The organism is Roseburia sp. (assembly GCF_041325975.1).
Lineage (GTDB): Bacteria > Bacillota > Clostridia > Lachnospirales > Lachnospiraceae > Roseburia > Roseburia rectibacter.
Map to the genome: position 1 here is coordinate 1290104 of NZ_JBGLEJ010000004.1, position 57671 is coordinate 1347774.

A 57671-nucleotide genomic window follows, 5' to 3' on the forward strand; every position below is an offset into this window, starting at 1 on the left:
GTTGCCGTCTTGTAAAGATCGTCGTTCCGGACCGTAACGGAAAACCAACAGATGTCTGCCTAGGTATGGACACAATGTCTGCCTATGAAAATGATGACGCAAGTCTTGGTGCCGTAGTCGGACGTGTTGCAAACCGCATCAAAGACGGTCATTTTACTTTAAATGGGAAAGAATACCAGCTTGCCGTAAACTGTGGAACCAATCATCTTCATGGAGGTCTGATTGGTTATGCCTCCAAACCATGGGATGCAAAAGTAAAGGATGACAAACTGATCCTGACTATGAATTCTGCCGACGGTGAGGAAGGTTATCCGGGCAATCTGACCCTGACAGTTACCTATGGCTGGTCTGAAGACAATGAACTTTCGATCGTATACGAAGCATCTGCTGATAAGGATACTTTGTTTAATGTCACAAACCACGGTTATTTCAATTTAAACGGTGAGGGAAGCGGTGATATCCTTTCTCACGAACTTTATATTGATGCAGATTCCATCACAGAGCTTGATGATTCACAGGCACCTACCGGAAAACTGATCCCGGTAGACAATACGCCATTTGATTTCAGAGTGATGCACACGATTGGGAAAGCCTATTACTCCGAATATGAACAGCTTCATAAGTTTGGCACTTACGATCATAACTTTGTGATCAACGGAACCGGTCTTCGTGAAGCAGCCGTATTACAGTCCAAAGACAGCGGCATCCGTATGACCTGTTTTACAGATCAGCCTGGCATGCAGCTTTATGTCGCTAATCAGCCGCTCAAGCAGCCTGGTAAAAATGGAAAAGTTTACGACAGCCGCACCAGCGTATGCTTAGAGACGCAGCATTTCCCAGATGCGATCAATCATGAGAATTTCCCGAGTATCGTACTTCATCCGGACGAGCCGTTCCATTCTAAGACACTGTATCATTTTTCTACGTTTTAGTGTGGCAGATCCGCAGAGTCCAATTATTTTGTGCTGATTTTTGTACATGGTTTTTTCGGGTTTTGACTTGTAATACCATCTTTTTTGTATTAGAATAATCTAAAGCTACTGAAGCGGTAGCGAGTCTATGATTTTATTTTTAAGGAGGGAATACAAATGGCATTCGTAATTTCTGATTCTTGCGTAAGCTGTGGTACATGCGAACCAGAGTGCCCAGTAGGAGCTATCTCTCAGGGAGACAGCCAGTTCGTAATCGACGCAGGCGCTTGTGTAAGCTGTGGTACATGTGCAGGGGTTTGCCCAACAGGAGCTATCAGCGAGGAATAATACTTAAAGAGTTTTTTGCGAGTAAAACTCTTGCGGCTTAGATGCGATGCATCCGGCCGCCAAAAAAGGAGCTGTGAATTTTCACAGCTCCTTTTTTGGCAGCGAATGCAGAATTTTCCTAAATAAGTCCGCTTAAATCAATTTCATAAATCATTTTTTCCGGTTCCCTTTCCTGTTGATAAAACAGGATCATATACCATGGTAAATACAGGATTTCCCCTTCTTCCACCACATTTGATTTTGAAAATACAATATTTTTTTCAAACTTCCATTGTTCTACTTTCATTGCATGATCCATTGCCAGATGCTTTTTGAAGTCATTTCCTGACTTGATCTCTACAAGTTCTGTGTGAAGTCCTTTTTGTAATACAAAATCTAATTCTCCAATTTTCTTAGAATCATAATAGTGAAGTTCAAAACCGTTCGATTTCAGGTTTTGCGCAAATGCATTTTCCAGAATACTTCCCATATTGACGTCAACATTCCCCATCAGAAGATCAAACTGGATATTTTCCATACAGGAAGCACAAAGCAGTCCAACATCATTCATATAAAGTTTGAACAGGTTTCGTTTTTCACTTAACTGCAGCGGTGCCTGTGGTTCTGTCACGTTATAACATGGCAATGCAACGCCCGCATCCGCTAACCAGTTAAAGCTGTCCTCATACCTGATATGCCTTGCGGAAGCATTAATACTGTTTAATTTAAATCTCCGGTTCTTCTCATTTAACTGCGCAGGAATGCTGTCAAATATTGCCTTGATCTTTATTTTTTCATTTTCCGTAGCATATTTTGCAATATCCAGGCGGTAAAGATCTAAAATACTTCTCTGATTCAGCACCACTTTTGCAATATCATGCGTATCAACATAAATCTGTACGGTTTCGGGCATTCCCCCAACTACAAGATAACTGTAAAAAAGTTTGCAAAGTGTCTCATGTACTGTCTCAGATACTTTTTCCTTTTTGTCATAACACGATTTCAAATACTGCAGTGTATGATTCTGTATGCCATTCGCCCACAAATATTCCTCAAAATCCAGCGGATACATTGGTAAAATCTGTTCAAAGCCAACCGGATAAGATGTGACATCCTTGTACCGCACACCAAGCAGCGAGCCAGATTCTATATAATCAAATCTTCCATCCTCTACCAGAAATTTGATCGCAGACCGTACCCTTGGACATTCCTGAACTTCATCAAATAAAATCAGTGTCTTTCCCGGTTCTAACGGTGTCTGAAGATACGCTGTCAGATTCGTGATAATTGTTTCTGCTGTCAGTTTATCATTAAAAATATCTGCTGCCCTCTCGTCTGTCACAAAATTCAGTTCTGCAAAATGCTCATATTCATTTTTTCCAAACTCACGGATCAGTGTTGTTTTTCCGATCTGTCTTGCCCCTATAATACACAAAGCCTTTCCACTGGCTTCCTTTTTCCATTTTAAAAGATCCTCATACACTTTTCTTTTCAGCATTTCCATCCTCCAATATTAGGATTTCCAACTCTCTGCTCTTATATTAACATTTTTTCTTTGTTTTTCAATGTATATTGTAACAGTTTTCAGTACATTTTTCTTTAATTTTTATATGATATCTGTAACATTTTTTAGTACATTTTTCTTTTATTTTCAGATAGTATCTGTAACATTTTCCAGAAAATGATCCACATCTTTGCTGCTGTCAAGAAAATCAAACGGTTACATAAACTATGCTGCACAAATTATATGATGCGCAAACGGTGCAAATCAGTTATAATCTCATTTTTGACAGTTGATTAGTTAATAAAGTGCCACAATCCCTGTAAATACAAGGGGTGTGGCACTTTTATCTGCATACACGAAATATAGTAATGTTTTATCTCCGCTTACTTTTTTTCTGAATTCCTTTTATTTTCCGTTTTGTTATGAATTGATAATCCGTTCTGAATCCGCAGGTTTCATGGAGATCGTCAGTGATTTCCTGACGCTCATATACCGGCATGAAGCCCTGTTCTTCTATATCCGTAAATTTTATTTCTTTTAAAGTGTGAAGTAATTGTTCTGTGGTATAAGTCCCTTTCAAGGAGCGGTTTAATAACCGGAAATGTAACAGAGCAAGAAAACAGGTAAGAAAATGAGCCTTAATTCGGTCTTCACGGTTTAAGTAAACGGGTCTGGCTTCAAAGTCTGTTTTCATAGTTCTGAAACAGTCTTCAATCTGCCATCTTCCTTCACTGACTTTTAAGATATCTGCAACGTTATCATCAAGCAGGTCTGTACATACCGCATAAAGCCCGTCATACATTTCTTCTTCAGCAATCTTATCCGTATCGAGATAATAGTGGATCTTAGCTTTTTCTCCTTCGTTGGTTACAGCTACCTTATTTACAAATCTTGCAGGATCATTTGGATTTTTGCGCTGTTTTTTTAGAGAGCCATTTGCAACCATTTTTTCTGCCCGACAGATCTGCTCCGCACGGATGGATTTCTGATAAGCGGCATATTTAGGGGAGTAGGTTATGATCAATCTTTGATCCAGTTTTTTTGTTGTAAATGGTTCGTCTTTATAATAAAGCTGGTTCTTGTCATCATCTGTCAGTTTTGTGAGGTCAACAGGTTTATCATCTGAGAGACGTTTAAAGCCAGTTTTCTTTAAAGCCCATGCCCGGTCTTCAGCAGGCAGCTTTTTGATGGACTGAGTGACAATAAATGCCCTCTGTCCCATGTGATTAAGAACACGGTTATCCTCAGAAGCAAGTCCGGCGTCACTGCAATAGATAAACTTATCACAGCCGAATTGTTGGAGAATCTTTGTTTCTAAAGGTTTTAAGGCTTTCTGCTCATTTTGGTTTCCAGGAAAGAGCGAGAAAGCCAAAGGTATTCCGTCACCATCCGTAAAGAGACCCATTTGAATAATGGGATTCGGACGGTGCTCTTTGCTTTTTCCGTATTTTTTATCTCCATTTTCCTGTTCGATTTCAAAGTAGTAGTTTGTGCAATCATAATAAAGGATCCGATCCATTCTGTCACCGAGAAAAAAGCTATTTTTATAAACTTCTGATTGAATAAAATCCATTTCAGAAGCAAGAACAGAAAGAGCTCGGTACACATCATGAAGTTCATAAGTGGGAGGCTCAAGGAACTGTTTTGCTGCTCGGAAAGAAGAACTTTTGCTGGAAGGTTCTAGAACCCTTGTATAAATTAAATCAGATAAAATCGCATTAAGATCATACTCGAATTTATGTCGGCTTTTGATTTTTTGGCAGACAGAATCGAGCTTAAGTCCATAGTAAATAGACTGAAGAAAAAGATATCCGCCAGAAAAAAGTTTCTGCTTATTATAGTCCATGAGTCTGTTGGAATGAAATGGGATCATGACAGTAGCATCCTCTTTTTCACTTTTATATTTCAGTGTTTCAAGACGAGCCTGTTCATTTGCCCATTCAACAACTCCGTCACGATCCGTGTGGAGCTGCGCTGATAATTCAGCTAACGTACCTAATTTTCGGATGGTTTTGGAAGTACTTTTCCCATTGGCATTTGTATAGGACTGAGTGATGTAAAAGGACTCAGAATTTTTTGATTTTGATGTTGTTATACGCACAATAATCACCTCTGTCACCATTATACCACATATCACCAAATATTACTATATAATAAAAATAAAAATTTGACAAAAAAATAAGCCTATTTCAAGGCTTTGCGGTACTTTTTTGCATTTCAATGTGTCAAACTCCCGCTGCTGTCAAGAAAATCAAACGGTTACATAAACTATGCTGCACAAATTATATGATGCGCAAACGGTGCAAATCAGTTATAATAGTCATGAATAATAAAAATTTAAAAATGGAGTGTTATTGATTCGATGTGTCAATTAGACCCGGCAATAAAAAAAGATATTATAGCCTGCTGTAAAAAATATAATGCAAATAAAGTCATTCTATTTGGCTCCCGTGCCAGAGGAGATAACGGACCTTACAGTGATATCGACCTTGCAATTAAAGGAGCTGATAACTTTGACCGTTTATTTGCCGAATTAAAATACAATGAATTTACGCTGCTTGACATGGATATTATTGATCTGGACGGCAGGGTAAGTGAACCTTTGATGAAAGATATTTTAAATGACGGACATATTTTATATGAGAGGACAGAAAAATGAACCGAAAAATTGAAAACTTTTTTTCAAGCCTTGATACTTTACATGAAGCTTCCGTTACTGACTATACTCAAAACAAAATTGTTTTAAGCGGTTGTGTCAACACCTTCTGCCTGACTTTTGAATTATCGTGGAAAGCAATGAAATACGTTTTGGAGTCAGAAGGTGTCGATAAAGGCAGAACCGGTTCTCCAAAATTGATTCTTATGGCTGCCCTTACGCGTGGATTGATCGAAGATGAAAATGCATGGCTTCGCATGTTACGGCTCCGGAATGACGAATCACATCATTATAATCAGGACTGTGCCATTGAACTGTGCCGCATGATTCCAGAGCTTCTTCCTTACTTTGATGATCTGAAAGAGAAAATAATTATTTTCGGATATGGCGAATGATAAAAAACGCTATTGCACCAGTTATCATACTATAATGCAATAGCGTTTTTTTATGCTTTTTCTTTTTTATTTCTGCCCCATCTTTTTTTGGGTTCTTTCTTTTTCAGATTCCCGCGGATCGCCGCATCCAGTTTCCGGAAACGTTCCTCATCCGCCTCATCCTGTTCTCTCATAAGATAATTCATTTCCTTGATGACCTGTTCCCCCACATCTTCGCTGATGCAACGGCTCAATTCCTGATTATTTGCAGCAATCGCTGTACCGACGATCTGCGTCATCAATTCTGTAAACTGTGCCATTTTATCGGTGTTATCAAGTACACTCTGATTCTCATGCTGCGCAGATACTGGCATATTTCTGCCTGAATCCGTGTATGGATTCAAATCTGCATGCTGATCCTGTTTTGCAGCATATCCATCCTGAATGCGCGTAACCTGACCAGACTGATGCTCCGCCTTGACAGCTTTTTCATCCTGCGTATATGCAACCTGGTGCAGATCCTGTTTTATTCCCGGATGTGCAGTGCCAACCTCTGCCTGCGCATCGGGGGACATATTATGTACGATCATACGAATCGCTTTCAACTGATATCCTTGTTCTTTTAATTCCTTGATCCTCTGGAACTCCTGAATGTTTTCCTTTGTGTAATACCGGTGCCCAAGTTCATTTCGCGGAACATTAAGCTCCAGTTCATCCTCCCAGTAACGTAATACATGTGACTCTACATTTACAATATTTGCAGCGTCGGAAATCATGTAACGTACCTTTTCCATTCCGGTTCCTCTCCTTCCTTTTATCTGCTAACCTATATTATAAGCATTCGAAAGGACGTCTACAACGAAAATCGCTCGTCTTATTCCGACATGAACCGGCAAAACGCTACTGTTCACACACTGTGTGAGCAGTAGCGCAAAATAAATACCCGGCATATCCTGCGAGATACCGGGCATTTATTTATTTCTCCATATTGGCAAACTTCGTATACTGCGGCAGCCATACCAGATTGACGGTACCGATCGGACCGTTTCTCTGTTTGGCAATAATGATCTCTGAGATTCCTTTCATCTCAGAGTCATGGTTATAGTAATCGTCACGATAGATAAACATAACAACGTCGGCATCCTGCTCGATCGCACCTGACTCACGCAGGTCAGAAAGCATTGGACGGTGATCCGGACGCTGTTCTACGGCTCGTGATAGCTGGGACAATGCAATCACCGGCACAGAAAGCTCCCTTGCAAGTGCCTTTAAGGAACGGGAGATATCTGAGATCTCCTGCTGACGGGAATCAGATCCCCTGCCGGAACCGGACATCAACTGTAAATAGTCAATGATGATCAATTTTAAGTCGTGCTCTAATTTGTATTTCCGGCATTTGCTTCGCATTTCTGCAATGGAAATACCCGGCGTATCATCAATGATAAGCTCTGAATTGCCGATCGTTCCGGCTCCTTCAATGAGCTTCTCCCAGTCAGAGTCTGAAAGATTACCAGTTCTGAGTGCCTGTGCATCTACCCTTGACTCCAACGAAAACAAACGGTTTACAAGCTGTTCCTTTGACATCTCAAGCGAGAAGATCGCTGTACACATACGTTCGTGAAACGCTACATACTGCGCAATGTTAAGAACAAACGCCGTTTTACCCATGGACGGACGCGCTGCGATCAGGATCAGATCGGACGGCTGTAAACCTGCGGTCCGGTAGTCAAGGTCAATAAAACCTGTCGGGATTCCCGTAACGGTGCCGGATGTTTTTGCTGCGTTCTCAATCTTTTCAAGTGCGTTCATAACAACCTGGCGGATCGGTACATAGTCCCCGCCACCACCGCGGGTGGAAAGCAGATCAAATACCTTTTTCTCGGTAATATCCATGACCGTCTCTACACTCTCTTTTCCCATGTAGCACTCATTTTCGATCTCTTCATTTAATTTGATGAGTTTACGCCGCATGGAGTTATCTTTTACGATCTGGGCATAATATTTTACATTTGCCGATGTTGGAACTGCATTTAAAAGATCCCTCACAAACTCTAAACTTGCAATCTCTGCCGGTACATCTTTTTCTTTTAATTTATTCTGCAAAGTGACCAGATCGACCGGAAGTCCTTTGCTGTATAATTCGACCATGGTATCAAACAGGATTCCATACTGTTTGTAATAAAAATCCTCACTGATGAGCATTTCCATTGCAGTGAGGATCGCATCTTTATCCATGATCATAGAGCCGATGACCGACTGTTCCGCCTCACGGCTGTTCGGCATCGTACGGTTGATCAGTGTTTCTTCCATTTTTATTCCTCTACTACATGTACGTTAAATTTTCCTACTACCTTCGGGTGAAGCTTGATTGCAACTTCTGTCACGCCGAATGTACGGATCGGTTCTGCAAGCTGCATTTTCTTTTTGTCAAGTTCCATGCCAAGCTGTGCTTTGGCTGCAACGGCGATCTCTTTGGTGGAAACGGAACCGAATGTACGTCCGCCCTCGCCGGCTTTCATTTTTACGGTAACTTTTTTATCTTTTAATTCTTCCGCAAGTGCCAGTGCAGCTTCATACTGCTCCTGTGCCACTTTGTCTGCATGCTGGTTCTGCAGTTTTAAATCATTAAGGTTTTTTGGTGTTGCCTCCACACCTAACTTTTTCGGGAAAATCGCATTGCGTGCATAACCATCGCTTACATTTACGATCTCACCTTTTTTCCCTAATGCTTTTACATCTTCTAATAAGATAACTTTCATATATCTGATTTCCTTTCTCTTTTCTGTTTCTTTTGCTGCTTTTGTCTGGTCTCTATCTGATGTTACTCTGATATATCGCCCTCTTTTAACATCTCATCGATCGTATCCTGAATGATATGTTTTGCCTGCTGCAGTGAGCAGTTGGTGAGCTGGGCTCCGGCAACATTTAAGTGACCGCCGCCTCCAAGGCGCTCCATGATAAGCTGTACATTGATCTCATCAATCGAACGGGAACTTACGTATATTTTTCCCTGATATTCTGTGAGCACAAAAGACGCTTTGATGCCCACGATATTTAAAAGTTCATTTGCTGCCTGTGCACAGACAATTGTCGGACTCTCTACCTGATCCGCCGGACAGATGGAAATCGCAAACGAACCACGATAAACCTCCGCATGGCGGACTGCCTCCGCCCGCGCCTTGTAAGCTGCCATATCGTTACGCAGCATCTTACGCACTCTCGTTACTTCCGCACCCGCACGTCTTAAATAAGCTGCCGCTTCAAAAGTACGTACACCTGTCTTTGTCATAAAGTTGTTGGTATCGATCAGGATACCGGCATAAATACAGTCTGCTTCACATGGGGCAAGACGGATATTTTCGGAAAAATACTGCAGTACCTCGGCGATCATCTCGCAGGCACTCGAAGCATACGGCTCCACATAGGAAAGTACCGGATTCTCGATCACCTCGTTCGTCTGTCTGTGATGGTCAAATACACAGACAGTCTGTGTGCGCTTTAACAGCTCCGGACATTCGGTGTAACTTGGACGGTTTACATCCACAACAACCACCAGTGTATTTTCATTGGTAAGCATAAGTGCTTCTTCATTTTTGATAAAAAGATCTGCCGGGTATCCTTTTTCCACGGTAAAACACTCTACCAGCGGCCGCAGGGATGATGTAATCTCGTTTAACACGATCTGTGCCTTCTTGCCAAGTACTTTTGCGGCACAGTAAATACCGATCGCTGCACCAAGGGAATCGACATCACTGATGCTGTGTCCCATAATGATCACATGCTCCCTGCTCTCGATGATCTCACGGAGTGCATGTGCTTTTACCCTTGCCTTGACCCTGGTGTTGCGCTCTACCTGCTGTGTTTTGCCACCATAATATGTGACTTCCTCGCCGTCACGCACAACGACCTGGTCACCGCCACGTCCTAATGCAAGATCAATGGACATACGGGCATACTCATAATTCTGTGTATAGCTGGCACCGTTGGCACCAATACCGATGCTTAGTGTCACAGCCATTTCATTACCGACTTTGACTGTCTTTACATCCTCGATCAGACTAAAACGGTCTTCGCGGAGTTTTGCAAGATACTGATACTTAAATACGACAAAATATTTATCTTTTTCAATTTTGCGGACTAATGCATCAAGCTCTGTAAAATATTTATTGACTTTCCGGTCGATCAGGGCAACGAGAAGAGATCTTTTGACATCTTCAATACTGTCAAGTGCCTCGTCATAGTTATCGATATATACAAGACCAGCAACCATTTTCTGTTCCTGGTTCTCTCTCATGTACTGATTCTTTTCTGTCTCATCAAAGAGATATACCGCCGTCAGATATTCGTTACTCTCATCAAGTGTAACAAGACTGTCCACGCTGTTTAACTCTTCAAAGTAGATTCTTTTTAAGGCAACACGAAAATCCTGTTCTTTCAGCGTGAGGTTTATGGATTTCTCTCCATCACTCTTCTGCAGAAGTTCCTTTGTCAGTGCCGGAAAAATCGTCGTGATCGATTTGTGATATTTTTTATCCTTACCGGTCAGTTCTGTAAACTGCTCATTGACCCATAATATCTTTGCATTATAATCGACGAGTGCATACGGTATTTCAAACTCATTTAAGAGCTGCTTTTGTACTGTTCCGTACTGCGTTGCGAAGTTGATCAGTTCATTAACCAACACCGGCTTATTCCTGACATACACGATCATGGAAACAACAAAATAGATTGCCGTAAATATCGAAAACATAATACCTGACAATATATCTTCCGTATAGATGACAGCATTCATACATACCAGAAGAATCGTCATGAACATCGGCCAGTAGAGAGATTTACGAAGTCTCCCTCTGAGCTTTACTTTATTACTTTTCATAGTCTTCTCCTAAATAAAAAGAAACCTACGGCAGGAAATGTGCTCATCACTGCTTACTTTTCCATCCGTCTTGGAATAGTCTTTGCTAACAATTATAGCATTTTGCCCCCTTAAGATAAAGTACTTTTTAAAAAAGGAACCGACGCAGTCACCTCATCTGCCCGATTCCCTTTTCTTTCCATTTGCAGTCTGATCCTGCTGTATTCAGTTCTGGCTCTCCGTATCACGTGGCGCGATCGTCAGATAATTGTCAGTATCCATATCATTGATCAGATTATCCGATAAAATCCTGTCACCGGAAACTTTTGGTTCTTCCCGCACAAAACTTTCCTCGTCGAGCTGATACCCTGTTCCTTCCGTATAAACTGCACTGATAAATCCGGATTCCTGACCACCGCCATAAATTGGAAAAATAATCGTATGCCAGCCATTTTCCAGCTCATCACTGATCATTACCGGCGTATGGATCTGTAGAAATGTTCCAAGCACCTCAAACTGACCGTTTTCTTCCGGTCTTAAAACAAGTGCCGCATCCCCACGTGTATCTGATGTCGTATCACCGATCGTAACCGCAACGATCTCATCCGTTCCATCTTCATCAAGATCCGTATAATTATAGTAATACCGTGTCTCTTTGCACTCTTCCTCCGGAATCTGATAATATTCCTCTAAAAAAGCTGCAAGCTCCGGATATTCCTCATCTTCAGAAAATTCTTCCAGCACATTATAATTCTGTTCATCCTGTTCTGCCGAGAAAAAATGTTCTTCTAACGTCTGTTCTGTCTGCTCCGTCTGATTATTTTCCTGTGCAGTTATATCTGCAGTATTTTTCTCTCCGCAGCCCGCTGTGCCTGCTAACACTACCAGGAAAAATACCATTCCTAATGTCCGTTTCATGCTCCCTCCACCTGTCTGTACTGCTCACCGCTTCGGTTTACCATATATATTATATGATTCTGTGCATAATTCCAAGACATTCTTAGCAAGTTTAAGAAATACTTTCGAAATAGTTTTGAATCTCTTCTAGGGACGGCATCACGCGCAGTGCACCTTTTCTTGTTGTGATGATCGATGCCGCTGCGTTTGCAAATGTAAGCATATCTTTTAACTGTTGTTCAGTAAGTTCCATTAATCCATACTGTAATATGTAATGTAGGCAGCATGCACCGAAAGTGTCTCCTGCACCGGTTGTTTCGATCGTGTTTTTCTGTAAAAATGCAGGTATTTCCACGATCATATTTTTATAATAGGCTCTGCTTCCGTCCCGTCCCATAGATAACAGGATCAGCGGGATCTGATATGTCTGCTGCAGCATACGGATACCTTCTGTATAATCCTCTTTTCCGGAAAACCACTGGATCTCATTGTCTGATATTTTTAAAATATCACAAACGGACAGTCCATAAGCAGTCTGCTCTTTTGCCTCCTCCATGTCCTTCCAGAGCGGTTCCCTGATATTCGGATCAAAGGAAATGAGTGCACCATTTTCTTTTGCAACAGCAATCGCATGTTTTGTCGCACTTCTGACCGGCTCATTCGTCATGGACAATGTGCCAAAATGAAAAATTTTTGCATCTGCAATAATATCATCCCGGACTTCCTCTTCCCGAAGCATCATATCTGCGCCCGGATTCCGGTAAAAGGAAAAATCGCGGTCGCCGTCCGGCTTTGTCTCAACAAATGCAAGGGTTGTGCGCACATCTTCATCCGTCAGAAGTCCTTCCACATTAATCCCGGCTGATTCCACGGTGGAACGGAGCTGTCTGCCGAAGATGTCATTTCCGACTTTTCCTAAAAATGCGGTCTGATGCCCTAATCTGTTCAACATGGAAAGCACGTTGCAGGGTGCTCCGCCCGGATTTGCTTCGTAAACCGGGTTGCCCTGACCACTGGTGCCGTTTTCTGTAAAATCAATTAATAATTCGCCGAGGGCGACTACATCATATTGTTTATTCATTGTGTGTGCTCCTTTCTTCTGCGTATGCTGGGGGTGAAGTTCTGGTAGAGGTTGTTGGGACGTTACTCAATTTTCCTGCATTTCTTTTATATACATCTGCCATGCACGGTACTCGTTGTCCATGCGTGGGATTGGCATGCCTGCATGTACAAGCTGTGCTCCTGTGAAGTAATCCGGTTCAACTGCGTTCGGTGTTTCATTGATGTGCTGTCCGTTTGTACCATCTGTCTTTGTTCCGACAACCTCAACCCGGTAAAATCGAAATAGGTTGCCTCCCAGTTATTGATAAGTACCGGTCTTTTCGTATCACGGTATGCACTGCGGCAGATATGGCTTCGGATCAGACGGTGCAGATTCCAGGAAAGCGCAGGAAAACATTTCATCGGATAAGCCCATCACAAGCCTTGTCTGCTCATACTGGTCTTTTTCTGCCTCTGCTTTGAAATTGCCGCTGTATAAAAGCATACAGCCATAACATTCGCCGGCATCCTCCCCTGTCTGTTTTCCAGCCAGCATCACAAATGGATTCTGCTGGTGGCTCGAAGCGCCACGCCTGCTGCCAAATACCTGATTGCCATGCTCCACGGACGTGCGTTCAAAAATCCGCTCCATCCCGTGTCTGCCATGAAAATGAATGACATCAAATTCTCCATTCATAAAATCAAGCACAGCACTTGCAGATTTTTCAATATGGACGGTCTTATCGCCATGATTGGTAATCTGAACCGCCCTGGTAATAATATCAAGTTCTGCAAATACACCGTAAAGCAGTGTTACCTGCACGCCGCTTACGACATCCTCTAAATATACCTTTAACGTTTCACTCTCTGTCCCGGTCTCATCATAAACTGCCGGAAGTCCCGGAATCTGGTATTTTCCTTTACATACCTCACAGGATACGAACCGCAGATCGGCACAATAGCTTCCATCTGCATTTTTCAGCACAAATGCCGGGCTGCGGAAATCCCCGGTTCCAAAACACGGATATTCCTGCGGCAGTGCATCCATGGAATATGTCTTATCGCACTCTGCCTCATACGGATTGCCGGAAAACCCCCTGTCATAATAGGTCAGAAGATACCGCATATCACCGTCTAACCGCGGTCCGTAATAAAGATGGAGCAGTTGTCCATAAGCGCCGACAGCCATCTGATACGTCGTATTTTTTGTGTGCAAAGTAATTGTATGCGGTGTGAGCAGTTTCTGCTCCTGATCTATGATGATCGCCATAATTTTCCCCTTTCCGAACAAAATATATCATTAAGAAGTGCCACTTTTTATAATTGGTAAAATTCAATGGTAAAACTTATTTCCGGTAAAACACCTTTGCCTCATATGGTCTTAAATGAATCCCATGCTCTGTTTTTACAACATCCTTATAATTGCTGATCAAAACATCCTCTTCACCGGTAAAACCGTCCTCTAAGGCAAAGTCCATCTCCTGCTCCCTGAAGTTGCAGACTACAAACAGCTTTTCTTCTCCAAGTGTCCTGGTGTATGCAAACACATCCGGATGTTCGATCACCTTACTCTCGTATACACCATACACAATGATCTCCATCTGATGACGCAGTTCGATCAGCCTTTTGTAATAGGAAAATACTGATTCCGGATCATTGATCTGTGCTGCCGCATTGATCTTTTTATAATTCTCGTTGACCGAAATCCACGGTGTACCTGTCGTAAATCCTGCATTATCGCTGTCATCCCAATGCATTGGGAATCTCGCATTGTCACGACCGATAGCATTGACAAATTTTAACATCGTTTCTTCATCTAAAATACCGCCGCCGACAAAATTGCGGTATGCATTTTTAATCTCAATATCACGGAACTCTGAAAAATCTTTACATTTGCGGTTTGTCATACCGAGTTCCTCACCCTGATAAATATAAGGTGTTCCTTTCATAAAATGCAGGCAGGTTGCAAGCATTTTTGCGGAAATCTCGCGGTATTCTTCACTGTCATTTCCAAATCTTGAGACGGCTCTCGGCTGATCGTGGTTATCCCAGTAAAGGCTGTTCCATGCCACACCTTCAAGTCCATCTTCCCATTTTTCAAATACTTTCTTTAACTCAACAAGATCAAAGCTGCCATCACTCCATTTGCCATACTGTGTCTGTCCGAGGTTGACATGCTCAAATGTAAAAATCATATCCAGCTCGCCCTGATCTGCCCCGGCATAGCGTTTCGCATCCTCCACGCCTGCACCGGCACCCTCGCCGACCGTCATCCAGTCAAACTTGGAGATTACTTTTTCATTCATCTCTTTTAAATATTCGTGCACGCGCGGCCCATTATTGACATACGGGGAAGAATCTCCAAACCTTTCATTGCCATGCACGATGCCGTCCGGAAAACGCTGATCTTTTGAAATCATCGTAATGACATCCATGCGGAATCCGTCGATACCGCGTTCGCCCCACCAGGTCATCATGTCAAAGACTTCCTGTCTGAGTTTCGGATTCTCCCAGTTAAGATCCGGCTGTTTTTTGGAAAACATATGAAGATAATACATATCCGTCGTCTGATCGTATTCCCATGCCGAACCGCCAAAACAGGAACCCCAGTTATTCGGCTCTTTTCCATCCTTTGCTTCACGCCAGATATAATAGTCACGGTACGGATTGTCTTTGCTTTTTCTGCTCTCCACAAACCACTGATGCTCATCGGAGCTGTGATTGACCACAAGATCCATGACGATCTTAATGCCAAGTTTATGCGCTTCTGCAAGCATCTCATCAAAATCTTCTAACGTGCCAAATTCTGTCATGATATCCCTGTAATCACTGATATCATAACCATTGTCATCATTTGGGGACTGATAGACCGGAGATAACCAGATCACATCAATTCCCAATAATTTTAAATAAGACAGCCGGCTCTTAATGCCGCGAAGATCGCCGACACCATCACCATTGCTGTCCATAAAGCTGCGCGGATAGATCTGGTAGACTACCGCTTCTTTCCACCATTTTTTTTGCTCCATAGGAATCCCCCATTCTTGCGCCGGATTTGCGCATACACTATTTACCTTCCTGCAATATATCTGGCTCATATACATATTGAATCAAGTCGTCTCCCTTACCACAAGTGATACCGGCAGAGTAGTGCGGTTCGACACAAGTTCCCCGTTACCGGAACGGACGAGCAGTTCTACCGCCGTTTTTGCCATCTCTTTGATCGGCTGATGAATCGTCGTGATCGGTGGTGTGGTCAGTGATGCGATATTGACATCATCAAAGCCGACGATCTTCATCTGTGATGGAACATCAATATTTAACTTATGGCACACCTGCAGAAGCTGCGCTGCGATCAGATCACTGCTGGCAAAAATGCCATCTGTATCCGTATTTTCCTTTAACAGATTTTCAAGTATCTGATGATATTCCAGATGGTTATACTCAAAAGCGGTGGTATCTGCGATCTGATAAGAAACATTCTGTTTTTCACAGACTGCCCGGAAACCAATTGCACGCTCATCTGCCGGCATGGCTGTCTCGTGGACACCGCTGATATGGATCAGATGCTTACAGCCACAGTCAATCAGATGCTGCGCTGCAAGACGTCCGCCCTGCTCATTATCGCACTCTACCTCTGCTGTTCCATTTTCAAGATAACGTTCTATCGTGATCAATGGCACATTTAATCCGGTAAACTTTTCCACACCGACCGTTCCACTGCAAAGGATCACTCCCGCTACACGGTTGCTGGTGCACATCTCCATGTATTCCCATTCCTTTTCGTTTTTTTCCTGAGAATTAAATAGAAGAATTTTGTGCCCATAATGATAAGCCTGACTCTCTAAATTACTGATCAGTTCCGCAAAATACGGATGTCTGATATGTGGTACGATCACACCGATCGTATTCGTCGTCTGCTTTGAGAGCGAGCGGGCTACCTCGTTCGGACGGTAATTGAGTTTTTTCATTGCCTCATATACTTTTTTTCTTGTCTCTTCGCTGATATATCCGCGATTATTCAGCACACGGGAAACAGTGCTCACCGTAAGTCCCGTTTCCTTCGCCACATCCTTTAAGGTTGCCATACTACTCCTCTTTCTTGCGTGTAAAAAATGTATTTTCACACGACTTCTCATTTCTTCGTCAAATCTATCTTTTATGAAACAAATATCTGTATCTTCTCTGCACTGCCCTTTTTCATGCAAAATTCTTCCACAATCCGGGGCAGTTCAAATATACCTATCATTGTATCACAATCCGCAGTCACTTCAAAGATTACGTCATCAAAAAGCAGTGAAAAATCACGGATTCCGGCTTCTGTCTTAAATGTCTCATCACCGGCTTTTAATTCTCCGGTTCCGGCATTGTATACAAATTCAAAATCCCGGTTCACCTGCACATGCAATATATCTTCTGACTCTGCACGCGTGATCTGAATCTCTGTTGCAGTATCCGGTGTAAACTCCCACTGAAACATATCTTCCTGCTGCATATTTTTATCTGCACTGTCATACACCAGCTTTTTCCTGTCCTCATATTCCCTGACCGGCTGCTGTTTTAATACTTTTTCACCGTTTTTATAAGTAACCGAAAACTCTCTCGGCAACCCCATCGCCCCGGTATAATTTCTTCCATGATTCGGAAGTCTGAGCCACGGAACAGAGATCACTCTGTCTTTTGTATTGCTGTAAGTCTGCGCCGCGTAAGCCATCTTATTGATATAAGCCATATGGCGCACACCATCCGTCTGAAACTTGAAACCGTCGAACTCACCCCAGAAGTAAAATCCGTCTGCACTCCAGAACATCCAGCTTTCATCTTCGTTTTCATCCTTTAAGCACAGCAGATCCGGGCACTCCCAGGCATCTTTTAAAGTCAGCCTGTCTGTCTGCTCCCAGTTTAACAGATCCGTAGAACGGAAAATGCCAAAATCATTTTCTTCTAACCACAGTGTCATGATATAGGCACCGCTTTTTTCATGCCAGAACACCTTCGGATCACGGTTTTCTTTACATACCGCCTCAAGCACTCCTTTATCCAGTTTGTGAAGCGTTTCTCCACCATCCGTGCTGTATGCCACACGCTGTGTAAACTGTTTTCCTGTGCTCCATTTATTGTTATTTCCGGCTGCCGTATAGAAAAAAATAAGTGCATCTTTGGGCAGTCCGAGCATTTCATGATCATTTACAATGCCGCTTCCGGAAAACATCGTTCCTGTCTCATCCGGAAAAAGCACCTCATCTTTCTGCTCCCAATGCAGCAGATCTTTGCTTACGGCATGTCCCCAGCTCATATTTTCCCACTGCACATCAAATGGGTTATGCTGGAAATATAAATGATAATTGCCATCTGCATATACAAGACCATTCGGATCGTTCATCCATCCGGTCTGCGGTGTAAAATGGATCGAAGGGCGGCGGGAAGCCTCACCCTGCGTATTGCAAAAAGATTGCTCCTCTGCTGCAGGTACATCCTCATTTCTGATTCCGTCAAAGAAAGCCTTCCCAAAATCCCCTCTTAGAATTAGTGTTTTATCAGTAAATTGCTTTACCGGAAAACGGGCGTAATAACTGACAGGGTATGTTTTCTCCTCTGTGTTCCTGCTAAATCTGCGGTGTCGATATTCCCTGTGCTCTCAGTTCCGGCTGCTGTACTCTCACTGGCATCGCTGCTGTCCGCTGCGTTGCTTCCTGCATTACTGCCTGTATTTGCGCTGCCGGAATTGCTGTTGCTGCCACAGCCTGCTAACATCCCCATTGTCATTGCTGTCCTTACTGTGCCCTTACTTTAACACTGCTTTCTCAGTATGTTAATCAGTTGACATTTTAAATTTTATCAATTCCGATTCCTGTTTATGGTACTGGAAAAACACACACCTATCATGCAAAGCAAAAAGAGGGCTTCACAACTTAGTTGCAAAATCCTCTTTCCGGTGTGCCACACATTTTACTATATGACGGGTATATTAAATTTATTTGGGAACTACTTACTGATCTTTATCTTCTTTGCACCGCTGAAACTTCCATAAACTTTTGCTCCTGTGGAATCTTTCTTATAAGCACGCACTTTGACATAATAAGTCTTGCCTTTTGAAAGTTTGCTTAAGGTTTTTGATGTTCCTGTCACTGTCTCTTTCTTTACATTTTTCTTGAATTTCTTATCTGTAGAATAAACGATCTGATATCCGGCTGCACCTTCCACTTTCTGGACTGTAACTTTTGCTTTTCTTCCCGAAACAGCTTTCATTTTCTTAATTGCAGATTTCTTTACGGTCACTTTCTGCCATTTCGCATATAAAGTAAGATTCTTTTTGCTGCTCTTTGAGATTGTTTTAATTCTCTTTGTATACTTGCTGTCTGTATACCAGCCCTTAAAGACATATCCCTTTTTGGAAGCAGCTTTTAAATTTACCTTTTCATTGTAATAATATTCCGGGTTTTTGCTGCTGTTTTTACCTTTTCCTAACTTATAGGTAATTTTATAACCTACCGTGATCTTACAGGACGCGCTTACTCTGCTTCCATCTTTTGCCGTTGCCGTGATCGTGGTCACACCATTTTTCAATGCTTTTACTTTTCCATGCTTATCAACAGTCGCAGCTTTTTTGTTGGAAGATGTCCACTTAACGTCTTTAATATCTGCATCAGATGGTGAAACAACAGCCTTTAATGTAAGCGTTGCACCTTTTTTCATTCCGGCTTTTGTTTTATTTAACGTGATTTTTTTAACTTTTACTTCTTTCTTCTCTGTTTCCGGTTTCTTTTCTGTATCTTTCTCCGGAGCATTTTTAATTTCTCCAAGTTTTACAGTACCAAATACTTCCGGTTTAGACCATCCCATTCCTGTTTCATCGCTCCAGCTCAATGTACCAATTCTTTTGCCACTTGCATCAGCATCATTGATCTGAAATTCAAGTCCGATCTCATCTCCGGCTTTTGGTGTGATATCCGTCCATTTAAATGACGCTTCAACAACATATCCGTCAGAAGTTATTTTTGCCACAGACTTCATATTCTCTTCAAGGCACTTTTTGCCATTAAATGAGTGATCATTTACATAACTGATCCTGTACTGCTTGTCATCGTCTTCATAAGAGTTGGATTTTCCATTATTTTCGTCGATAAATACTTCTAAGGAATCCTGCTCCCATGCATCACCGTTGGTATTATTAAGGACAGGATCTTTGATCTCGGCATATACATAAAGATTGTCTTTATCCCAGAGTAACTTCGCATTTGCAGAAACATTGGAGCCGAGATTGATCGTAATCGGAATGGTTCCGGCATTATCCCATGCCGCATCTTTATCCCCGTCTACGGTAACTGTACCATAGGCAGCTTCCTCTACCCCCGGTTTCATTGTTACTTTCGCATAATATTTACTGCTTGTGCCCTGTTTTCCTGTCAAATCATTAAATGCGGCTGTTTTATCCCCATTTGTGACCACAACATCCATTCCGATCACTTTTGCAACGGAAAGTCCTGCTAACGGTACCTTTACGGTTGCCTGATAACCATTTTCTACTTCTGCTGCCTCGCTTCTTTTTACTGTTACGGTCACTGGTGTGATGTCATCTTTTCCGGAATTTGCAGTATCCACATAAACAGTAACTGCATCATTATCATCTTTTACGGCATCTTCTACCGTAACCTGCACGGTAAGACCATCTTTATCCCACATCGGAATAAAGGAAGCTGTGATATCATTCTGCATGATACTGTATGTCTTTCCTGTCACTGCATCACCTTTTTTCTCTGCAGCGACTACATCCTGAATTGACGGCTGGAGTCTGGATGCATCTACATACGCCCAGTACGCAGGTTTTGCTTTATAATTTCCATCAAAAAGCAATGGGCACTGCGCAGAGCCGTCTGCACCACCACCGACACCGGACTGTTCATGTAACCATGAATTTGGCTCGATGACACCCCATACGGTCAATCCGGAAACGTTCGAACCATCTGCTTTTAAGCCTTTGATCGCATCGAATAACTGTTTATGGCAATATGCAATTTTGGTATATTCGCTCTCTTTTGTTGCCATACCTGATGTATAAGATGCACTTGATTTAAAATCAAGCTCTGTAAGCTGTACTTTTCCTGCAGCTTTTGCATATTTTTCAGCCACTGTTTTAAACTGCGTGGCAGAAAAACTATCCACACTGTAATGTGCCTGCATGCCAAATGCATCCAGTCTGGTTCCATCGGCAGCCTTTACATCATTGATGAGTTTTACAATACCCTCACATTTTGTATTATCCGTCTCACCAAAATCGTTGTAATAAAGCTCTACATTTTTCGGTGCATACTGGTTTGCATATCTGAAGGCATTGATGATAAATTCGTTGCTCTTATATACATGCCACCAGCTTGAATTATTTCCATGACGGATCTCATCGAGACTTTCCGCTGCACTCACGGTATCTGTACGGTAAGAGTTTCCAATGACAGCCTCATTTACAACATCCCAGCCATAAAATAATCCGTCATATTTTCCATTTGCAGCTTCCCCGAAGTAATGGTCAAAGACACTTGAAATAAACCATTCAAGACGGCGGTTCATGGTCTCTTTGTCCACATAAGGTTTGGTTTTATCATAATTTTCATGGAAAAACCATTCCTGTGTCTGGGAATGCCATACAAGGACATGACCACGGATACGGATTTTGTTATCCGGATTTTCATTATTCCACTCACAGATTTTATTTATTAATTTATCTGCACGTGAAAAGTCCAAGCTGTCACCGGCTTCATTTACGACCGGGACTTCAAGATCCTGTCCTTTAAATTGGATCGTCTTTGTGTTGACTTTATCCTCTAACTGATAGTTGAACAATGCATCCGGTTTTAATTCGTTTCCAAGTGTAACCGCATTAAAGTGTTTTTCCACCAGTTCCATCAGCGTATCATCATTGATCTCATCACCGGTCACTGCTGTGCCTGCAACTACATCATTGCCTAAAGCAGCTTTCACACTTTCTTTCCAGTCCGGGATGTCCTTCTCAATAGATGGCTTTTCTCTTTCAATCTTATTCATGGACACACCGGTCACATAGTAAGTCCCTTTTACGCAATCGCCCTGTCCATAGTTGGTTCCCTGTTCTATAATACGGATGACCACCTGATCTGCAGCTTTCGGTATTTTGAAAGTTCCCTCATATTTTGTCCATTCTCCAGCTTTTAATGTCTTTGTACAGTCTCCTGACAAAATACCTGCTGAATAACTTCCAAGATATGTTGCCTCACCACCGGAAACATAGAATGGTGCAAACTCCACATTTCTCTGCTCTTCCGGAGCATCTTTGTAATCATCGGACAATTTCGCCCAGAATGAGAATTTGTATGTTTCCCCTTTTTCAACCGCATCCGTGATATCCTGCGAAAAACAATCCCCAGGGGTGGCAGTTTCCTGATTACGTGTAAGTACACCGTATGTTTTAAGACCGGAATCTGCGATTTCTTCTTCCTCTGCTGCAACTGAAACAACCGATTCTCCGGCTGCACTGTTCCATGACTCCGCCGCTTCGGACGCTGCAAAATCACCGTTTTTTATAATATTATCCCCCAGTTTTGCATCGCCCGCTCCTGCTTTCAGTTCAAAGGTCACGCTCACAAGACTTACCGTTGCATTTTCCGGTTTATCTTCCGTTATCATGATTCCGACTGCATCAATAGCGCCATCCCCCGATGGATTTATCGTATACTCCGTCTGTCCGCTTAATCCGTACTGTGTATTAGCTGCTGTTGCATCATCTCCACCGTTGTATACTTTCAGACTGATCGGTACTTTCTGATCCGCCACCTGAAATGTAACAGCATTCACCTGTGACATTTCGATACTCTCCGGCAACGTCCATTTCACCTGATTATACTGTTTTGCAAAAGACAATTTCCACTGTCCATCTGCGAGTTCATAATCCGCGTCTCCCCATGCCACTTTCAGCTGATCTGCAGTAAAAACTTTTTTTACCCCTGAATTTTCGTTTTCATCTGCATAGACAACTGCATTTTCAAGATATGGTGTCAGCACAGGTCCTATCCCGGTAAAAACCATAGCACTGCATAAAGCTACGCATACCCCTGCTTTCCAATTTCGTTTCAAACCCCGTTCTCCTCCTTTTATATATTTTTGACAGTTACAAATTTATGTTAGCATGAGCAAATATTAAAAATAGGGGATTTTTTATAGAAAAAAACCGGACAAATAATAGAATACACTCTCTGCAGACATCCATTATCATGAGTTAAAAAAGTGGAGAATCCTGCAAAAAACAAAATTCTCCACTTTCTATCATGTTTTTACCACATGACATATATTATAAATTTACTTTTTGGGCTACTTACTGATCTTTACCTTCTTTGCACCGCTGAAACTTCCATAAACTTTTGCTCCTGTGGAATCTTTCTTATAAGCACGTACTTTTACATAATAAGTCTTGCCTTTTGAAAGTTTGCTTAAGGTTTTTGATGTTCCTGTCACTGTCTCTTTCTTTACATTTTTCTTGAATTTCTTATCTGTAGAGTAAACAATCTCGTATCCATCTGCGCCGGAAACTTTCTGAAGAGTTACTTTTGCTTTCTTTCCGGAAAGCGCTGTCACTTTCTTTACAGCTCCCTTTTTCACAACGACTTTTTCCCATTTTGCATATACAGTAATGTTCTTTTTACTGTTCTTTGCGATCGTTGTGATTTTCTTTGTGTACTTGCTGTCTGTATACCAGCCTTTAAATGCATAACCTTTCTTTGAAGCTGCCTTTAAGTTGATTTTCTGGTTGTAATAATACTCCGGATTCTGGTCGTTATTTTTTCCTTTACCCAGTTTATAAGTGATCTTATAACCTACTGTGATCTTACAGGAAGCACTCACACCACTGCCGTCTTTTGCTGTCGCTTTGATCGTGGCAGTTCCATTTTGCAACGCTTTTACTTTTCCGTTTTTGTCAACGGTAGCAACTTTTTTGTTGGATGAAGACCACTTTACAGCTTTATTTGTTGCTTTCGACGGTGTAACAACTGCCTTCAATGTAAGGGTTTCACCTTTTTTCATTCCAGCCTGTGTCTTGTTTAATGTAATTTTACTTACTTTGACTTCTTTTGTCTCTGTGTCTTTATTTCCGTTATTATCTTCGATCTTATTCCACTTTGCATATACCGTGATCTCACCGGTTGTTCCTGCCTCGATCAGCGTGATCTGTTTTGTAAAACCTGAATCTTTATACCAGCCTTCAAATGTATATCCGAAACGTGTCGGATTTTTAAATGTAACCGTCTGTGTTTTATCATAAGAAGCCGGGTTCTGATCGTTGTTTGTTCCACCATTTAAAATATAGTTGATCTTATATGTTTCATAAGCTTCTGTGCTGTACAGATATACATCATCAATCGTTCCCCATGCTTCTGCATCACCTGCTACATGGATCGTCACGGTCAGTTTATCTCCCACAGAAGCGGCAATTCCTTCTGCTTTTGGCTGCTGCCATACTTTCCATCCAGCCAGAGAAGCTTCTCCGGTCTGTGCCGTATTCTGCGTATCATTGGAAAGTGAGATACTGACTGCCTCAGAATCTCCGCCACCATTACCCTGAATATACATATATGCACTGTATACACCGGATTTTGTAACTGTAACAGTCTGTTTTGCTGTAAAATCAACTGCGCTTGATGACCAGAAATGCAATCCCATGCTTCCGCTTCTTGGATCTTCTTTCGTATTTCCCTGTGCACCATTTCCTTCGATCGTCCACACATCACAGCCATCTTCAAATCCACCCTGCTGCAACAGGTTTTCCGGCAGTACGGACACGCTGCAGGTCGTGCTGAGCGTGGAAGTATTTCCCTCACCGTCTGTATAGGATACAGTACCTTTTACTTCATGGGTTCCATATGTCGTAATTGCTGCAATATCATCACTATTCCATGTTACAGAAGCGGTATCTTCTGATCCGTCATTAAACTGTACTGTAACAACTGCCGGTAATACTGACGCAATATCTGCTCCATATGCAGCTTCCACAGCATCCGGTGTTGTCACTGAATCAAGTCTTTTTGTTGTGGTTGCTCCGGTATTTACATACTTAAATACGTTTAAAGATGCAAGTGGTTTTCCATTAAAATCAAACAATGCCTGATTATCAACTGCTGAACCACCATACCATTTGCCTGCATCATCTGCATCATATTCGCTTGCATAGCTTGCAGCCCATCCGGAACCGTATTTCTCCCATGCTGCCTTGTTTGAAGCAAGTACTTCTTCTGCACTATCTGCACTGCTGTCGTATACAGTTACCGGAATCCACGCCGGCTCCCAGTAAAATACACCGATACCATTGTCACCGATATTGTTGATCGCTGAAATAACACTTCTTACTTCATTTGCCTGTCCCTGTATGGAAAATGTATAATCCATACCATCTACTTTTGTATCATTATTACCTTTACGAACAGTATTTTCATGTCCATCGCCATCCTCTAAACTTGTTGCCCAGGATGTCTCTGCTACCATTACTTTTTTGTCATAAGTATCAGCAATATTCTTTAAAGTACTGGTAAGATTGTCAAGTGTTCCATGCCAGTATGGATAATAAGAAGATGCAAATACATCATAGCTTACATCATATGTATTCAGATTTTTTGCATAAGTTGCATAGTTTGCGCTTTTTTCCGGATTTGCAAAATGAACAGCAACTAAGATATTCTTTCCTTTTGCCTCTCCTGCTGCATGAACCGCATCTGCACCGGCATCAAAGATCCTGCACATGTTTTCCCATGTACTCTCACCACAGACACCGTTGTTTGTCTCATTTCCAACCTGAACCATTCCAACATCAACACCTGCATCTAACAGTTCTGTAATGCTCGCTGTTGTATAATCAGATACAGCTGTCACTTTCTGATCGATCGTATAATCTGCCCAGGCTTTCGGTGCCTTCTGTTTTCCCGGATCTGCCCAGAAATCAGAATAATGGAAATCAATTAACACCTTCATGCCTGCGTCGGTTGCCCATTTTCCGATTTTCTTTGCTTTTGCAAGATCGTTATTTCCACCACCGTATCCTTTTCCATTGCTGTCATATGGATCATTCCACACACGGATACGCACATAGTTGACACCTGCTTCTTTTAACTGGCTGAAGAACTCCTGATCACCTATCACGTTACCGTTCCAGTCTTTGAATGTCACTCCGCTGTCTCTTAAGCTGACATAAGATGACACATCCACACCTTTGATAAAATCATCGCTCAGTCCATCTACTTTCTGTACAAAAATACCATCAGCTCCGGTATCAACGATGCCTGCATCAACCAGTGCATCTTTTGCAGCCTGCAGGACTGTTTTAGCTTCTGTTAATTCCTCTACGGTTTTGTTGTCTTTATCCCCATAAACTGCTTTTGCTGATGTAAGCGCTGTCTGTAATGCACTCCAGGTATCTGAAGTGTAATCTGACTCTGTCAGGGCTTCACAGGCTGTGATAAGGGTATTTAAAGCCTCTGCTGCTTCGGTTTTTTCCTCTCCATCAGACAGATTTTTTGTTAATGTAATGTCATCTACATCGAACCAGTATCCGGCACCTAATGTACCTGCAATTTTAATAATAATACTTCCGCTTTCATCTACTACTATATTTTCAACCTTAAACGTCGACCAGTTATTCCAGCCATTTTCCGTACTTAATACTGTACTCTCGTCTCCCGCATAAAACTTTAAATCTGCAGTTTTATCATTTGCTCCATCTATACTTAACATAGCGGTATAATTTCCTGCTGAAAGTCCCGTAATCTCCTGAGACATAACAAACTCGGCTTCGTTTTCCGACCAAATGTTGATATAACCCGTCGTATTATTTGTCATACCTGTGTCTGTACCTTTTTTTAAGTTTGGCGAATAATCGCCACCACCCAACAAAAATGTCCATCCAGATGCATCTGTCTCAAAATCTCCATTTGTTATCAGATTACTGCTGCTTGCAGTTTTTACATTCTCCGTACTTTCCTCTGTCTCTTCCACACTCACAGAAACTGTCTCTTCGCTTCCTGCTGCCCAGACATCCGTTGTCCCGGCACTTGTCACAATCAATGTCGCTGCCAGTGCCGCTGCCAGCATGCGCTTTACCATCCCACTTTTCATTATTTTTCCTCCCCAAACATCTTGTTTGCGCAACGCTGTTGTTCCTATGCTCTGAAAGAAATTTCATTTTCCCAGTTTTAACAACATTTCTCGTTTTTTTCTTTGCGCAACCGTTTGTTCATATTGCTATTATATATGCCACATATAACTTGCGCAATAGACACAAATCATAGAATTTGCATGCACTTTTTGTGCACTTTGTCTTTATATTGCATTTTATTCATATTATTTTTGTGCTTTTATAAAATATTTTTCTATAAATCCACGCCCAATTTTTGCACAACAGCGTTCGTTTTTTTACTATATTTTTCCATTTTATCAGCAAAAATTTCTGTTTATTTACTTTATTTATAATTATTTTCAATAAATTCGTTGTTTTTCGTTTGCATAGGTATATAATGGAAGAAAAACGCAAAGGAGCATACGGTTATGAAAAACAAAAGAAAACAGATTTCCAATGAAATCTCAATCCGCATTCTGTCGGTCGTTATCACAATATTCGTCATTTTCTCTATTGTAGTTGCGATCATGATCGGGAACATCAGCTTGTCCTCGCAGAAAGACGAACTGGAACTACAGTCAAAAGCTGCCTCATATCAGCTTGAAACCTTTTTTAAAAAGTACACAACTACCGCGGAACAGATGGCTCTCAATCCCGATATACGGGAAATCCTGACTGAAACTAAATCCGGCGATTCCATTAAAGAAGCCACCCTTTATCAGGATGTATTTAAAGAGCTGCAGAGTCATCAGGCAACAGACAGTGAAAACATTCTTGCTGCCTGGATCGGTGATATTGATGCTAATGTTCTGACCCAGTCAGACGGCTATACCAGTGACAGTTCTTTTGATATCACGCAAAGAGACTGGTATCAGGTAACACAAACCGGTAAAAGTATGCTCACCAACGCTTACACAGATGTCAGCACAGGCAAATTAATTTTAAGCGCCGCCGCACCCGTATACGATCCTTCCGGAAAAAATGTTGTCGGTGTTGCCGGATTGGATATTGCCTTAGACCATATCAACGAATTATTTTTCTCCTACACAGTAGGTGATAATGGTTTTGTAATTCTTTTAACATCTGACGGAACCATCATTTACCATCCAAATACAGATTATCAGTTAAAAACTCTTACTGAGATTGGTGTAAGTGATAATGTAGTCAATGCTCTTGGAGGTGGAAATACCGCAGTAAAATATACCATTGGAAATAAATCAAGATATGGATATATTGTAGACATTACAGATACCGATTATTTTGTTTTAAGCTGTCTGCCATCCAGTGAATATTTTTCCAGCCTCACCATATGCATGGTTATTATGCTTGTACTGATCGTCATCGGTATTGCAGCCACTGTCATTGCCATCCGCAAAGTCGCTTCTGCTATTACAAAACCGATCAGTACATTAAATGATGTTGCACAGGAACTTGCCAAAGGAAACCTTGATGTATCCCTTAAGATTCACTCTGACAATGAAATCGGCGAACTTTCTGACTCCATCCAGTTAACGGTAGACCGCCTGAAGGAATACATTAATTACATTAATGAGATTACCTATGCCTTAAACCGTTTAGCAGATGGAAAGTTAAAATTTACACTGAAATATGATTATGCCGGAGATTTTTCAAAAGTAAAAGAAGGTCTTATCAATATTTCTGAATCCATGCAAAACATCATGACTGATATTATCAACACTTCCAGTCAGGTGTCTGCCGGTTCTGAGGATCTTGCCAAAGCAGCACAAAGTATTGCGGAAGGCGCCACCACACAATCGGCTTCCGTAGAAGAACTTGTTGCCACCACAACTGCTGTTACCGATCAGGTAAAAGAAAATACTGCTGCTGCACAGGTTGCGGCTGATGAAACATTAAAAGTAACTGATATGATGCGAAACAGCAAAGATCAGATGTCACTAATGACAGAAGCAATGAATAAGATCACACAGACCTCCAATGAGGTTGTCGGCATCATTAAGACAATTGAAGATATCGCAGACCAGACAAATCTGTTAGCATTAAATGCTTCCATTGAAGCTGCACGGGCAGGTGAAGCCGGAAAAGGATTTGCTGTTGTTGCCTCCGAGATAGGTTCTTTAGCCGAGGAAAGCTCCAAAGCAGCCAATACGACCAAAGATCTCATCGGTATTTCCATTAACGAAATTGAACATGGAAACCAGATTGTAAATGACGTCGTCACTTCCATTCAGGAAGTCATGGAGGCTGTTCAGAAAGTAAATGAAATGATTTCAAAGAGTTCCGAAACTTATGTCCAGCAGGAGCAGAGCATGGAACAGCTTGAGATTGGTATTGAAGAAATTTCTAAAGGAGTGGAAGACAACTCTGCCGCTGCCGAAGAAACTTCTGCCACATCGGAAGAGCTTGCCGCTCAGGCTACTACGCTAGAGCAGCTTGTACAAAGATTTGACCTGACCAACGAGGAATAACACGCTGATCTAACGCCGGAACAGTAAAAAATCCCCTGTAACCAGCAATACAAATATAGCAGGTTGCAGGGGATTTCTTCTATTCAATGTAAATTCTATTCACTGTGAATTTTATTCGTTGCGAATTTATTCGTTGCGAATTTATTCGTTGCGAATTTATTCGCATACGTATGGCATTAATGCAACGTGACGGGCTCTCTTAATAGCTACTGTAAGAGCTCTCTGGTGTTTTGCACAGTTGCCAGTGATACGACGAGGAAGAATTTTTCCTCTCTCAGAGATGTATCTCTTTAATTTGTTTGTATCTTTGTAATCGATTACGTTATCTTTTCCACAGAAAACGCAAACTTTTTTTCTTCTATGCATCGGGCGTCTCTTCATTGGTGCGCCATCTTTGTCTGCTGCTTTATTGAAAGCCATGATAATTACCTCCTGTTGTTATGATCTCCATTAGTTAAATGGTAACTCTTCATCAATTCCATCCGGAATATTCATGAAGCCATCACCTGCTGCACTGCTCGGTGACGGTCTGTCGGAAGGGTTAAAACCGGAGTTATCTCCGCCGCCGCTGGCATTTTTGCTCTCTGCAAATTCTACATTTTCAGCAACAACGTCCGTCGTGTAAACACGCTGTCCGTCTTTGTTGGTGTAGCTGCCAGTCTGAATACGACCTTCCAGAACGAATTTTGTTCCCTTACGTCCGAATCTCTCCAAAAACTCTGCTGTTCTGCCAAATGCAACACAGTTGATAAAATCTGTATTCTGATCATCTCCGTCACGACGGAAACGGCGATCTACTGCAAGTGAAAATCTTGCGATCGCAGTAGCACTCTCGCCCTGAGAATAACGGATCTCTGCGTCTCTGGTTAATCTTCCCATAAGAATAACTTTGTTCATATACGATTCCTCTCTTCTATCAAACAAACCGTTGTCAGTTCAAAGAATCTTATTTCTCGTCTTTTCTTACTACTAAGAAACGAAGAACATTGTCCATGATGCGGACATCGCGCTCAACTTCTGCCGGAACAGTAGATGCAGCGTCGAACTGGATGAAATAATAGAAAGCTTCTGACATCTTCTGGATCTCATATGCTAATTTCTTCTTACCAGCCTCTTCTACTTCTGTTACGTTACCACCGGCACGAGTGATGTACTCTTTTGCCTTCTCTACGGTAGCTGTTCTCGCATCGTCTTCGATCTTTGCACTAACAACAAGCGCTAATTCATACTTATTCATGCGAATTTTCCTCCTTTTGGTCTCTGGCCCGCTCTTATATGAGTGAGCAAGGAATTTAATAATATATCACGAAGATATATTTTATCATAAAAATCAATAGTTTGCAAGAACTTTTTACTCAGCTTCCTTGCTTAGCTTCCTTTTTGCGGATTTCTCTGGTATTTCTCTCCACAAGTTTTCTTGCGATCATGATCTGGTGCCCGCAGCCTAAGCATTTCAACCTGAAATCTGCACCCACGCGCAGGATCTCCCATTCACTGCTGCCGCACGGATGCTGCTTTTTCAACCGCACCACATCACCAACTTCATATTTATCCATAAATCCTCTCTATTCTCCTATACTATTTATTCTGCGAGCAATTTGCTGCATCAATTGCGATCACAAGCATCATTCCAAGCAGTTCATCGCCCGGATTGGTAAAATCGATCACATACGTATCACCCCAGTGGAGTAATTGTTTTGAAATATGAATAATGGAACTGCAGCCGGAATATACATCATAATCCCAGCCAAGGAAATCTCCCTCCACACGCCATCCATTAAAATCAATATCATATTTCGGTCGGAACAGAGTAAACTGTTTTTCGATCTGTCCTCTTTTGATCCCACCTGTTTCAATTTCAAAGACCGGAAGAAGATTAAACAGCTTCTGACGGATCATTCCAACCTCAACATGTGCCGCATCATAGACATGGATCTGATGTCCAAGTGCAAACACCTCTGCCCTGACAAAATACCGTACATTGCCCTCCTCATCATAGACATCATAAGTATCTGACCATGAAAACACTCTCTGTTTTATCAGTAAACGCATACCTTCTCCTTTTTAGATGTTTAAAATAGTACTTACTCTGTTTACCGGATCTGTGAAAACACCTCACCAAGCCCTGCCTGGATTAAAAGATCTGCTCTGCCATCCATCGGTGTTGTAGATTTATTGATAAGCACCAGCTTGTTTCCCCGGTAATAGTCGATCAATCCTGCAGCCGGATATACTGCCAGCGAAGTTCCACCAATGATAAGCACATCTGCATGGCTGATATAAAATACAGCATCCTCTAAGGTCTGCTGGTTCAAGCCCTCTTCATAAAGCACCACATCCGGTTTGATCTTACCTCCACACGCATCACACAGCGGAATCTCTGTACCGGATTTTAAAATATATTCCGCATCAAATCCTTTTCCACACTTCTGACAGTAATTGCGATGCACGCTGCCATGCAGCTCTAAAACATGCCTGCTTCCTGCCATCTGATGCAGTCCGTCAATGTTCTGTGTGATGACGGCTTTTACCTTGCCCGCAGCCTCTAACTCTGCAAGTTTCTGGTGTGTCACATTTGGTTTTGCATCAAGACATAGCATCTTATCACGGTAAAAACGGTAAAATTCTTCTGTATGTCTCATATAAAAGGTATGACTTAATATCGTCTCCGGTGGATAATCATATTTCTGATTATAGAGTCCATCCACACTCCTGAAGTCAGGGATGCCACTTTCGGTAGAAACGCCTGCTCCCCCGAAAAATACAATATTATCTGACTCCTGTACCATTTCTAAGAACTTTTCTATATTTGACATGATCAATCCTTTCTCAGGACAAACTGTCCCACCAGTTCATTTAAAGACACTGCTTGTGCAGACAGCTCCTCACTGGTTGCAGATGATTCCTGTGCTGCTGCAGAATTTGACTGAACCACCTCTGAGATCTGGTTTACCCCTGATTCTGCCTGTTCCATCGCTCTTGCCTGCTCTGCCGACTGTTCGCTTAACATCTTTGATTCCTCAGCGATCTCTTTGATTCCTTCAACTACTTCCTCTAATGCCGCAGAAGCGCTTTCTGCCGCCTTATTCCCCTCTGCGATCTCCTGCAGGGAACCTTCAATCAGCTGGCGGGTATCAACTGCTGACTGCGCACTCTGCTCTGCCAGTTTCCTGATCTGGTCCGCAACAACCGCAAATCCTTTTCCCGCTTCCCCTGCACGGGCAGCTTCGATCGCTGCATTTAAGGATAACAGATTCGTCTGGCTTGCAATATCTTCGATATCAGAAATAATATTTTCGATTTTGGTTGATGTCTCATTGATCCGTCCCATAGCATCCGTCAAAGCCGTCATCTGTTCGCGGCTGTTATCTGCCTGCTTTGCATACTGGCTTGCTTTCTGGTGTGATGCCTCAAGCTTTTCTGCCGTGGCATTGACATTGTCCGTAATGTTCGTGATCGTTGCCGTCAGTTCTTCCACGGAACCTGCCTGGTCTGTTGCCCCTTCTGCCAGTGCCTGTGCAGATTCTGCCAGATTTTCAGAACCAGCAGAAACCTGTTTTGAAGCATCTTCAACCTGCTGTAACGTACTGTTCATCTGACGGTTCATCTTTCTTATGGCATCTTTTAAGGCTGCAAATTTTCCGACATATTTATTTTCGATCCTGGTTCCGACAGCATAATTACCAGCCGCCATTTCTCCTAACAGCTCCCCTGCATCCGTAATAATCAGGTTCAGATTATGCGCCATCTGTTCTGCTTCTAAGATCATCTCTTTGATCTCGTCATCTGCCTCACTCTCCGGGAACGGACTGTCAAGATCACCTTCTGCAAATGATTTCAGACGTTCTGCCAAAGCTGTCAGAGGCTTTTCTATATCTACAGCTATCGTGTTTCCGATACGGATGGAAATCACAATACAGACCACGATCACCGCTATGATCACGATCATAAATATGAGCTCCATATTATGTAATGATGCCTTTGATGCATCACCCTTTTGTACATTCAGATCCATCAGTGTTGCCAGATCCTGATAAATTTTGTCATACTGTGGTGAGAGTTCACCGGTGTCGATTTCCTGTGCTTTTAAATAACCATCATCCGAAGATGATGTTGCAAGCTCTAAAACTTCTGCATCAATATCCCAATAGCCGTCCAGATCCGTAACTAACGTATTATATGCCTCTTTTGCCTGTGGGAAAACCATGGTACTTTCTATGTCTTTCAGATATGTTTCAAAGGCTTCCTTTTTCTGATCATGCAGCGATACCTGTGCCTCGATCATGTCCTCCTCATCATATCCAACAACAGCACGCAGGGCGCTTCTCGTCTCTGAAAATGTAACCATTGCCTTACCGATATCTCCCTGCGAAAATCCATAATTAGTCATCGCATATTCATATCGGCCAGACGCGACCAGCATTGCAATAATTCCAAGCACTGTTGCGATCGTCGCAATGCCTGTTACCATTTTAAATCCGGTATTTAACCGCTTTTTTATCTTCATGTCTTTCAGCTTTTGCATAACCGTTCACCTTCCCTTTTGTAATATACCTTTAACATGTATAATTTTAGTATATTTTCGATACATTTTCAAGGTTTGCCACCCACGATACTGCTAAATTTTATCATCAAAAAACAGTAGTCTAGCAATCTGCTTTCTGCAGCTCTAAACTACTGTTTTTTAGTTGCGGGAACAGGATTTGAACCTGTGACCTTCGGGTTATGAGCCCGACGAGCTTCCAGACTGCTCCATCCCGCGATATTTCAACAGAACAAATGCCCTGTTCGTTTACATAACATTATTATAGACCTTTTTTTCTTTTTGTCAAATCATTCCTGCCAGCACTACGCTCGCAGCCATTCCGGCTGCCGTAGCAGCCAGCGCTCCTGCAAGCGTATAGCGGCTCTTTTTGATTTTTACACTCATAAAGTAAACAGACATGGTATAAAAAATTGTCTCCGTGCTTCCGAGCATGATCGACGCCATCCGCCCCAGCAGCGAATCCGTCCCATACTCCTTATAAATATCTAAAAGCAGACCTGTTGCCGCCGAAGATGAAAACATTTTCACAACAGCAAGCGGAAGCAGTTCGGACGGGAATCCGATCTTTTCTGTGAAAATAGCACATACATTTGAAAAACATTCCAGAAATCCGGACGCACGCAGGATTCCAACAGCAACCATCAGTCCGATCAGTGTTGGCATGATCCCTATGACTGTTTCAAATCCGTCTTTCGCTCCCTCGATAAACTCTTCGTAGATATTGTGCCTGCACAACAGCCCATATCCGATAATCAAAAAAATCAGAAGTGGTATCATGATATCGGATAAAAACATCATTATCTGCATAGGACACTTCCCGAAGCTGCTGTTAGTTTATTATATGTATCAGCGATTCACATTATTCATGCGATTTTCGCGCCAGACGTTCATAATCCTCCTGTGGCATTGGTTTTGCGAAATAATATCCCTGAATATAATTACAGCCAAGTCTCTTTAGCATCTGTACCTGTTTCTTTTCTTCAACGCCTTCTGCAATGACCGGCATATCCAGCGCTTTTGCCATCTGGATAACTGCCGCTAAGATCTTTTCTCCGCGCCCATCATCTTTGCCTTTGGAAAGAAACTTCATATCAATTTTCAGTACATCCAGATCAATGTCCTTTAACACGTTCAAAGATGAATATCCGCTTCCAAAATCATCCATCAGAATTGTAAATCCTGCCTTGTGCAGATAATTCACCGCATTTAAGATGACATTTTCCGTATCGGAAAAAACACTCTCCGTCAGTTCTAAGTGCAGGTACTCCGGTGGTATCCGGTATTTTTCCACAAGATTGACCAGTGACTCTAAAAAATTGGGGTCATAAAGGTTGACACGGGAAACATTCACAGAGATCGGATCCGGCTTACGTCCTGCTCTTAACGCCGTTGCAATAAGCTGGCAGACCTGATCCCACACATAATAATCAAGTTTTATAATAAAACCGTTCTTCTCGAAAACAGGTATAAACTCTCCCGGTGAAACCATCGTCCCATCCGTTTTTTTCCAGCGTACAAGTGCTTCCGCGCCACGCGGCGTATAACCATCTAACTCATACTTCGGCTGAAAATAAACGACAAACTGTTTTTCCTCAAGTGCCGTATCCATTTCGTTTATGATCTGCTGCTCCCGCTGCATCTCTTTTCCCATCTGTTCCGTGTAGAGTGCCTCATGATGCATATACTGCCCCTTGCATTCCTGTGCTGCAATTACAGCATGCTCATAGATTGCCGATACCTCCATCTCCTTGTCCCGGATAATATAACATCCCGCCGACGTCTCAAGATAACAGCGCAGCTCCCCGTTTTTCTTCACCTGTTCCCGGATCTTCTGGGCGATCAGCAGTGCATCCTGTTCTTTTTCTACCGCAACACAGATTCCAAAAACATCGGAATTTAATCTGCCATAAGTATACGTCTTATATGCACTGAGTACACCGCAGATATTGTGCGCCATACATCTTAACAGACGGTCTCCTTCTGCCGCACCATAGAAAGAATTGATCATTTTAAACCGGTCAATATCCAGCCGGATAAATGCAAATGTCTCATCCTTACTGTCATCCAGCATCTCCCTCGTCTTCTGGTAAAACATCTGACGGTTATAAATTCCTGTCAGGGAATCATACTCTAAAAAGTGCTGTTTGCTCCTTTTGATAGCGTTCATGACACGAAACCAGATGATCTCCCGGTGGAATGACTTCGGTATAAAATCCCATACCCCATACTCCAGACAGCGTTTTTCATTTTCCACATTGTCTTCCGTTGTCGCAATGACGATCGGAATATACTTATATTCGCTGTGTTTTTTGAATTCCTCCAGGAAAGCAAATCCATCCATTACAGGCATAATAAGATCCAGTATAATTGCCGCTACCGAAAGTCCTTTATCCTTTTTCAGATACTCCAGTGCCTTTTTCCCGTCTTCTGACTCTACGATCTGATAAGCTTTACGGAAAATATCAGCCAGGGACTGCCTGTTGAGCTTATTATCATCTACAATCAAGATCTTATTTTTTTTCATTGGTATCCCTCACTTTCTCTGAGGATTTGTCTTACACATAAATCTATTCTCATTATAATGTCTTTTATCAAATAGTACAACGAATTATTTGTCAGATTTTGTAAATATTTTGTCTGATTTTACAAAAAATAATCGCAGTCAGTGTACTGCATGTTGTCGCGATCAGTGCCGGGCCGACGATCTGCGCCGGATTCACACTTCCATACTGACTGCGGTAGGCAATAATGTTTACCGGTATGATCTGAAGGGATGAAATATTGATGATCAAAAAATCACACATCTCGCTGCTGGCGGTCCGCTCTCCTTTTTTTGTTTTTTCATCTGAAAATGCTTTATTTCCACGCTCTTTTTCTAATTCTGCCAGCGCCTCCATCGCTTTTAATCCGGCTGGTGTTGCCGCCCATCCCAGTCCGAATATATTTGCAATCATATTGGTAGCAATATATTTATTTGCCGGATGATCTTTTGGAATATCCGGGAACAGAAAATACAGCACCGGCGCAAGACGCCTTGACAATCCTGCAATGATACCTGTTTTTTCAGCGATTTTCATCAGTCCAACCCAGAAAGACATCACTCCCATCATGGTAATACAGAGTGTTACCGCCTCTTTTGCCGAGTCAAGCGCTGCCTGCGTAACCGCCGGAAGTGTGCCGTGAAATGCGGCAAATACAACGCCTGTCAAGATCATAAATGCCCAGAGATAATTCATATGTACCTCTCCGGTTTTTCTTTTATTTTATGGTCAGAATGCATCATATATGTATTGCAAAATTGCAATGCAATTCTGCAACGCAATTCTGCAACGCAATTTTGCAATGCAATTTTGTCATGTCATCTTTCCATGCACTTCTTCATCCAACAATTTTTCGGTTATTTTTTCTTTAGATCAACATATATATCACTAACACTCTGGATCTTAAACTGAGGTATTTTATCTTGACATGTTTTTCTGATATTTTTCACCGGTTTCCGCGCTTATACCGGATAGCCACACTTTTTCTCGTTCTGCTCATATTTATCCCCACCGTGTTATCCGGTGGCTGCGCAGTCCCAAAATATAACTCGGCTCCGGACTCCTCCATTTCTTCTGGGCATATGCCAGATTCAGACTCCTTCAATTCTTCTGAATACAAATCCGATCCGGCAGACAATGCATCTTCTGGATCTTCCCTTAATTCTGCACAAAATGCTGCATTTGACGAATTTTTACTGCAGCTTTTCCGTTCAGAGATCACCCAGAATACCATAAATCTGCATTTTTCGCTTTCCTCTCCGGCGTCTTACGGCATCACAGACATTCCAATCTCACTTGGCGGTATATCCGGTCAGGCGGCAGAGCAAAACCGCGCCGCCTTAGAAAACACGGTTGCCGCCCTAAAGCACTTTGACACGGAAAAACTTTCCAAAACACAGAAGCTGACCTATGATATTTTGTCAGATTACCTTTCAATGGAACAAAAAGGAACAGATTTTTCACTGTATAATGAATACCTAAACCCATCTTCCGGTATCCAGGCGCAGCTTCCGGTGCTCTATGAAGAATATCGTTTTTACAACGAGGATGATATCAAAACCTATCTGAAACTGCTGCCCCTGACCGGTTCTTATTTTGAACAGATCATTGATTTTGAAAAAGAGAAATCCTCTGCCGGACTTTTTATGTCCGATGCAGTCTGTAAAGAAGTGATCGAACAGTGTTCCCGTTTTGCAGACGATGGAGACGATCATTATCTGATCTTAACTTTTAATAAAAAGGTGGATGACTTCAAAGATCTGTCAGATGAACAAAAAACTGCCTACAAAAAGCAAAATGAAAAGATCGTAAAAGAAATGATTTTTCCTGCTTACACCTCACTGGCATCTTCCCTGAGCAGCCTGCTTGGCAACGGAAAAAATGAAAAAGGACTCTGCTATCTGAAAAGAGGCAGGGATTATTATAAATATCTTGTCTATGAAAATACAGGCTGTGCAGATTCCATTGCAGATATTGAGACTATGATCGGACAAAAAAGATTATCCGATCTAAGCGAAGCCGCCGCCCTGACCGCATCAAATCCGGATCTCTGGACGGACGCGCAAAAGCTTTCGCTTTCCAGTGCAGATCCCACATCCGTTTTGGAGCTGCTGAAAGAACGAATGCAGTCCGATTTTCCAAAAGCCCCGGATGTCTCTTACTCTGTGAGTTATATTGAAGAATGTATGGAAGACTATCTCGCGCCGGCTTACTATATCACTGCACCAATCGATGACTATAATGCAAACTCTATCTATATCAACGCAAAAACAGATGCCACGACCATGCGCTATTTTACCACACTCGCCCATGAAGGCTTCCCCGGTCACCTGTATCAGACGATCATGTCATACCAGTCCGGTCTGCCGGCGATCCGCAGCATTTTAAACTATCCCGGATACGTGGAAGGCTGGGCAACCTATGTGGAAATGATGTCTTATCATTATGCCGGTCTGCCGGATGATGCTGCCACGCTTCTCGCTTTAAATCAGTCTGCACTTTTAAGCCTTTATGCCTCAACTGATATCGGTATCCATCATGATGGCTGGTCGCTTTCCGATACAATAAAATTCTGGAATGACTACGGTATCAATGATCCGGATACTATTGCAGAAATTTACCGCTATATCATATCAGAACCGGCAAATTATCTCCGGTATTACGTCGGTTATCTGCAGTTTCTGGAATTAAAAGAATATGCAAAAGAAACTCTCGGCAATGATTACAATGAAGCCGCATTTCATCAGACGCTTCTCTCTATCGGTCCGGCACCGTTTGAAATCATAAAAAAATATCTGAAAGAATTTTACCAGAAATAACGGATTTATTCGCTATTCTTCTTTCAGGAGTGCCTGATATACATCGCGTTTGCTCATGCCACGGTCTTTTGCCACCAGCTTCATAGCTTCTTTTCGAGGAGTTCCTTTACTTTCGTATACCTGCATATGTTCCTCTAACGACATATCCTCCCAGGATTTTCTTGCCTCTTCGGCAAGTTCCTCGAAAGTTTTTCCGTGGAGCACGAGTACATACTCCCCGCGGGGTTCGTTCTCCTCATAGTAGGCAAGACTGTCTGACAGAGTCGTGCGCATTTTTTCTTCGTAGCGCTTCGTGAGTTCCCGGCAGATGGATATCTGCCGGTCTCCGAGCGTATCATACAGTTCTTCTAATGTTTTTACAAGATGATGCGGCGCCTCATAAATAATGATCGTGCGTGTTTCATCCTTTAACTCCTGCAGAATAGCAACCCGCTCTTTTTTCTCCCGCGGCAGAAATGCCTCGAACGCAAAACGCCTTGTCGGAAGCCCGGACATCGTAAGTGCCGTAATACACGCCGCTGCCCCCGGCAGGGATGTCACTTCAATTCCTTCCTCATAACAGATGCGCACTAAATCTTCGCCCGGATCGGAAATACCCGGTGTCCCTGCATCCGTGATCAGTGCAATGTCTTTACCTTCCCGTAGTTTATCCACAAGCTGATATGCTTTTTCTATTTTATTGTATTCATGATAACTTGTCATCGGCGTCTTGATCTCAAAATGATTCAACAGCTTGATTGAATTTCTGGTATCTTCCGCTGCGATCAGATCCACTTCCTTTAATGTACGAAGCACCCGGTACGTGATATCTTCGAGATTGCCGATCGGCGTTGCACATAAATATAATTTTCCTGCCATCATTCTCTCCATTTTCGGAATATTATGCTGATTCTTATTAGCACATTATAAAACCACTCCGTAAAATTGACAAGAAAATCCTGCGTTATACTAAGATAAGCTTTCATGTTCAATTAGCTGATTCACCTTCTTACGGAGTTTGATGAACTCATCAGTATCTTTCAATGACAGGTCACGATCATATGGCAGCAATACCGGAACCTCTGCCTTTACTGTTCCGGGTCTTTGCGTCAGCACATAAATCTTGCTGGATAAAAAAACTGCCTCCTCGATATCGTGCGTGACAAAAATGACCGTTGGCTTTTCTTCCTGCCAGATTTGGCGCATCAGAAGCTGCATATCCGCTTTTGTCTGAGGATCTAAAGCAGAAAACGGCTCATCCATCTCCTTTGCGTTTGCCAGCCCGTATTCCTCACACAGAAATCCTTTTACAATCCTGCCATCTGACAATTCCATATCCCCGATACAGAGTGGCTTTTTTACCTGCTGTAAAAATGCTCCGATGCTCACAACCGGCAGTTCATAAATCTCTACCGCTATCGCAGCGCCCTTTTTATCGTCATATACCATGCCCGGTTTCTCCGGTACGGTATCCAGACGATACAGTCTGTAATGCGGTGCAGTATTTATGCTCTCTTTGTAGGATGCTTTAAGCTCTGTGAGCTGGCTCTCCAATGGAAATCCTTTTTTATGCAGTCCGCATACCGCAAACGGAATGCTCTGTGTCTGTAAAAACCGTTCCGCTGTACCAAGGATCTCGCCCTCCTGATCGGATAATGAGAAAATAGTGATTCCAAATGGAAGCTCTGTATCCGCTGTATTTTCCGGTACTGCTATGGCACACATATCAAGTAGGTTGTTGTCATGAATTATAACGGCAGGTATATATTTTCACAATCAGCAGAATGATTGATTTGCATACTACTTTCGATGTACCAATACTTCTTTTCCTCTACTCTAAAATAACTGCGTCCGCCTGCTGATTCCCAGTTTTTCAAAAATATTACTCAGATGTTTTTTTACTGTTGCCTCACTGATCAGAAGCTGTCTGGCGATTTCCTGATTGGAATATCCTTTTCTTACAAGCTGCACGATTTCCTGTTCCCTCCCCGAAAGAAGATCTGCCTCCCTGTTTTTTATGGTATTTTCCGCACCCGAAACATAATGGTTTGCATAGGCAAAAACATTTTTTTCAAAATGAGGCAGAAATGTCTGCAAAATTTCCATCTCATGCCCTGTAACGTCCGGTTCTCCACACTTCCGCAGCAGATTCAAAAATACCCGTGTCTTTCCCTCTTTCATAATGATAAGCCCGCATCCCATATCTAATTTCTGGGGTTTAAAATACTCACGGTAAATCACCGATGCTCTTCGTTTCTCATCCGTTAAAAGATCGGTATCGCGGTATGCCATTGATTTTGTAAAATTGCACATCTGCATCAGATAGTCTTTTGCAAAATAAGTATCTAAGTATTTCCGTTTCATGACAGGATCCACATTTTCAAATACCGAATGCGCCACGTCTAACCTGCCGTCTTCATCTATCACTAAAAAATAACCCTGCGTATATGGAATCAATATACGGATCAGTTTTAAACATCTTTCTCCAAACGTCTCCAGGCTTCCGGCATAATAGATTTCCAGAAGAATGTCATTGAACATGCGCCATTCTTTTTCTGTCATAACGTAATATCCTCCACGGACACTCCAAGAGATGCCAGCTTTGCAATCGTCACTTTGATCTGATACTCCAGCTCCTGATTTTCCACCCCATTGTTTGCACGTTTGATGCGCTGTAAATCTGTATATTTATCAATTAAAACCGTGATCAGTTCTTTTTCTGTCATATCCTCCATCCTCACTACCGCCTTTCTCCGATATAAAAAATAATAGCCTGCGCTTTGCGAACATTCTATTGTTGTGAATTGTATCTGCATTCTGTAATTTTCTATATTTTAGCGGATTTTATTTTTGGTGTAAACATGCAACTTCCATTTATCTTTTGTACTTCCCGCCATCTGTTTCCTGCTGTTGTCCACACCTATTGTGTGAACAGCAGCAATTTTCTTTCACAATCTGATGCCATGCCTGACTTTGTGCTTTTGTTCCTATTCCAGTTTTTGTCTATACAACAATCCCTGCACCTTTTATTCCTTCTCTTTCACATACACCGTCATGCGTTCCTTTGTTCCATCCTCACTGGCGTAGACATAAGACCTGCCAGCTGCTTTTGCAGTGATAACCCCGTTTGCATCTACCGACACCACATTGGAGTTAGAGCAGGAATACGCCGGCTGATTGCCGGAAGATACCGTCGCATTTACTCTTGCACGTTCCCCCGGATGAAGTGTAATCGTCGTCTGCTCAAATGTAATCTTTGGAGATCTGACCGTCACTTCACAATTTTTGCTGACTCCATCTACGGTTACAGTAATGACTGCCGTTCCATGTTTGACCGCGGTTACTTTTCCTGTTTCATCCACAGTCGCCACACTTTTTTTGTTGGTTTTCCACACTGGTGTTGTTTTTGATGTGGAAGATACCTTAAGTTTATACTTTTCCCGTCTGTATAACGAGATTTTAGACGGCATCAGGCGGACTGTCGGACTTTTTACTGTCACTTTACAATTCACAGATGTACCGTCAACCTTTGCAGTAACCGTAGTTGTTCCCGGCTTCTTTGCTGTTACTTTTCCATTTTCACTTACCGATGCAATGCTTGTCTTTGCCGACTTCCACGTCACCTTATGCCCGGTGGATGAGGCTGCCGTAAGCACTGCACTTTCCCCATTTTCCAAGGTCAGACTGGTCTGATTCAACGTGACTTTCGTCTTTGTCACCGTGATCTTGCAGCTTGCCTCCGCATTTTTGCTTTTTGCAGTGATCGTCGCACTTCCCGCCTTTTTGGCAGTAATTTTTCCATAGGTGTTCACTGATACAACCTTTGAATCACTGGATGTAAATGTCGGCTTTTTACTGCCGGATGCAACCACGGACAAACAATAGGTGTCCCCGATTTTCATTGTTTTTTCATATGCACTTAAGAAAATAAAACCATATCCTGAAGCCGCATACACTTCTACTTTCTGATACTCTGAAATAAAAAGCATGGAAACCATGCAGAGGATGGCTAATGCCATCCGGATGACTTTTTTCCCTGATTTCATAGATGTTTCCCCCAATCCTTCTCTGAATGACAGATGGCGGAAATGTACAAAAGAAAAGGTCATCCGGCACATTTTCCACACCGGATGACCTTATTATTAAATTATCATAGCTGATTACGGATGTAAACCGAACAAATCATAAAGTTTTTATAATTTACGCTTCCTGTTTTCTCTTCCCCATCACCAGATAGAACACAACTCCCGCTGCCACAACCCCGATGGAAATGATCTGTGACGTGGAAAGTACGCCGATGCTTCCCCGGTAATCGTTCCGGAAAAACTCAATGATAAATCTTCCGATTCCGTAAAGCACCATATATCCTGCTGCCACCTGTCCTTCTTTCGGCTTTCTTCCTGCGTAAAGAAGCAAAAGACCACAGATCAGAAAGTCCCCTGCAGATGACATGAGCTGTGTCGGCAGAAGTTTCACCCCGTTTGGTGCAAAATCGGAATGGGTAAATGTAATGCTAAACCACGAATCTGTCTCCCTGCCATAACAGCAGCCTGCAAAAAAGCAGCCGAGGCGCCCGAATCCCTGCGCAAATGATACCGAAGGCATTACAAGATCAAAATACGGCAGGAAACGTTCTTTCTTGACGCAGCAATAAATGAAACTCGTCAGTGCTCCTCCTATGATTCCACCATAAACGACATATCCGTTTTTAAAATTCCAGAGTATGGATGGATCCTTTAAAATCTCCGGGATCTCTACAATATAATAGAGCAGCCTGCAGCCGATCATTCCACCGAAGATTGCGCAGAAGAAGATTCCATAGATAATATCCTCGTTCAAGCCACGTTTTTTTCCACGCTTTAAACACATCATAAGTGCCGCTGCAAAACCGATCGCAATCATAAGACCATACATATGAAATGTAACCGGTCCTATCTTTATATCATTAAACATATATTTTAATTTATCCTTTCTGAATCACTCAAATACATACTGATTATGTTTCATATCTGTCATTTTCCACACAAAATAATTTTTCTGCTGCTTTATACACAATATGGTTTTAAATAATCCACTTAATACCCATAAATATCATAAATCTCATCTGTATACACGCCCTGTTCTTTATAAACGATCAGCGGTTTTTCCACGGCAAGTCTTGATTTTCCACCGCGCAGCCCCTCGATCAGCACCATATTCGGTTCTTTATCCACGAACGGATAGACAAGCTGCATGCGCTTCGGCTCGATCTTGTACTCGACCATTTTACTCATGATCTCTGCGAGACGGAACGGCCGGTGCACCATATAAAACCTGCCTCCCGGCACAAGCATTTTCGCGGTTTCCCGCAAAATATCATCCAGTGTACATAGCACTTCATGTCTGGCGATCGCCTTTGCCGCAGACGGCGAATTTTGTCCATGTGTCCCGATCATATACGGCGGATTTGTGGTGATCACATCAAACGAAGATGCTCCAAATATCGCAGATGCCTCCTTGATATCTCCGGTCACGATCTCGATCTTATCCTCAAGATGGTTATAGCACACGCTCCGGCGTGCCATATCCGCACTTTCTTCCTGGATCTCAAGCGCCTTAAAATCTTCTGCTTCTGTTTTGGCCTCCATCAGGATCGGGATAATTCCCGTACCGGTACCAAGATCGAGCACGCGCTCCCCTTTTTTTGCCTTTGCAAACCCGGAAAGCAAAACGGCATCCATCCCAAAACAGAACCTTTTCGGATCCTGAATGATAAAATAGCCGTTGCGATGCAGTTCATCAAGTCTCTCCTGCTCATAAACCAGATTATTTGGCATCGTCAATTTTGGATTTTCCTCCCTTATCTTCTAATGCGGAAAGTTCCTTTAATTCCTGCGCAGTCAGCTTTACATAATCTCTTCTGCGTTTTGGCTTGAATTTCAGCTGATCCACAGAGTAATCACGGATTTCCTTTTCGTCATCCACTTCCACGAGTACTTTGACCATCTGGCGCAGTACACTGACGGAAGATACCTCTCCCTTTAAGCCATCATCCGTGGTCACATAATCCCCCACATTTGGCAGACGGCTGTTTAAATATTCATAAGTTTCTTCTTCATTTTTCAGACAGCACATCAGGCGTCCACAGACACCGGAAATCTTTGTCGGATTTAAGGACAGATTCTGCTCTTTTGCCATCTTGATGGATACCGGGACAAACTCGGAAAGATAGGAATGACAGCAAAGTTCTCTTCCACAGATTCCAATCCCACCCATGATCTTTGTCTCATCACGGACACCGATCTGGCGCAGCTCGATTCTGGTCCGGAAAACCGCTGCAAGATCTTTTACCAGCTCGCGGAAATCGATACGTCCGTCCGCCGTAAAATAAAAGAGCAGCTTATTATTGTCAAACGTGTACTCCGCCTCCACCAGCTTCATATCAAGCTTATGTTTTGCTATCTTTTCCAGGCAGATCTTAAATGCCTCTTTTTCTTTTTCACGGTTCTTTAATGCTGTCTTTTCATCTGCCTCCGTTGCAATACGGATGACCGGTTTTAACGGCTGGATCACGCTGTCATCATTCACTTCCCTTGTCGGTATCATGACTGTTCCCAGCTCCACTCCACGCGCAGTTTCCACAATTACGTGCATTCCTGCAGTCAGATCCAGATTTCCCGGTCCGAAATAATAAATTTTACCGGCATTCCGGAAACGGACTCCTACTATTTTTATCATGTTAATTCTCCTTTATGGTCAGCAGAAGCAGCTCGATCACCAGATCAAAATTTACATTTGCGTTTAAACGCACCTGTGCTTTTGACAGTGCCTGTAAAATTTCTTCGATTCCATTGTAAGAACTCTGCTCTGCCTGTCTTTTTATGTCATAGACCTCATCCTTGAAAATAAGGCCGTTTACATCCTTTGTTGCTTTATAATAAAGTACATCACGATACCAGATCATCATAAGATCAAAGTAATCGTTGATCTGAAGCTTATATTCACTGATCTGCTTTACCGCCTCTGTCATCTCATAGAGGTCGATGTCGTGCAGACGCTTGATGAGCTGAAGCGCAGATGCCTTTAATTCATTAAAATCATCCGATGCTGCAAGCTGGATCGCTTTTCCGACATTTCCCTGTGCAAATGCCACGCAGACATCTGCCTGGTAATCCGGAATCTGGTAATGTGCCATCAGAAATTTTTTGATCTTCTCATCCGGCACCGCCTTTAAATTCAGCGTCACACAGCGGGATAAGATCGTCGGAAGAAAACTCTCCGCATTGGTGGTCAAAAGCAGGATCACCGCATATGCAGGCGGCTCCTCGATTGTCTTTAACAGTGCGTTCTGCGCCTGCTGGTTCATTTTTTCCGCTTCATCCACAATATAAATCTTATGTTTGCTGCTGTATGGCTTAATGACAATGTCATTGTTTAACTGTGTACGGATATCGTCTACCGAAATCGTATTCGGCTTCTCATGGCTGACATAGATGATATCCGGCTGGTTTTTGCCCGCCGCCTGTTTACAGGAATGACACTCCATACATGGCTCCGCTGTAAATTTATTTTCTATTCTTTCAGATTCTGTCTCACCTGCAAGTTCCTCTAACTTTTTATTTACTGCCTCACACTGCAGCGTCTGTGCAAATGCTTCTGCGATCATCATTTTTCCTGATTTGTCCGGTCCGTTTAATATATAAGCATGTGAAACTTTATCCATGGTAATCGCATTCTGCAGATGTTCTATGATCTGCTCATGTCCAACGATGTCCTTAAATGCTGGCATATAAATCCTCATTTCTGCACATATTTTTCATGTTTTCTTTTCTGCTACCAGATTTCCCGCCATGTGCGTGCGCCGTTTATCCAATCCACATCCAAAAAAGATCAGGTGAGGATATCTAATATCAATCCCCTTATCTCTCCGATCTTACTTAAAATCGCGATGTGGTCTTTCTCATCCTTTACCAGCTCCTGCGCCAGTTCATCCAGATTCGAATCGATCAGCTTGATCAGACCGTACACTCTGTGGCGTCCTCTCCGGTCAAGAAAATTCTCCCTGGAAAACTTGTGGGACCGGAATACCACTTCATTCATAAATTCACGGATCAGACCGCGGTATTTTTTCATATCACGGATATCCATATGCTGCGCAATACGGTTGCCCTGCGCTGTAATGTCAGAAAGAAGCATGTCCACTTTTGCCTGCAGATCCGCATCCGTGATCGCACTCGCAAGCGTAAACTTAAAGGAACCATCTCCCTGTACATTCTGGCTGGTATCCGGTACCTGTGTAACCTCTGTTACATGATTTAATTTGTTAATATCCAAAGTTTACACCTTCTTCCTCTAAAAAATCCCTACACTTTATCTGATATTTCTGTGGCATGCACCTGATGCCATACACTTTCCGCTATGCATCCTGATGCTGCTCCTGTACTCTGATATACGCTGCGATCCGCTCTTTTGTCTCGTCTAATAACTCATTGCAAAATCTTTTGGTGATTCCCGCTTCTTTTAATTTTTCCTCGGAAAAATCTTTTTCATCTGCAAGAAAACGACGGCATAATTCCTCATATTTCGGAGTCTCCTGCCTGCGCTCCCTGTCAAGTGCACGCTGTAAGCGCATACCATCCTCTACTTCTATATATATCGGAATAACTTTCTTAATTCCAAAGTATTCCCGAATCTTAAGATAAGACTCTAATGTTCCAATCATAAGATAACTCTGACGATCCAGATCGACCTGATGATCTGCTACGGTGAAATACTTCCAGATGCCATGAACCGTATGATATGCACGCAGTTCAATGATCTTTCCTTCTGCTGCGAGCTTTTCTACCGTATCTTCGTCACAGAAATAATATGATACACCATTTTCTTCACCGGCACGCATCGGTCTCGTCGTATATGGAACCACAGTCTTTAGCTTAAGTGTCCCATCTTTCATCAGCATCCCATACAAAGTATCTTTACCGGATGAGCTTTTTCCCATCATGTAATATATTTTTCCCATTTGTCCTGCCTTATCAGTATAATATAGTCTTTAAAAATATACAATCTTTATCCGTTCTGCATAAAGATCTGTACTTCCCTGTAAATTTAATTTCAAATGGATACAGGTGCGGAGTCTTTCTATAAATTCTGCCGTGATAATTTCTCCCGGAACAATCAGCGGGATTCCCGGCGGATATAAAAAAATGAAATCTGCAGCCACCTTATCTATCGCCTCATCAAAGGGAACCTCTGCTATCTTTCCCTCCTCTGCTTCATAGATCTGCATCTGGCATGGATTCGAACGATAAACCTCTTTTACAAAAGAACCGTTTCCTTTTTGTGCCTGGCTTGCTTCTTCCATACCACAGCCCGGCAAGTCTTTTTGCATGCAGCATTTCTGTTCTTTTTCTCCTGATCCACACAGCGACTGCTCGATCTCATGCAATGCAGAAGAAAGTCTCTGATATCCTTCATCCGTATCCATGATACTCGTCATCGCAAGCGCATAATCTCCCGACGCCATTTCAAGCTGAAGATGATATTTCAAAAGAAGTTCTTTATAAAGCCACTCACCGCTTTTACTGCTGTCCCGGACAAATATAACGATCTTAGAATCATCCCAGGCAAATGCCTCTTCTTTCGATAAATCCTGCTCCGCCATAACATGTATTTTTTTTAAATCTTCACAGCTTTTATAAAATTCATTTAATTTTCGCCTGTAATTGTCAAATAGTTCCGCTCCACATTCTTTTACGGTGCGGATACATGCATCCATTCCAGCCATAAGGATATAGGAAGGCGAACTTGTTTCATAGATCCCAAGATATTTTTCTATGCGTGATCTGGAAATACGGTCTGAATTAAGATGAAGCAGTGCTGTCTGTGTAAAAGATGGCAGTGTCTTATGCAGGCTCTCGATTGCAGCATCCGCCCCAAGTCTTACCGCATTTTCCGGAAATTCCCCGCCAAATCCAAGATGTGCTCCATGTGCTGAATCTACAATCAGCGGAATCCCATATGCATGCACGATTCCGGCAATTCCTTCAATATCAGAGATAATTCCCTCATATGTCGGCGAAGTGATCACAACGGCTGCGATCTCCTGATCACTTTTTAACGCATCTTCTACCTGCTGGGGTGTGATCTGTCCCTGGATTCCACATTCTGTCACTGCCGGATAAAGGTATTCGGCAACAAGCTCTGACAAAAACAGGGCATGATATACCGCTTTATGACTGTTTCTTGCCACAAGAATCTTTCCCCGTTTTCCCACTGCTGCACAGATCGACGCAAGAATCCCACAGGTGCTTCCATTGACAAGATAATAACAATGCTTAGAACCATACAGATCAGCCGCACGCTGTTGTGCCTCTTTTAAAATGCCCTCTGCATGATGCAGATTATCAAATCCATCGATCTCGGTAATATCTATCCCATATACTTCCGGAAAAGGCAGCGGATTTCTTTTATGTCCCGGCATATGAAATGGATAAACATCGCTTTTTCCATATGTCTCCAATGCCTGATCTAAATACCTCATCTGCAACCGCCTTTCTGCTTACACAATTTATTTTAACACTTTACATACCAGCCTGACTACTTTAAAATAAGAACATCTTTGGAAAAGAATGGAGCAATAAACCTATTATGAATTACGCACTTGTGATCCTTTGCGGCGGAAACAGTGTCCGTATGGGAACGGATAAAGCACTCTTACCTTTCGGTGACTGCTGCCTGTTAGAATACCTTGTACGCAAATTTAAACCGCATTTTTCAAACATATATCTGTCCGTAAAATATATCGGAGATTACGCGCATCTGAATCTTCCGGTCACTGAGATTGCGGACGTTTACGGCAATGCCGGACCGATGTCCGGTGTTTTTTCAGGTCTGTCCATGATCAATGAAGATGCCGCTTTCTTTATGTCTGTGGATACACCTTTCATGGAACCCGAAACCGGTATTGCACTTTTAGATGCGATCGGTGATGCTGATATCTGCATGGTGCGCGGCAGGGCAGGCTATTTAGATCCCGCTACGGCTGCCTATTCCAAAAACTGTATTCCAACGATCGGAAAAAGTCTTATCCTTCGTCAGTTTACCTTCGATGCGCTTCGTGAAAAATGCAAAACTGTCTGCGTAACAGAGAAGGCAATCGCCAACTACACAGCGACCCCCATAGACCGGCAGTTTTTTAACTTAGATACCAGACAGGATTATTATCAGGCATTAAAATTGTATCTGCAGTTATAACGCCACAATATGACCACGCTCGTCCTACCCAAGAAAACGCTCCAGTTCCGGCATCCAGTCTCCAAAAAATACTTCATCTTTGCAGACTGCTTCCCACATATCTCTAAGGAAATGTGCCAAACGCTCCATCTCTTCTTCCCATTTCAGATTTTCTGTTCCGGTGATCACGCTGTGCCTGCAAAACTTTTCCCAGCGTTTTTTCATATAAGGATACTCCCGATAAGATAAGATCTGCTCCATGCGCTCCATATCCGGTTTCAGTCCCTGTGCTTTACATATATTTCCAAGCAGCTCACATACATGTCTGCCGCTTAAATTTTCGTTTCTTAATATAAGAAATACCTCCCGGTATATTTCCATGTCCGGAATCAGTTCCATATCCCGCAGTATCACAAATATCTGTTTTGCCAGCACCAGTTCTGCCGGAAACTGTTTCCATGCGATCCGCTTCGTCTCATCCAGCAAAAATGGAATTTCTTTTTCGACCAGTCCCCATATTTTTCCCAGATGCATAAAATGGATACCGACAGTTACCGGAACTTTCATTTCTTCAAACTGCCCCTGCAGTTCTAAGCATGCCCCCATCTGTTGTAAGGATTCTGTACCCTGCCACCTTACCGGGCTCCCCTCTCTTTTTTCCAGATACAACTGCAACAGTTTTTGTGGTATATTCTCATCCGGCTCACAGAAAAAATCCAGCTTCAGAATGTTTTTCTTTCGGTATTGTTCTAACCCAAACATATATCCATTGCGCAGTAAAAGCCTATCATTAAATTCAGAAGCGGAAAATCTAAGCATAAATTCTTCTAAAACAAATCCTGCGAGCAGATTTGAAAATGGTATCTTCCACTCTTCACTTTTTTCCTGTAAATCTGCTATTTTATACTTTTTATCCTCCATTTAAAGCCATACCCCTATCATCGATTGTACTTTTTTTACCACACGACGCTCTCTGGCATATTTCATCAGCTTCGCAACATCCTTTTTTTCATCTTTGATATAAGAAAGAACTCCTTCTTTAAAAACCGTCCGCTCCATCTTGTCTTCATATTTCAGACATTCACAGATCAGTCTGTCTTTATCAAAAATCTGCATCTTTGCATTTCCAAAGTCAATACTGTCTACCCCAAACTGCAGCGTCTCCGGTTCTGCATAAAACGGCGTGACCTTTGGAAACTCCAGTTTGAATCTGGATTTTGATGTATTCTTGTCCACAGCAACCTGATATCCGTACGGCTTTCTCTTAATATAGCCATACACATACAATGCACACTCCATGGTAAACACTGCATCCGGAAATAATTTTGCAATTAATTCATCCTCCGAATAGTCTCCGATCCGGATCGTATAATATCCACTTTTAATCCGGATCAGATCCCCTTTTTCCACAAAATCAAGAATCCTCCGGTAATCAATGTGCAATTCTTCCAGTTGATTTTTCTTTACGATCCCGCCATTGGCAACAATAAAATCCTTTACTTTCTGTAAGATTAACTCCCTTTTTTCATTAACTGCATATGATTCTGACATAACAACCCCATTTCTGCGTTTTCCTGCGCATTGTGCAAACCCAATTCCCAATGATTATCTATGTTGTGTCTATATTTTCCGCTCAAAACTTATGCTTGTGGTACTAATTTTAATATAATCAAAACCTTATCTTCTGTCAATTGTGTGCATATTTATTTTGTCGTATATCAATAAATACCGCAGCTTTTTCATAAAAATACCGGCATCTGATCATCAGATCTCAATCTGACTTTCAGAGCCGGCATCTGTTTACGTTTTATTTTGCATATCATCTGCGTCTTCTGCGCCTTTTATTGCGTTTCTTTTCACGCTTAAATACTCTTTTGTGTTCTTTTCGCACCTCGTAATTATGTTTGATAATATAAAAGTTATCTGCAACCTTCTTTATAATGATTCCAAGAATAATTAATACAAGAATAACAACCAGTACTGTTATGATCGTGCTCATCTTAATCTGTATCTTTGAAACATGCTCTGTTTCTTCGGTCTGTGCCTCTTCGTTTACATCTGTCTGGTTGCTGAATTTATACTCCGGGATCTGCACATTTGTCTTTACAATATCTGCCTTTCCAACTTCATGTCCCGCATATGTGTATTCGATCGTCCCGACCGTATCATTCGTCACATCATCATAGATGATTTTAGATGTTGCGTCCGAAAACTCTGCTGTCTTTGGAAGTACGATACCTGCATCCTTATCAATATCCACAAACGGTTCATTTGTATTGAGTGTCCCTACACTTTTTTGTTCTGCAGACGTATAATTTGTCTCATTTTCTGCAATATTAAAAAGCTGGAAATTATCAAAACAGTAATCAAACAGATTTCTGCTGTCAAGCCACTGATTTGGCGACTGTGTATTCATAACCACACAGATCAGTGTCATTCCTTCCCGCTCCGCATAAGTCACCAGCGTACTGTTTGCGGCATTCGTATAACCTGTCTTTCCACCTGTACAGCCATCATACACATACTTGTTCGTCTGGAACGGATAAAGCATCTCGTTATGATTCTGCAGATCTGTCTGCTCGGAGTGTTTATTTGTCGGCGGGATCGTATAACGTGCCGTTCCCACGATAATACGGAATGTTTCATTCTGATATGCCGCCCTTGCGATCAATGCCATATCATAGCAGCAGGTATAATGGTTTTCATCATGCAGACCGTGCGGATTTGCGAAATGCGTATTCTGGCAGCCAAGTTCTTTTGCCTTTTCATTCATCATCGCAACAAAATTTTCAATGGTTCCTCCGACATGCTCTGCAACCGCATACGCACATTCATTGGCAGATGCAAGCATTACCGCATAGAGACACTGCTCCATCGTCATCTGCTCACCATAATCCCTTGCGATACCGGAACCTTCTGTATTATCAATTGCCGCATCCGAAAAAGTCACGATATCATTTAAGTCAGAATTTTCCAGCGCGATCAGCGTTGTCATGATCTTTGTGATACTCGCCGGATAGTGCTGCTCTAAACTTTCCCTCTCATAGAGTATCGTTCCAGTAGAAGCCTCCATCACGATAACATTTGGTGATACGACCTCCGGGCCTTCAGGCCAGTATTCAGCAGCGAAAACCGGCGTACACATGCTTCCGGTCAATAATATAAGGCTAAGCAGTAAACATAAGAAACGCGTTATTTTATTTTTACGATCTATTTTATATCTCATTTTTTAATAAGTAATCTCCTGATTTATAAGTGCAGCTTTTTCAGTACACTAGTATCAGTATAAACTTTGAAAAAAATACATGCAACCTTTATCCACAAATTTTCTTTTAAGGTTTTCTTAAAATAATGCTACTTTTTTTCATTATTTTATTGTAAAATACCTCTGTGTGCTTTCTGCACTTAAATCCATTATCTGCAACAATGCAAGATTATACCTATCAGAAATCAGTGTGAAAAATATATTTTATATACTTTAAAAGAAAGGCAGGACCATAATTTATATGCGATTAAGAAATATCCCTGGTGCTGATGAAGCCATTTTAAACAGTGAATACTGCATCAAGGAACCGGAAAACAACAAAGGCAACTGGCAGTCTGTTTTTCCTTCCACCCAGCCTCTCCATATTGAGATTGGAATGGGAAAAGGCCGCTTTATCATGGATATGGCTGCAGCACATCCCGACATCAATTATCTTGGCATCGAACGCTATTCCAGCGTACTTTTACGTGCGCTTCAGAAAATGGAAGAAACACCTATGCCAAACCTAAGATTTATATGCATGGATGCCGCCGATATCACAGAAGTTTTTGCTAAAGATGAGGTTTCCCGCATTTACCTGAACTTTTCAGATCCGTGGCCAAAGGATCGCCACGCAAAACGCCGTCTTACTTCCCGCCAGTTTTTTGCACGTTATGATGCCATTTTAAAACCGGACGGCAGACTGGAGTTTAAGACCGATAATCAGGATCTCTTCACCTTTTCTTTAGAAGAAATCCCGGAGGCAGGATGGCATTTAGACGCTTTTACCCGCGATCTCCATCAGGATGCGGTTTTAAATGAAGGAAATATCATGACAGAATATGAAGAGAAATTTTCCTCAAAGGGAAATCCGATCTGTAAACTTATCGCTTCCCGCTAATCGGAATCAGTAACCTCTCTGCAAGGTGCGTATCCTTAAACGGAGCTGATATTACTTTATAACACATATTTTCCTATAAAAATAGAATGCATGCTCAACGAAAATTTATAATTTCAAAATTCTCGTTGAGCATGCATTCTATTTTGTGGATAAATTTATTCAGGAGATCATATCATCTAAACCGGACAAAAAAAAGCACCATCCCCATAGCCATCTGCTATAAAAACGGTACTTCGTAGTGCGCCACCAGGGGTTCGAACCCTGGACACCCTGATTAAGAGTCAGGTGCTCTGCCAGCTGAGCTAGTGGCGCATATGTTTATCTCTCGTGAACACAAATGATATTATATATTAATTTATTTCAAATTGCAAGCATTTTTTTAGAAAATCTTAATTTTTTTCGTTGGCGAATTTTCTATTCTGTGGTATTTTATTCATAGACTAAAAAATGCATTTTTTTGCAGTTTATAAAATTCAAAGGAGGTCACTCATTTATCATGCGTGTTGATGAAAGACTATTAAAATATGTTTCCTGCTTTACTACTTCCTGTGAAGACTCCGATACGATTCCTTCCACAGACAGGCAGTTTACCCTGGCAAAAGAATTGGAAAAAGAACTTCTGGGTCTCGGTTTACAGAAAGTAACACTGACAGACCACTGTTACATCTACGGTCTGATTCCTGCTACTCCGGGATACGAAACCAAAAAAGCTGTCGGATTTATTTCCCATATGGATACGGCACCGGATTTTTCCGGCGAGAACGTTAAACCTCAGATTATTCCGGATTATGACGGCAAGGATGTTGTTTTAAAAGGTACCGGTGATATCTTAAAAACTTCTGATTTTCCCGAATTAAAGACTTTAAAAGGAAAAACCCTGATCACAACAGACGGTACAACTCTGCTTGGTGCAGACGATAAAGCCGGAGTTGCGGAAATCATGACCGCTGTCGAACAGCTCATCTCCTCTGATATTCCACACGGCGATATCTGGATCGGCTTTACACCGGACGAGGAAGTCGGACGCGGTGCAGATCTGTTCGATCTTGATTATTTTAAAGCAGATTTTGCTTATACGGTAGATGGAGATTATGAAGGTGAAGTCGCCTATGAAAACTTTAATGCTGCAAGCGCTGTCTTTTCTGTGAAAGGTGTGAATGTTCACCCTGGAGAAGCAAAAGATATCATGGTCAATGCTGCTCTCGTTGCATGCGAGATCCAGTCCCTGCTGCCTCCGATGGAAACACCAGCCCACACAGAAGGCAGAGAAGGTTTTTACCATCTGACAGATATTTCCGGTGATGTTGCCACAGCTACCCTTTCCTACATTATCCGTGACCATGACAAAAATATGTTTGAAACACGTCAGAAAAAAATGCAGGAAATCGCTGATGCCATGAATACCAAATATGGTGCCGGAACTGTTACACTGACTATCCATAATTCCTATGCAAATATGTTGGAAATCATCGAAAAAAATACCTATGTTGTGGATATCGCAAGGAAAGCCATTTCTTCCGTCGGACTTGAGCCGGTTTCACGTCCGGTACGTGGCGGTACTGACGGCGCACGCTTAAGTTTTATGGGACTTCCATGTCCAAATCTCGGTACCGGCGGTTACGGTTTCCACGGCCCATTCGAGCACATCAGTGTCGAGGGAATGGAAACTGCTGTAGCTGTGATCAAAGAGATCGTACGCATCACCGCAGAACTCGATTAACCAGTGTACCTACCGTGCCAGGCATATTGTTACAGACTGCCATTCATAGGACAATGTTCTATGAATGAGAAAAGAGCTGAGGCACCGGCTGATTAAAATCAGCAGTGCCTCAGCTCTTTTTATGTGCATCATCAGATACACTTTGCTTACTATAAATTTTTTTACTACAGCTTTATAAATTTGCGATCAATGCAGCGATTTCATCCGGCGTCATGATCTTATTCGGATTTCCCATATCCGGCATGGAAGCTGCTGCCTCCTGCTTTGGAACCTCTTCGATCACTGACTCATCTGCAGAAATCGGTATTTCTTCTGTGATCGTTTCCTCTTCCGGGATCTTTACCTCTTCGATCACTGATTCGTCCGGGGAAACCGGTATTTCTTCTGTCAAAGTTACCGTATCTGCATCCGTTGCGTCCTCTGTAAAGACCGGCTCATCCGGATCTATTGTAGTCTCATCCGTAATTACCGGTTCGTCCGGGTCTATTGCAGGCACATCCGTAATTATCGGTTCGTCCGGATTTATTGTGGTCTCATCCGCAACTACCGGTTCGTCATTCAAATCACCACTATCAGATAATTCATCCCCTAATGTCGGCAGTTCCATATCTGACAAATCATCATCTACTGCTGATATTCCTAAATCCGGCAATTCTTCACCAATCGCTGACATTCCCAGATCTGGAAGCTCCTCATCCACTGCTGACATTCCTAAATCTGGCAATTCCTCATCTACTGCTGACATTCCCAGATCCTGCAGCTCCTCATCCACTGCTGACATTCCTAAATCTGGCAATTCCTCATCTACTGCTGACATTCCCAGATCTGGAAGCTCCTCATCCACTGCTGACATTCCTAAATCCGGCAATTCCTCATCTGCTGCTGACATTCCCAGATCCGGCAGCTTCTCATCTGCTGCTGACATTCCCAGATCCGGCAACTTCTCATCTGCTGCTGACATTCCTAAATCCGGCAGCTCCCCATCTGCTGCTGACATTCCTAAATCCGGCAACTCATCATCCACTGCTGACATTCCTAAATCCGGTAATTTCTCCGTGGTTTCTGCGGAAGCCGTCATCACAGGATTCTCTGCAGCGAGGTCTGCTTTGATCGAATCTGCAGCCTGGCTTGCAGCTTCCTTTACATAGGTATGTATCTGTTCTATGGCAGCTGAAAGTTCTTTTTCCAATGTATCATGGATCATTTCTGAAAGGACATTCTGCATATCACTTTCTAATGTCTCTTTTATAGTATTCAGGTTATCCAGAACTAATTTCTGTTTTTCCATCAGCTCCTGTATTTTTTCATCCATCATGCTCTTCTGCATATCTATGATCTGCTGATTGTTTTCTGAAAGTTTTTCTTCTACTTCCAGTGTTTTTTCAATCACCTGCTCATTGGAATGCATGAGAGCATCTGTATTTTCTTTATTACGCGCAAGTGTCAGTTTCGCGATCGCTTTCTGGGCAGTAATGATCTCGTCCGCCGGAACAGCAACTTTTTCCCTAATATTTTCTATTTTTTCTATAAGTTTTTTCTGCATCAGATAGTTTGCTTTTCCTGTACGCAAT

Annotated in this window: 51 protein-coding genes and 2 tRNA genes (2 of these 53 running past the window's edge); 9 read left to right on the top strand and 44 right to left on the bottom strand. The window is 42.3% G+C overall.

All coding sequences use genetic code 11. The annotated features are described in order from the left end of the window. Together ACDD58_RS09555 and ACDD58_RS09560 are read left to right on the top strand one after the other, a co-directional pair. Nucleotides 1-932, top strand: the 3' portion of a protein-coding gene (locus tag ACDD58_RS09555; RefSeq protein WP_117920514.1) for an aldose epimerase family protein. The gene continues 106 nt to the left of window position 1, outside the view; the window shows 932 of its 1038 coding nt (coding positions 107-1038); its start codon lies beyond the left edge, outside the window; the stop codon is at nt 930-932. Nucleotides 933-1088: 156 nt separating this feature from the next. Further along, a complete protein-coding gene (locus ACDD58_RS09560; protein WP_022112022.1) occupies nt 1089-1259 on the top strand; it encodes a DUF362 domain-containing protein in 171 nt (56 codons plus the stop codon). Nucleotides 1260-1377: 118 nt separating this feature from the next. Here ACDD58_RS09560 and ACDD58_RS09565 read toward each other — a convergent pair whose 3' ends face one another. Together ACDD58_RS09565 and ACDD58_RS09570 are read right to left on the bottom strand one after the other, a co-directional pair. Continuing rightward, nucleotides 1378-2736: an ATP-binding protein gene (locus ACDD58_RS09565; RefSeq protein ID WP_370777167.1), complete on the bottom strand. Its 1359-nt coding sequence runs from the start codon at nt 2734-2736 to the stop codon at nt 1378-1380. A 379-nt stretch (nt 2737-3115) separates the two neighbouring features. Further along, nucleotides 3116-4843, bottom strand: coding sequence for an IS1634 family transposase (locus tag ACDD58_RS09570; RefSeq protein ID WP_370777169.1), 1728 nt, complete (start codon nt 4841-4843; stop codon nt 3116-3118). A 261-nt stretch (nt 4844-5104) separates the two neighbouring features. Between ACDD58_RS09570 and ACDD58_RS09575 the strand changes: the two genes are divergently transcribed. Both ACDD58_RS09575 and ACDD58_RS09580 read left to right on the top strand, forming a co-directional pair. Next, nucleotides 5105-5401, top strand: a complete 297-nt coding sequence (locus ACDD58_RS09575; RefSeq protein ID WP_370777172.1) for a nucleotidyltransferase family protein — start codon at nt 5105-5107, stop codon at nt 5399-5401. Further along, nucleotides 5398-5793 carry an HI0074 family nucleotidyltransferase substrate-binding subunit gene (locus ACDD58_RS09580; RefSeq protein ID WP_015521801.1) on the top strand — a complete coding sequence of 132 codons (396 nt, stop codon included), beginning with the start codon at nt 5398-5400 and terminating at the stop codon, nt 5791-5793. The genes ACDD58_RS09575 and ACDD58_RS09580 overlap by 4 nt, the downstream gene beginning before the upstream one ends. Nucleotides 5794-5843: 50 nt before the next feature. Here ACDD58_RS09580 and ACDD58_RS09585 read toward each other — a convergent pair whose 3' ends face one another. The 14 genes from ACDD58_RS09585 to ACDD58_RS09650 all read right to left on the bottom strand — a co-directional run bounded on the left by ACDD58_RS09585 (nt 5844) and on the right by ACDD58_RS09650 (nt 26692). Beyond that, the gene (locus tag ACDD58_RS09585; RefSeq protein WP_117920518.1) at nt 5844-6566 is read right to left on the bottom strand and encodes a MerR family transcriptional regulator; all 723 of its coding nucleotides are present in this window, start codon (nt 6564-6566) and stop codon (nt 5844-5846) included. Between the two features lie 181 nt (nt 6567-6747). After that, entirely contained in the window at nt 6748-8082 is a 1335-nt protein-coding gene (dnaB, locus tag ACDD58_RS09590) for a replicative DNA helicase (RefSeq protein WP_370777176.1), read from the bottom strand. A gap of 2 nt (nt 8083-8084) precedes the next feature. Beyond that, nucleotides 8085-8531, bottom strand: a complete 447-nt coding sequence (gene rplI, locus ACDD58_RS09595) for a 50S ribosomal protein L9 (RefSeq protein WP_117920522.1) — start codon at nt 8529-8531, stop codon at nt 8085-8087. A 62-nt stretch (nt 8532-8593) separates the two neighbouring features. Next, on the bottom strand, nt 8594-10648 hold the full coding sequence (locus ACDD58_RS09600) for a DHH family phosphoesterase (RefSeq protein ID WP_370777178.1): 2055 nt from the start codon (nt 10646-10648) through the stop codon (nt 8594-8596). Between the two features lie 204 nt (nt 10649-10852). Then, nucleotides 10853-11545 carry a hypothetical protein gene (locus ACDD58_RS09605; RefSeq protein WP_118209784.1) on the bottom strand — a complete coding sequence of 231 codons (693 nt, stop codon included), beginning with the start codon at nt 11543-11545 and terminating at the stop codon, nt 10853-10855. A gap of 91 nt (nt 11546-11636) precedes the next feature. Then, nucleotides 11637-12605 carry a carbohydrate kinase gene (locus ACDD58_RS09610; protein ID WP_370777181.1) on the bottom strand — a complete coding sequence of 323 codons (969 nt, stop codon included), beginning with the start codon at nt 12603-12605 and terminating at the stop codon, nt 11637-11639. Nucleotides 12606-12691: 86 nt separating this feature from the next. Continuing rightward, entirely contained in the window at nt 12692-12988 is a 297-nt protein-coding gene (locus tag ACDD58_RS09615) for an alpha-galactosidase (RefSeq protein WP_243006785.1), read from the bottom strand. Next, complete coding sequence (locus tag ACDD58_RS09620; RefSeq protein ID WP_370777184.1) at nt 12912-13835, bottom strand: glycoside hydrolase family 36 N-terminal domain-containing protein; 924 nt, start codon at nt 13833-13835, stop codon at nt 12912-12914. Before ACDD58_RS09620 ends, ACDD58_RS09615 begins: the two co-directional genes overlap by 77 nt. Nucleotides 13836-13911: 76 nt before the next feature. Then, a complete protein-coding gene (locus ACDD58_RS09625) occupies nt 13912-15594 on the bottom strand; it encodes an alpha-glucosidase (RefSeq protein ID WP_370777186.1) in 1683 nt (560 codons plus the stop codon). Between the two features lie 81 nt (nt 15595-15675). Further along, nucleotides 15676-16653, bottom strand: a complete 978-nt coding sequence (locus ACDD58_RS09630; protein WP_370777189.1) for a LacI family DNA-binding transcriptional regulator — start codon at nt 16651-16653, stop codon at nt 15676-15678. Between the two features lie 71 nt (nt 16654-16724). Next, entirely contained in the window at nt 16725-18092 is a 1368-nt protein-coding gene (locus ACDD58_RS09635) for a glycoside hydrolase family 32 protein (protein ID WP_370777481.1), read from the bottom strand. A gap of 23 nt (nt 18093-18115) precedes the next feature. After that, complete coding sequence (locus ACDD58_RS09640; protein ID WP_370777191.1) at nt 18116-18325, bottom strand: hypothetical protein; 210 nt, start codon at nt 18323-18325, stop codon at nt 18116-18118. 225 nt (nt 18326-18550) lie between these two features. Then, nucleotides 18551-22669 carry an endo-1,4-beta-xylanase gene (locus ACDD58_RS09645; RefSeq protein ID WP_370777194.1) on the bottom strand — a complete coding sequence of 1373 codons (4119 nt, stop codon included), beginning with the start codon at nt 22667-22669 and terminating at the stop codon, nt 18551-18553. 234 nt (nt 22670-22903) lie between these two features. Beyond that, on the bottom strand, nt 22904-26692 hold the full coding sequence (locus ACDD58_RS09650) for a glycosyl hydrolase 53 family protein (protein ID WP_370777196.1): 3789 nt from the start codon (nt 26690-26692) through the stop codon (nt 22904-22906). Between the two features lie 429 nt (nt 26693-27121). Here ACDD58_RS09650 and ACDD58_RS09655 point away from each other — a divergent pair, with 429 nt between their 5' ends. Next, entirely contained in the window at nt 27122-29140 is a 2019-nt protein-coding gene (locus ACDD58_RS09655; protein WP_118209776.1) for a methyl-accepting chemotaxis protein, read from the top strand. Nucleotides 29141-29296: 156 nt separating this feature from the next. Here ACDD58_RS09655 and rpsR read toward each other — a convergent pair whose 3' ends face one another. The 11 genes from rpsR to ACDD58_RS09710 all read right to left on the bottom strand — a co-directional run bounded on the left by rpsR (nt 29297) and on the right by ACDD58_RS09710 (nt 36922). After that, nucleotides 29297-29560, bottom strand: coding sequence for a 30S ribosomal protein S18 (gene rpsR / locus ACDD58_RS09660; RefSeq protein ID WP_006856617.1), 264 nt, complete (start codon nt 29558-29560; stop codon nt 29297-29299). Between the two features lie 30 nt (nt 29561-29590). Further along, entirely contained in the window at nt 29591-30037 is a 447-nt protein-coding gene (locus ACDD58_RS09665; protein ID WP_006856616.1) for a single-stranded DNA-binding protein, read from the bottom strand. 49 nt (nt 30038-30086) lie between these two features. Continuing rightward, nucleotides 30087-30377: a 30S ribosomal protein S6 gene (gene rpsF, locus ACDD58_RS09670; RefSeq protein ID WP_006856615.1), complete on the bottom strand. Its 291-nt coding sequence runs from the start codon at nt 30375-30377 to the stop codon at nt 30087-30089. A 118-nt stretch (nt 30378-30495) separates the two neighbouring features. Beyond that, nucleotides 30496-30696 carry a DUF951 domain-containing protein gene (locus tag ACDD58_RS09675; RefSeq protein WP_370777199.1) on the bottom strand — a complete coding sequence of 67 codons (201 nt, stop codon included), beginning with the start codon at nt 30694-30696 and terminating at the stop codon, nt 30496-30498. Nucleotides 30697-30718: 22 nt separating this feature from the next. Then, on the bottom strand, nt 30719-31192 hold the full coding sequence (locus tag ACDD58_RS09680; protein WP_055194607.1) for an LURP-one-related/scramblase family protein: 474 nt from the start codon (nt 31190-31192) through the stop codon (nt 30719-30721). Between the two features lie 41 nt (nt 31193-31233). Beyond that, a complete protein-coding gene (locus ACDD58_RS09685) occupies nt 31234-31956 on the bottom strand; it encodes an NAD-dependent protein deacylase (RefSeq protein ID WP_015561138.1) in 723 nt (240 codons plus the stop codon). Between the two features lie 2 nt (nt 31957-31958). Beyond that, nucleotides 31959-33665 (bottom strand): methyl-accepting chemotaxis protein, encoded by a 1707-nt coding sequence (locus tag ACDD58_RS09690; RefSeq protein ID WP_118209774.1) that lies wholly within the window; start codon nt 33663-33665, stop codon nt 31959-31961. A gap of 163 nt (nt 33666-33828) precedes the next feature. Next, a tRNA-Met gene (locus ACDD58_RS09695) sits at nt 33829-33902 on the bottom strand. A 66-nt stretch (nt 33903-33968) separates the two neighbouring features. Beyond that, nucleotides 33969-34493: a spore maturation protein gene (locus ACDD58_RS09700; RefSeq protein WP_006856611.1), complete on the bottom strand. Its 525-nt coding sequence runs from the start codon at nt 34491-34493 to the stop codon at nt 33969-33971. 52 nt (nt 34494-34545) lie between these two features. Further along, on the bottom strand, nt 34546-36210 hold the full coding sequence (locus ACDD58_RS09705) for an EAL domain-containing response regulator (RefSeq protein WP_118209773.1): 1665 nt from the start codon (nt 36208-36210) through the stop codon (nt 34546-34548). A 91-nt stretch (nt 36211-36301) separates the two neighbouring features. Continuing rightward, nucleotides 36302-36922: a nucleoside recognition protein gene (locus ACDD58_RS09710; protein WP_118209772.1), complete on the bottom strand. Its 621-nt coding sequence runs from the start codon at nt 36920-36922 to the stop codon at nt 36302-36304. A gap of 386 nt (nt 36923-37308) precedes the next feature. Here ACDD58_RS09710 and ACDD58_RS09715 point away from each other — a divergent pair, with 386 nt between their 5' ends. Further along, nucleotides 37309-39045 (top strand): DUF885 domain-containing protein, encoded by a 1737-nt coding sequence (locus tag ACDD58_RS09715; RefSeq protein WP_243102916.1) that lies wholly within the window; start codon nt 37309-37311, stop codon nt 39043-39045. A 12-nt stretch (nt 39046-39057) separates the two neighbouring features. Here the strand turns inward: ACDD58_RS09715 and rsmI are convergent, their stop codons facing one another. The 12 genes from rsmI to ACDD58_RS09775 all read right to left on the bottom strand — a co-directional run bounded on the left by rsmI (nt 39058) and on the right by ACDD58_RS09775 (nt 49543). Then, nucleotides 39058-39903, bottom strand: coding sequence for a 16S rRNA (cytidine(1402)-2'-O)-methyltransferase (gene rsmI, locus ACDD58_RS09720; protein ID WP_118209771.1), 846 nt, complete (start codon nt 39901-39903; stop codon nt 39058-39060). A 90-nt stretch (nt 39904-39993) separates the two neighbouring features. After that, nucleotides 39994-40749 carry a hypothetical protein gene (locus ACDD58_RS09725; RefSeq protein ID WP_243102915.1) on the bottom strand — a complete coding sequence of 252 codons (756 nt, stop codon included), beginning with the start codon at nt 40747-40749 and terminating at the stop codon, nt 39994-39996. A 111-nt stretch (nt 40750-40860) separates the two neighbouring features. Next, nucleotides 40861-41586 carry a LuxR C-terminal-related transcriptional regulator gene (locus ACDD58_RS09730; RefSeq protein ID WP_117920545.1) on the bottom strand — a complete coding sequence of 242 codons (726 nt, stop codon included), beginning with the start codon at nt 41584-41586 and terminating at the stop codon, nt 40861-40863. Then, complete coding sequence (locus tag ACDD58_RS09735; RefSeq protein WP_022111878.1) at nt 41583-41750, bottom strand: hypothetical protein; 168 nt, start codon at nt 41748-41750, stop codon at nt 41583-41585. The genes ACDD58_RS09730 and ACDD58_RS09735 overlap by 4 nt, the downstream gene beginning before the upstream one ends. Before the next feature lie 300 nt (nt 41751-42050). Continuing rightward, nucleotides 42051-43070, bottom strand: coding sequence for an Ig-like domain-containing protein (locus ACDD58_RS09740; RefSeq protein ID WP_118209770.1), 1020 nt, complete (start codon nt 43068-43070; stop codon nt 42051-42053). A 154-nt stretch (nt 43071-43224) separates the two neighbouring features. Next, nucleotides 43225-43977, bottom strand: a complete 753-nt coding sequence (gene lgt, locus ACDD58_RS09745; RefSeq protein ID WP_370777206.1) for a prolipoprotein diacylglyceryl transferase — start codon at nt 43975-43977, stop codon at nt 43225-43227. A 122-nt stretch (nt 43978-44099) separates the two neighbouring features. Beyond that, nucleotides 44100-44840 (bottom strand): tRNA1(Val) (adenine(37)-N6)-methyltransferase, encoded by a 741-nt coding sequence (locus ACDD58_RS09750; protein WP_006856581.1) that lies wholly within the window; start codon nt 44838-44840, stop codon nt 44100-44102. Then, nucleotides 44830-45741 (bottom strand): stage 0 sporulation family protein, encoded by a 912-nt coding sequence (locus ACDD58_RS09755; RefSeq protein ID WP_118488946.1) that lies wholly within the window; start codon nt 45739-45741, stop codon nt 44830-44832. Before ACDD58_RS09755 ends, ACDD58_RS09750 begins: the two co-directional genes overlap by 11 nt. 1 nt (nt 45742) lies before the next feature. Continuing rightward, nucleotides 45743-46792, bottom strand: a complete 1050-nt coding sequence (locus tag ACDD58_RS09760) for a DNA polymerase III subunit (protein ID WP_006856579.1) — start codon at nt 46790-46792, stop codon at nt 45743-45745. Between the two features lie 101 nt (nt 46793-46893). Next, nucleotides 46894-47337: a YaaR family protein gene (locus tag ACDD58_RS09765; RefSeq protein ID WP_117920556.1), complete on the bottom strand. Its 444-nt coding sequence runs from the start codon at nt 47335-47337 to the stop codon at nt 46894-46896. An 82-nt stretch (nt 47338-47419) separates the two neighbouring features. Continuing rightward, nucleotides 47420-48022, bottom strand: a complete 603-nt coding sequence (locus tag ACDD58_RS09770) for a guanylate kinase (RefSeq protein ID WP_370777209.1) — start codon at nt 48020-48022, stop codon at nt 47420-47422. 30 nt (nt 48023-48052) lie between these two features. Next, nucleotides 48053-49543 (bottom strand): aminotransferase class I/II-fold pyridoxal phosphate-dependent enzyme, encoded by a 1491-nt coding sequence (locus tag ACDD58_RS09775; protein ID WP_370777211.1) that lies wholly within the window; start codon nt 49541-49543, stop codon nt 48053-48055. A 107-nt stretch (nt 49544-49650) separates the two neighbouring features. On the opposite strand from ACDD58_RS09775, the gene ACDD58_RS09780 reads away from it, so the two are divergent. After that, entirely contained in the window at nt 49651-50256 is a 606-nt protein-coding gene (locus ACDD58_RS09780) for a molybdenum cofactor guanylyltransferase (RefSeq protein ID WP_117920559.1), read from the top strand. 24 nt (nt 50257-50280) lie between these two features. Here the strand turns inward: ACDD58_RS09780 and ACDD58_RS09785 are convergent, their stop codons facing one another. From ACDD58_RS09785 to ACDD58_RS09795, 3 genes are all read right to left on the bottom strand, one after another. After that, nucleotides 50281-51156: a hypothetical protein gene (locus ACDD58_RS09785; RefSeq protein WP_370777213.1), complete on the bottom strand. Its 876-nt coding sequence runs from the start codon at nt 51154-51156 to the stop codon at nt 50281-50283. Continuing rightward, nucleotides 51157-51786, bottom strand: coding sequence for a type IV toxin-antitoxin system AbiEi family antitoxin domain-containing protein (locus ACDD58_RS09790; protein ID WP_370777215.1), 630 nt, complete (start codon nt 51784-51786; stop codon nt 51157-51159). Between the two features lie 268 nt (nt 51787-52054). Beyond that, nucleotides 52055-53461 (bottom strand): D-alanyl-D-alanine carboxypeptidase family protein, encoded by a 1407-nt coding sequence (locus ACDD58_RS09795; protein ID WP_118209765.1) that lies wholly within the window; start codon nt 53459-53461, stop codon nt 52055-52057. Between the two features lie 280 nt (nt 53462-53741). Here ACDD58_RS09795 and trmB point away from each other — a divergent pair, with 280 nt between their 5' ends. After that, entirely contained in the window at nt 53742-54380 is a 639-nt protein-coding gene (gene trmB, locus ACDD58_RS09800) for a tRNA (guanosine(46)-N7)-methyltransferase TrmB (RefSeq protein ID WP_117920563.1), read from the top strand. A gap of 239 nt (nt 54381-54619) precedes the next feature. Here trmB and ACDD58_RS09805 read toward each other — a convergent pair. After that, nucleotides 54620-54692: transfer RNA gene (locus ACDD58_RS09805), tRNA-Lys, on the bottom strand. Between the two features lie 184 nt (nt 54693-54876). Here ACDD58_RS09805 and pepT point away from each other — a divergent pair. Further along, nucleotides 54877-56100: a peptidase T gene (gene pepT / locus ACDD58_RS09810; protein WP_370777217.1), complete on the top strand. Its 1224-nt coding sequence runs from the start codon at nt 54877-54879 to the stop codon at nt 56098-56100. Between the two features lie 172 nt (nt 56101-56272). Here the strand turns inward: pepT and ACDD58_RS09815 are convergent, their stop codons facing one another. After that, nucleotides 56273-57671 carry the 3' portion of a hypothetical protein gene (locus tag ACDD58_RS09815; RefSeq protein WP_370777219.1) on the bottom strand. 248 nt of this gene lie beyond the right edge of the window, so 1399 of the gene's 1647 nt are visible here — the last part of the coding sequence; the start codon falls outside the window, past its right edge; the stop codon is at nt 56273-56275.

Excerpts from the sequence above, each read along its gene's own strand:
- ACDD58_RS09700 (WP_006856611.1), bottom strand. The coding sequence starts at position 34,493 with ATGCAGATAATGATGTTTTTATCCGATATCATGATACCACTTCTGATT.
- lgt (WP_370777206.1), bottom strand. The coding sequence starts at position 43,977 with ATGTTTAATGATATAAAGATAGGACCGGTTACATTTCATATGTATGGT.
- ACDD58_RS09565 (WP_370777167.1), bottom strand. The coding sequence starts at position 2,736 with ATGCTGAAAAGAAAAGTGTATGAGGATCTTTTAAAATGGAAAAAGGAA.
- ACDD58_RS09665 (WP_006856616.1), bottom strand. The coding sequence starts at position 30,037 with ATGAACAAAGTTATTCTTATGGGAAGATTAACCAGAGACGCAGAGATC.
- rplI (WP_117920522.1), bottom strand. The coding sequence starts at position 8,531 with ATGAAAGTTATCTTATTAGAAGATGTAAAAGCATTAGGGAAAAAAGGT.
- ACDD58_RS09575 (WP_370777172.1), top strand. The coding sequence starts at position 5,105 with ATGTGTCAATTAGACCCGGCAATAAAAAAAGATATTATAGCCTGCTGT.
- ACDD58_RS09605 (WP_118209784.1), bottom strand. The coding sequence starts at position 11,545 with ATGAAACGGACATTAGGAATGGTATTTTTCCTGGTAGTGTTAGCAGGC.
- ACDD58_RS09675 (WP_370777199.1), bottom strand. The coding sequence starts at position 30,696 with ATGGATAAATATGAAGTTGGTGATGTGGTGCGGTTGAAAAAGCAGCAT.
- ACDD58_RS09760 (WP_006856579.1), bottom strand. The coding sequence starts at position 46,792 with ATGCCAGCATTTAAGGACATCGTTGGACATGAGCAGATCATAGAACAT.
- ACDD58_RS09580 (WP_015521801.1), top strand. The coding sequence starts at position 5,398 with ATGAACCGAAAAATTGAAAACTTTTTTTCAAGCCTTGATACTTTACAT.
- ACDD58_RS09750 (WP_006856581.1), bottom strand. The coding sequence starts at position 44,840 with ATGCCAAATAATCTGGTTTATGAGCAGGAGAGACTTGATGAACTGCAT.
- ACDD58_RS09690 (WP_118209774.1), bottom strand. The coding sequence starts at position 33,665 with ATGCAAAAGCTGAAAGACATGAAGATAAAAAAGCGGTTAAATACCGGA.
- rpsR (WP_006856617.1), bottom strand. The coding sequence starts at position 29,560 with ATGGCTTTCAATAAAGCAGCAGACAAAGATGGCGCACCAATGAAGAGA.
- ACDD58_RS09640 (WP_370777191.1), bottom strand. The coding sequence starts at position 18,325 with ATGGGGATGTTAGCAGGCTGTGGCAGCAACAGCAATTCCGGCAGCGCA.
- ACDD58_RS09770 (WP_370777209.1), bottom strand. The coding sequence starts at position 48,022 with ATGGGAAAAATATATTACATGATGGGAAAAAGCTCATCCGGTAAAGAT.
- ACDD58_RS09685 (WP_015561138.1), bottom strand. The coding sequence starts at position 31,956 with ATGTCAAATATAGAAAAGTTCTTAGAAATGGTACAGGAGTCAGATAAT.
- ACDD58_RS09615 (WP_243006785.1), bottom strand. The coding sequence starts at position 12,988 with ATGAAATGTTTTCCTGCGCTTTCCTGGAATCTGCACCGTCTGATCCGA.
- ACDD58_RS09790 (WP_370777215.1), bottom strand. The coding sequence starts at position 51,786 with ATGTCAGAATCATATGCAGTTAATGAAAAAAGGGAGTTAATCTTACAG.
- ACDD58_RS09715 (WP_243102916.1), top strand. The coding sequence starts at position 37,309 with ATGCCAGATTCAGACTCCTTCAATTCTTCTGAATACAAATCCGATCCG.
- ACDD58_RS09740 (WP_118209770.1), bottom strand. The coding sequence starts at position 43,070 with ATGAAATCAGGGAAAAAAGTCATCCGGATGGCATTAGCCATCCTCTGC.
- ACDD58_RS09560 (WP_022112022.1), top strand. The coding sequence starts at position 1,089 with ATGGCATTCGTAATTTCTGATTCTTGCGTAAGCTGTGGTACATGCGAA.
- ACDD58_RS09655 (WP_118209776.1), top strand. The coding sequence starts at position 27,122 with ATGAAAAACAAAAGAAAACAGATTTCCAATGAAATCTCAATCCGCATT.
- ACDD58_RS09755 (WP_118488946.1), bottom strand. The coding sequence starts at position 45,741 with ATGATAAAAATAGTAGGAGTCCGTTTCCGGAATGCCGGTAAAATTTAT.
- ACDD58_RS09620 (WP_370777184.1), bottom strand. The coding sequence starts at position 13,835 with ATGGCGATCATCATAGATCAGGAGCAGAAACTGCTCACACCGCATACA.
- ACDD58_RS09705 (WP_118209773.1), bottom strand. The coding sequence starts at position 36,210 with ATGAAAAAAAATAAGATCTTGATTGTAGATGATAATAAGCTCAACAGG.
- ACDD58_RS09650 (WP_370777196.1), bottom strand. The coding sequence starts at position 26,692 with ATGAAAAGTGGGATGGTAAAGCGCATGCTGGCAGCGGCACTGGCAGCG.
- ACDD58_RS09795 (WP_118209765.1), bottom strand. The coding sequence starts at position 53,461 with ATGAGATATAAAATAGATCGTAAAAATAAAATAACGCGTTTCTTATGT.
- ACDD58_RS09780 (WP_117920559.1), top strand. The coding sequence starts at position 49,651 with ATGAATTACGCACTTGTGATCCTTTGCGGCGGAAACAGTGTCCGTATG.
- ACDD58_RS09730 (WP_117920545.1), bottom strand. The coding sequence starts at position 41,586 with ATGACAGAAAAAGAATGGCGCATGTTCAATGACATTCTTCTGGAAATC.
- dnaB (WP_370777176.1), bottom strand. The coding sequence starts at position 8,082 with ATGGAAGAAACACTGATCAACCGTACGATGCCGAACAGCCGTGAGGCG.
- rpsF (WP_006856615.1), bottom strand. The coding sequence starts at position 30,377 with ATGAATAAGTATGAATTAGCGCTTGTTGTTAGTGCAAAGATCGAAGAC.
- ACDD58_RS09625 (WP_370777186.1), bottom strand. The coding sequence starts at position 15,594 with ATGGAGCAAAAAAAATGGTGGAAAGAAGCGGTAGTCTACCAGATCTAT.
- ACDD58_RS09630 (WP_370777189.1), bottom strand. The coding sequence starts at position 16,653 with ATGGCAACCTTAAAGGATGTGGCGAAGGAAACGGGACTTACGGTGAGC.
- ACDD58_RS09775 (WP_370777211.1), bottom strand. The coding sequence starts at position 49,543 with ATGAGGTATTTAGATCAGGCATTGGAGACATATGGAAAAAGCGATGTT.
- ACDD58_RS09680 (WP_055194607.1), bottom strand. The coding sequence starts at position 31,192 with ATGCGTTTACTGATAAAACAGAGAGTGTTTTCATGGTCAGATACTTAT.
- ACDD58_RS09735 (WP_022111878.1), bottom strand. The coding sequence starts at position 41,750 with ATGACAGAAAAAGAACTGATCACGGTTTTAATTGATAAATATACAGAT.
- trmB (WP_117920563.1), top strand. The coding sequence starts at position 53,742 with ATGCGATTAAGAAATATCCCTGGTGCTGATGAAGCCATTTTAAACAGT.
- pepT (WP_370777217.1), top strand. The coding sequence starts at position 54,877 with ATGCGTGTTGATGAAAGACTATTAAAATATGTTTCCTGCTTTACTACT.
- ACDD58_RS09585 (WP_117920518.1), bottom strand. The coding sequence starts at position 6,566 with ATGGAAAAGGTACGTTACATGATTTCCGACGCTGCAAATATTGTAAAT.
- ACDD58_RS09610 (WP_370777181.1), bottom strand. The coding sequence starts at position 12,605 with ATGAATAAACAATATGATGTAGTCGCCCTCGGCGAATTATTAATTGAT.
- ACDD58_RS09710 (WP_118209772.1), bottom strand. The coding sequence starts at position 36,922 with ATGAATTATCTCTGGGCATTTATGATCTTGACAGGCGTTGTATTTGCC.
- rsmI (WP_118209771.1), bottom strand. The coding sequence starts at position 39,903 with ATGGCAGGAAAATTATATTTATGTGCAACGCCGATCGGCAATCTCGAA.
- ACDD58_RS09600 (WP_370777178.1), bottom strand. The coding sequence starts at position 10,648 with ATGAAAAGTAATAAAGTAAAGCTCAGAGGGAGACTTCGTAAATCTCTC.
- ACDD58_RS09785 (WP_370777213.1), bottom strand. The coding sequence starts at position 51,156 with ATGGAGGATAAAAAGTATAAAATAGCAGATTTACAGGAAAAAAGTGAA.
- ACDD58_RS09725 (WP_243102915.1), bottom strand. The coding sequence starts at position 40,749 with ATGTGTGCCATAGCAGTACCGGAAAATACAGCGGATACAGAGCTTCCA.